Genomic DNA, 55597 nt, shown 5'->3' on the forward strand with positions numbered 1-55597 from the left:
GCCGGCCATCCGCCCGGCTATGTGCCGACGCCTGCTGCTGGCCCGGTACGGCCGATCGCCACCCACTCGCCGGCCATCACGCCGCGCGAACTGCGGCTGCTGGCGGCCGCAGCCGGCATCGCCCTGATCAGCGCGCTGGTGGTGCTGGGCGGCCAAGCCGCCTTCCGCAAACCAGCGCCAGCACTCAGCGCAGAACAGGTGCAAGCCCTGCAGCGGGCCGACAAACTGGAAAAAGCCCTGCAAACCCTCGACCCCAAACTGCGCGCGCAACTCCCCGCCGATCTACAGAAATAAGCAGCGTCCGGCCACCCGCCGGACTGCGCGTGTTTTTTTGTGCTAACATGTGAACACCTATTCATATGTTAGCAATCATGAGCTGTCAACACGACTATTCCACGTGCGATCCGCAGATCGCGCAACTGGCCGATCTGTTCCATTTGCTGGGCGATCCGACCCGGCTGCGCATCGTGCTGGCCTGCATGCCGGCGCCGATTGCGGTCTCCGAGATCGCGTCTACACTGGAATTGAGCAGTTCGCTCGTAAGCCACCATCTGCGCTTGCTGCGCGCCGCCCGCATCGTCAAGTCCGAGCGCCAGGGCAAGCAAGTTTTCTACTCCGCCGCCGATGCCCATATCAGCGGCGTACTCAACGATATGCTGGAACATATCGCCGAACCTGCCACCGGAACCGAAGCATGAGCAAGCACCACGACCACGACCACCATGACCACGCCCATGATCACCACGATCATGACCACGGCCACGACCAGCAGGCGCACAGCCACCACGATCACAGCCACGGCATCGGCCACCACCACCATCACGGCGATCCGAATACCATGGGCCGCGCTTTCGCCATCGCCATCGGTCTCAATACGGTGTTTGTCGGCGTCGAGTTCTTCTACGGCTTCCTGGCCAACTCCACCGCGCTGATGGCCGATGCAGGCCACAACCTGTCGGACGTGCTGGGCCTGATGCTGGCCTGGGGCGCCGCCATCCTGGCCAAGCGCCTGCCGAACCACCGCTACACTTACGGCCTGCGCAGCAGCTCGATGCTGGCTGCGCTGTTCAACGCCATGCTGCTGATGGCAGCCTGCGGCGGCATTGCGTGGGAAGCAGTGCAGCAGCTGGCGCATCCGGACCCGGTGGCCGGCCTGACGGTGTCGGTGGTGGCCGGCGTCGGCATCCTGATCAATGGCTTCTCGGCCTGGCTGTTCATGTCCGGCAGCAAAGACGACATCAACGTCCGCGGCGCTTACCTGCACATGGCGGCCGACGCCGCGATCTCTCTGGGCGTGCTGATCGCCGGCGTGGTGGTCCGCTACACCGGCTGGAACTGGCTGGACCCGCTGGTCAGCATGGTGATCGTGGTGTTCATCGTGATCAGCACCTGGTCGCTGCTGAAGCAGTCGCTGCGCATGGTGATGGCGGCGGTGCCGGACAATGTCGACCGCGCCAAGATCGAACAGTTTCTGAGCAAGCAGCCCGGCGTCAGCAAGGTGAGCGACCTGCACATCTGGGCCATGAGCACCACCGAGAATGCATTGACGGCCCAACTGGTCACGCCGACCGGCTACCCGGGCGATGGCGCCATCGACGCCATCAGCAAGGCGCTGCGCGAGGAATTCTCCATCCAGCACAGCACGCTACAAGTGCGCACCGGCGAAGCCGAGCTGGAATGCTGTCTGCAAGCGCCGGCCCCGGCGCCAGCCGCGCACGCCCACGCGCATTAATCCGCCAGATTGGCGTACAGGGCGGTACTCAGGTAGCGCTCGCCAAACGACGGGATGATCGTGACGATGATCTTGTCGGCATTCTCCGGCCGCCGCGCCACCTGCAACGCCGCCCACAGTGCGGCGCCGGAGGATATTCCCACCAGCAGTCCTTCCTGCCGCGCCGCCTGGCGCGCCGTCTCGAACGCATCCTCGTTGTTCACGCACACCACTTCGTCGTAGATGGCGGTATTCAGCACGGCCGGCGCGAAGCCGGCGCCGATGCCCTGGATCGGATGCGGCCCCTTGGTTCCTTGCGACAAAAACGGCGACGCCGCCGGCTCCACCGCCACGCAGCGGAAGCCGGGCTTGCGCTCCTTGAGCACCTCGCCCACGCCGGTGATGGTGCCGCCGGTGCCGATGCCGGCCACCAGGATATCCACGCGGCCATCGGTGTCGGCCCAGATTTCTTCGGCGGTGGTGCGGCGGTGCACTTCGGGATTGGCGGGATTGTTGAATTGCTGCGGAATCAGATAGCGCGCATCGCTGGCGGCCAGTTCATCGGCGGTGCGGATCGCGCCCAGCATGCCTTCGCTGCCCGGTGTGAGGATCAGCTCGGCGCCGTAGGCGCGCAGCAGCATGCGCCGTTCCCGGCTCATGGTGTCCGGCATCACCAGCGTGCAGCGGTAGCCGCGCGCCGCGCACACCATGGCGAGCGCGATGCCGGTGTTGCCGCTGGTCGGTTCGAGGATGATGGTGTCGGGGCGCATTTGCCCGGCTGCTTCGGCCGCTTCGATCATGGCCAGGCCGATGCGGTCTTTGACGCTGTGCGCGGGATTGCAGTATTCCAGCTTGGCCAGCACCTGGGCAGTGCTGCCCTGGGCCAGCCGGTTGATCCGTACCAGCGGGGTACGGCCGATCAGTTCAGTAACGTTGTTAGCTACGTGCATGACAACCTCCGGCGACGAGGGGGATAGCTGCTAGTCTACCCCTGTTCGCGCGGTGCTTGCCATTTACTTCACGTTGACCAGTTCCACATCGAAGATCAGCGCCGAGTTCGGCGGGATGCCGCTGCCTGGCGTCGGACGGGCGCCGTAGGCCAGTTCCGATGGAATGATCAGGGTGCGCTTGCCACCCACTTTCATGCCGATGATGCCCTGGTCCCAGCCCTTGATGACGCGGCCGGCGCCCAGCACGAAGTCGAGCGGTTCGCCGCGCGCGATCGACGAGTCGAACATCTTGCCGTGCATATTCTTGGCCAGCGGACGGTACAGCCAGCCCGAGTAATGCATGTAGACGGTGGCGCCAACCGTCGCTTCGGTGCCGGTGCCGACCTTGGTGTCGGTGATGATCAGCTGTTCGGCAGCCGGACCGGGCGTGGCGGAACCGACCACCAGCGGGGCAGCAGGAGCGGACGCGGCAGGTGCAGCTTCAGGCTGGGCCTGTGGCGCCTGCGCGAAGGCGGCGGCCGAAACAGTCAACAACATCGCAACAAATACGGAACTACGCTTCATGTGGATTCTTTCAATGAGGTCGGCAGACAGCTCGTCATGATAGCAAACTAGACGGCGTCCGGGGTGCTAGTTGGCAGCGCGTCATCAGCCAGCCTGCGCAGCGCGTGTCCGGCCGCCACCATGCCGAAGGTGGCGGTGACCACCATCGCCGAGCCGAAGCCGGCGCAGTTGAGGCCCGTCACGCCGCCGCTGCGGTCGTCGCCGTCGACTGCGCACACTTCGCCGGTTTCCGGGAACTTCAGCGGTTCCATCGAGAACACGGCGTCGATGTGGAACTTGGTTTTCTCGCCGCGCGGGAAGCCGTACTGGGCGCGCATGATCTTGCGTACCTTCTTCAGCAGCGGTTCCTGTTCGGTCTTGGCCAGATCGCGCACCGAAATCTGCGACGCATCGGTCTTGCCGCCAGCGCTGCCGATGGTGATCACCGGCAGGTTGTGCTGGCGCGCCCACGCCAGCATGGCCGCCTTGGCCTTGACGGAGTCGGTGGCGTCGATCAGGTAATCGAACTTGCCGCCGCCGAGCATGGCTTCCAGGTTGTCCGGCTCGACAAAATCTTCCACCTGGTTGACCTGGCAGAACGGATTGATCTGCGCGATGCGCTCGGCCAGCGCGGTGATCTTGGCCATGCCGACGGTGCTGCTGAGGGCCTGGATCTGGCGGTTGATGTTGGACTCGGCCACATTGTCGAGGTCGATCAAGGTCAGCTGGCCGATGGCGCTGCGCGCCAGTGCCTCGACGATCCACGAGCCGACGCCGCCGACGCCGACCACGCACACGTGGGCGGTGCGGAAGCGTGCGAGCGCATGGGCGCCATACAGGCGCGCGATGCCGCCGAAGCGGCGTTCAAAGTCGACATCGTCGAAATCTGGGGGTGTAATGCTGTTCATGCCGCCATTTTAACGGAGCGGCGGCAAACCAACCGAACATTGAAAAAGTTAACAAGCTGATATGCTGATCGAATCGATACCGTTCCGTCCAGCCATGTTCAAAAAAATCCTCGCTGCCCTGCGCGGCAGCAAAACCGAAGCCCCCGCTACCGGCGCCCCGATCACGGCCTACGACAGCCAGGGCCGCGAGTTGCAGATCAGCCGCGAGGAGTGGCGCGAGAAAATGTTCCTGCCGACGCTGCAGCAGGCATGGGATGAAGCGGATGAACTCTACCGACAAATCCTGACCGGCCTCGACGACGGCTTTGCGGCCGACCTGCCAGCGGCCGGCCAACGTCTGGTCGAGATCGACGCCAATGTCGACCGCAGCCACACCACGCTGGGCATCGTGCACCTGACCAACGGCCAGCTCGACGCCGCCGAAGCCACGCTGCGCGCCGGCATGGCCAAGGTCGGTGAAACCGGCGCCCTGCTGACCAACCTGGCCAAGGTGCAGTTCGAGCGCGGCGACGAAGCGCTGGCCGAGCAGACGCTGTGGCAGGCGGTGCAGGCCGCGCCTAATCTGGAAGCTGGCTTGATGTGGTGGGCCACGACCCAGCGCGAGCAACATGGCGAAGCCGCCTACCTGGCAGCGCTGCACACCGCCGCCGCCCTGCCCGGCGCCTGGTGTCCGCAATTGTGGCTGGCGCGCCACTATCTGGAGCAACAGGAAGTCGAGCCAGCGTGGGCGCTGTACGCCGGCGTGCTAGCGTCCGGCAATTTCGACCGCCACGCCTTGATGATGATCGCCAACGATCTCGGCTCGACCGGCCACCTCCAACTGATCCTCGACCTGATCGACCCGGTCTACGACGAACACCTGCATGGCCCGACTACCGGGCTCAACCTGATGCGCGCCTGCCTGGAGCTGGGCCAGATCGACCGCGGCCGCGCCATGCTGGTGCGCATGACCGCACTCAATTTCCCGCCCATCCAGCAACACCTCGACCAGTTCGCGCAAGCGTTCCGGGCCAACGACTAAATCCGCGCCTGGTTGAATTATTCTAGAATGGGCGCTTAATCCAGAGAGAGCGCCTTCCATGAGCAACGCACTGTACGACACCGCCCCCGATTTCAGCCAGCCGATTGCTGTGCTGAAACACTGCCACGATCGCATCCGCAAGCAGCTGCAAACCATGCAGAACCTGCTGGCCCACCTCCCCATGCACGGCGCCGATGTTGACGCGCAGAAAGCCGCGCAAGCGGTGTTGAAATACTTCAACCACGCCGCCCATTTGCACCATGACGACGAGGAGCAAAACCTGCTGCCGATGCTGCAAGCGACTGCGCGCGACGCCGACGCCTCTCTTCTGGCAGAGCTGGTTCCCGCCATCTTGGCCGGTCACGAGCAAATGGATAGAGACTGGACTATAATCAAAACGCAACTTGAGCAAATCGCCAACGGGACCAGCACCACGCTGTCGGCCAGTGATGTCGCGCGCTTCTGCGACACCTACGCGGCCCACATGGTGCAAGAGGAAACCCACATCGCAACGATGGCCAAGCGGCTGTTCACCCCCGAACAAATGGCGCAACTGGGCAGTGCAATGCAGGTACGGCGCGGGATTACCCCCGACCTGCCGCCCAGCCAAGTGCCGGAGCAACAAGCAGTCCCGGTCAACAACACGGTGGCCGACGGCGTGGTACTGGCGGACTTGCGGCTCGACTACGGCCGCGCCAGCCTGACGGAGCAGGACGTGCTGGACGACCCGATCGCCCAGTTCGGCAAGTGGTTTGAGGAGGCCATGCATGCGAAGGTCAATGAACCCAACGCGATGAGCGTGGCCACGGTGGACGCGGACGGCAAACCCAGTTCGCGCATCGTCCTCATCAAGCAATACGACCAGCGTGGTTTCACCTGGTACACCAATTATGAGAGCCAGAAAGGCCAGCAGCTGCGCGCCAACCCGCGCGCGGCCTTGCTGTTCTTCTGGAGTGAACTCGAACGCCAGGTGCGGATCGAAGGTAGTGTGGTGCAAACCGCCGCCGAAGAAAGCGACAAGTATTTTTACAGCCGGCCGGTGAAAAGCCAGATCGCTGCGATTGCCTCGCAGCAGAGTGCGCCTATCGCCAACCGGGAGCAGATGGAAGCCAATTACGACGCCGCTGCGGCAGTTAGCGGCGAGCAGCCGGTGCGGCCGGCGCATTGGGGCGGTTATCGCCTCGACCCGGTCCGCATCGAATTCTGGCAGGGACGCCGTTCGCGTTTCCATGACCGGATCGTGTACGAGAAACAAGCTGATGGCAGCTGGGTCAAGGAGCGCCTGCAACCGTAAGCAGGACCGCCTCCCCATGGATACCAGACCATTGCTTGCGATGGTCTTTTTATCCTGAACTCGGAGGTTATCTTGTTCGTACAGAATCAACTCAGCAATTGGATCTCGGGCATCCGCGAACAGCTCACGCTGCCGCTGCGCATCGAGCTATGGAACGGCCAGCAGGTCGACCTGTCCAGCGAAACGCCGCGCGTGACGATACGGCTGCCAAATATCGCCGCCGCCCGCTACCTGCTGACGCCGTCGCTGTCCAACCTCGGCACCGCCTATGTCGAAGGGGCGATCGAGGTCAAGGGCAAAGCCATGGACATGATCGCCGTGGTCAATGCGCTGGCACGCAGTTCGCTCAAGGCCGAGGGCAAGTTCGCCCGCATGGTGCGCACCATCAGCCACAACAAGCAGAAGGACGCGGAAGCGATCCGCTACCACTACGACGTCTCCAACGACTTCTACCAGGAATTCCTCGACCCGAATATGGTGTATTCGTGCGCCTATTTTGAAAACGGCGACGAAGACCTGGCCACCGCCCAGCTGAAGAAGATCGACCACATCCTACGCAAGATCGAGTTGCAGCCGCACCAGACGCTGCTCGACATCGGCTGCGGCTGGGGCGCGCTGGTGATCCGCGCGGCGCAGAAGTACCACGCCCGCTGCGTCGGCGTCACCTTGTCGGAAAACCAGTATGCGCTGGCGAAGGAACGGGTGCGCGCCGCCGGGCTGGAACACCTGGTCGAGATCCGCCTGCAGGATTACCGCGACGTGCGCGGCCAGTTCGACCGCATCACCAGCGTCGGCATGTTCGAGCACGTGGGCATCCGCCATTTGCCGGAATACTTCGCCGCCATCAACCAGTTGCTGGCGCCGGAAGGCATCGTGATGAACCACGGCATTACCTCCACCGATCCGGACAACGGCGAGACGCCGTACGGCGGCGGCGAGTTCATCGAAAAATATGTGTTCCCGCACGGCGAACTGGCGCACATCGGCCATGTGCTGAAAGCCATGCAGCAGGGTTCGCTGGAAGTGACCGACGTCGAAAGCCTGCGCCGCCACTATGCCCGTACCTGCGCCATCTGGACCGACAACTTCGAGACCAACGGCGAAAAAGTGCGGGCACTGGGCGGGGACAAGCGCTACCGCATCTGGCACGTTTACCTGGCCGGCTGCGCTTATGCCTTCGAGCAGGATTTGATCAGTCTTTACCAGATCGTCGGCCGCAAGGCGGGCCAGCGGGCGTCAGTGCTGCCGTGGTCGCGCAAGCATATGTATCCGTCGGCGGCGAGCGCGCCGGTGCAGCCGTCGTATGCGCTGAACGATGGCGGCATGCCGGCGTTTGCGGTGCTGGGCGACGATGGCGGCGTGCCAGCCTTTACCTCAATCGGCCAGCATACGTCTTCCTGAACTTGTCGACCTTGGGCGCCACCACGAACGCGCAATAGCCCTGCATGGGGTGCTGGCGGAAGTAATCCTGGTGGTAGTCCTCGGCCTTGTAGAACGGCGGGGCCGGCGACAGTTCGGTGACGATGGGCGCATCCCACACATGCGCCATTTCGGCGATGACCTGGCGCGCCGTGGCTTCCTGCTGCGGCGACTGGTAATAGATGACCGAACGGTATTGGGTGCCGACGTCGTTGCCCTGTCGGTTGAGCGTGGTCGGATCGTGGATGGTGAAGAAGATTTCCAGCAGGTCGCGGTAGCTGATGACCGTGGGGTCAAAGCTCAGCTTGACCACTTCCGCGTGGCCGGTGGCGCCGGTGCACACCTGTTCGTAGGTCGGCTGCGCGATCTCGCCGCCCGCGTAGCCGGACTCCACCGAGGTGATGCCCTTGACCTCCAGGTACACCGCCTCAGTACACCAAAAACAGCCGCCGCCCAGTATTGCGGTTTCCGCATTGCCAGCCATGACTCCTCCTGCATAGAAGACTTGCCCACCTGCTCACTGTAACGCAAACCGGGGTAATCCGCTATGACGGTACAAATCTTTGGCATAATGTCCGCATGAACACCAATTCTCCCCGCGCCGAAGAGCGCACGTTCGATACGGCGCATTTCCGCCAGGCGCTGGGCCAGTTTGCGACCGGCGTGACCATCATCACCACCCGGCTGGCGGACGGTAGCTTTCGCGGCCTGACCGCCAGTTCCTTCAATTCCGTGTCGCTCGATCCGCCGCTGGTGCTGTGGAGCCTGTCCAATGGCGCCAATAGCATGCCCATCTTTACCGGCAACTCGCATTACGTCATCAATGTGCTGAACGCTGAGCAAGCTCATCTGGCCAAGCGCTTCGCCACCCGCGGCATCGATCCGTGGGAAGGCGTGGAGTACGAGCTGTCGCGCACCGGCCAGCCGATCCTGAAGGATGCGTCGGCCTGGTTCGAGTGCCATAACCGTAGCCGCTATCCGGAAGGCGACCACGTGATTTTCGTCGGCGAAGTGGAATTCTGCGCGTTTTCGCCGCGCCCGCCCCTGATCTTCCACAGCGGCCAGTTCGCCGGCCTCGGGTAAAAAACGGAAATTGGTGTCGCCATTAGAAAAGCGCACACCAGGTCTCAGGCATAGAATGCTGGCAGCATTCATCCATAATGAGAGACTATCTATGAGCCAAGCCCGCGCCCAATTCCACTGGGATGACCCGCTGTTGCTGGACCAGCAGCTGACCGACGATGAGCGCATGGTGCGCGACGCCGCTGCCGCCTACTGCCAGGACAAGCTGCAACCGCGCATCCTCGATGCCTTCCGCCATGAAACCATGGACACGTCCATCTTCCGCGAAATGGGCGAGATCGGCCTGCTGGGCCCGACCATTCCCGAACAATACGGCGGCCCCGGCCTGAACTACGTGGCCTACGGCCTGATCGCCCGCGAAGTCGAACGCATCGATTCCGGCTACCGCTCGATGATGAGCGTGCAGTCGTCGCTGGTGATGGTGCCGATTTACGAGTTCGGCACCGAAGAGCAAAAACAGAAATACCTGCCCAAGCTGGCCAGCGGCGAGTGGATCGGCTGCTTCGGCCTGACCGAACCGAACCACGGCTCCGACCCCGGCTCGATGATCACCCGCGCCAAGAAAGTGCCGGGCGGCTATTCGGTGAGCGGCGCCAAGATGTGGATCACCAATTCGCCGGTGGCGGATGTGTTCGTTGTGTGGGCCAAGGACGATGAAGGGTCGATCCGCGGCTTCGTGCTGGAAAAAGGCATGGCGGGCCTGAGCGCGCCGGCAATTCACGGCAAGTTCGGCCTGCGCGCCTCGATCACCGGCGAAATCGTCATGGACAATGTGTTCGTGCCGGAAGAGAACGCCTTCCCGGACGTGCGCGGCCTGAAGGGTCCGTTCACCTGCCTGAACTCGGCACGCTACGGCATCGCCTGGGGCGCGCTGGGTGCGGCGGAATCGTGCTGGCACACGGCGCGCCAGTACGTCATGGATCGCACACAATTTGGCCGTCCATTGGCCGCCAACCAGCTGATCCAGAAGAAGCTGGCCGACATGCAGACCGAAATCACCATGGGCCTGCAAGGCTGCCTGCGCCTGGGCCGCATGAAGGATGAAGGCACGGCGGCGGTCGAGATCACATCGATGATGAAGCGTAATTCGTGCGGCAAGTCGCTGGACATCGCCCGCCTGGCGCGCGATATGCTGGGTGGCAATGGCATCTCGGACGAGTTCGGCATCATCCGCCACATGGTCAACCTGGAAGTGGTGAATACCTACGAAGGTACGCACGATATCCACGCGCTGATCCTGGGCCGGGCTCAGACCGGCATCCAGGCCTTCCAGTAATTCACACCACGATGCTGGAAATATCGCTGATATTTTCCCGCAGTCGTGAGGCATCCTGTTTGGGCGGCCGGCCGAACAGCCGGCCGTATTCGCGGCTGAACTGGGACGGACTTTCGTACCCGACCGCGTAGGCGGTGCGGGTCGCGTCGGTACCGGCCGCCAGCAGGCGCCGCGCCGCCTGCAAGCGCAGCGTCTTCAGATATTGCAAGGGACTGGTCTCGGTCGCCGCGCGGAAATGCCGGTTGAACGACGACACGCTCATGCCGGCAATCCCCGCCACCGTCTCGATCGCCACCGGTTCTTCAAAATGCTGACGCATCCAGTCGATGGCCCGGCGCACCTGGGCCAGCCTGCCCTCGTCGCGGGTGATCTGGCGCAGCAGCGGACCATGCGGGCTTTGCAGCAAACGGTACATCAGCTCGCGCTCGCGCGACGCCGCCAGCAGCGGTATATCCTCCGGCGTGTCGAGCAGCGCCAGCAAATGATCCCACGCCTCCAGCACCGCGCGCGACACCGGGCCGATATGAAAGCCCATCACCGGCTGTTCCGGCGGCGGCGCCGGCATCTCGGCGATCAGGGACGCAAACAGCGCATGATCCAGCGTCAGGCCGGTGCCGACATAGGGCTGGTCGCCCGCCATCTCGAACACGCAGCAGGTGGTCGGCAACTCGATCAGCGAGGCGTAACAGCCGCCGGCGCTGTAGCGCAGCATCTTCCCGCCGACCAGCATCTGCTTGGCGCCTTGCAGCACCAGGCAAACGCCGGCCGCCACCGCCGTAATGGTCGGCTCCGGCTGACGGAAAGCGCCGATCGCCAGCCGTGGGATCGGCGTCTCGGTCAGCTGGCCGCCGCTGTGGTGCAGCACCCGGCGCGTCATTTTTTGAAGTAAATCGTCCATCGAACCAGTGTGGCAGCGCGGCCAGCGAACGGCAAGCGTTTGAGCGGATCAGGCAAGAAATCGGCCAGTTTTGGCGAATCTGCGGCCGCCGGCAGGCGTATCGTGATGATTCCACACACAGGAGGACTTCACCATGAAACATTTCGGAGCAACATCCACCACCGACGAGGTGCTGGCCGGCATCGACCTGCGCGGCAAGCGCGCCTTCATCACCGGCGTCTCCGCCGGGCTGGGCGTGGAGACTGCGCGGGCGCTGGTGGCGCACGGCGCGTCGGTGGTCGGCACCGCGCGCGACTTGCAAAAAGCCGAGCGCGCCACCGCCTCGATACGACAGGCGGCGCAACACAACGGCGGCAACCTGACGCTGGTGCAGATGGACCTGGCCGACCTGGCGTCGGTGCGCGCGGTGGGCGACGCCATGGTCGCCGCCGGCCAGCCGTTCGATCTGGTGGTGGCCAACGCCGGCATCATGGCCACGCCGTTGGAACACACCCGCGATGGTTTTGAAAGCCAGTTCGGCACCAATGTGCTGGGCCACTTCGTGCTGATCAACCAGCTGGCGCCGTTGATGCGGCAAGGCGCGCGGCTCGTCATGCTGTCATCCAACGGCCACCGTTTCGCCGATGTCGACCTGGACGATCCGAACTTCGCGCACACGCCTTACGATCCGTGGGTGGCCTACGGCCGCTCAAAGACCGGCGACGCGCTGCTGGCGGTCGCCTTCGACGCGCGCCATCGCCACCGAGGCGTGCGGGCGGCCAGCGTGCATCCGGGCGTGATCCAGACTGAGCTGGCGCGCAATATCGAGCCGGCGGCATTCCAGGCGGCGTTTGAGGCCATGAATGCGCAGCATCTGGCGCTGGGCAATCCGCCGTTCGAAGTGAAGTCGGTTGAGCAAGGCGCGGCCACCACCATCTGGGCCGGCGTGGTGGCGGATGCGGATGCTATTGGGGGGCGTTATTGCGAGGATTGCCAGGTCGGCGCGCTGGTGCCGGACGAACTTGTGTTGAGTGCGTTCAGTGCGGGCGTTCGCCGGTATGCGGTCGATCCGGCGCGGGCCGAAGCGTTGTGGAACAAGGCGGAAGAACTGGTTAGCGCGCGCTAAAAAAAACCGCTGCCGAGGCAGCGGTTCTATCTACGTTGCGGGCTAGAAGCCCTTGAAGGCGTAGCCGATGCTGAAGTTGACTGCCAGCGGATCGAGGCGCACTTCCTGGGTCTGACCGGTCGAGTAGTGGGCCGTGGTTTTCAGCTTGGTCTTGATGACCGACGCATCCAGGAACCATTTCTCGTTGATCTTGTACGTGCCGCCGATCTGGAAGCTGGCTGCCGACTTGTCGTCCAGCTTGAAGGTGGCGCCCGGGCCGCCGGTGTTCAGGATCGCCGTCAGCTGGCCCGAACCGCGTTCCTTCTGGAACATGGCGTAGGTGTAACCCAAGCCGACATAAGGACGGAAGGTCGAGTTCGCGTTCAGGAAGCGGTACTGGACAAAGATGGTCGGCGGCAGCACTTCCGCCGTCGCCAGCTTGCCGGTGCCCTGGATCGAACCAGCGCCGCTCAGCTCGTGCTTGTACGGCAGGCCGGCGTCCAGCTCGACCGAGATGTTGTCGGTGAACAGATAACCTACCGTGAAGCGTGGCTGGGTGTCCGATCCGACATCGGTCTTGGTGCCCGGCAGCGCCGGCGCCGACACATCGCCCGAATCCACTTTCGGCGTGATCTTGTTGATACCCAGCGTACCCAGCCAGGTACCGGCGGTTTGTTGTGCCGATGCAGCCGAAGCCACCGTCATTGCGGCGGCCAGCGCCAGCAGTTTTACCGTTTTATTCATATCGTCTCCAGATATTTTCTATGTGACTGAATTACAGCCAGCCCTTGGTCACCATCGCTTTGGACACATAACGCGCCAGCAGCAGGTTGTTGTAAGGGGTTGGGTGTACGTCATCGGCAAAGGACCAGTGGCTGACGTCGCCCGTTTTCAGGTTGCTGGCGTTGCACACCAGCGAGCTGCCCAGCGGGTTCTTGGCGGTCGTCAGGTCGCATGCGGTTTCGGACACGTTGGTCAGACCGTATGGGCCAGGGTTCGTGGCCTGGTCATGGCTGACCGCAAACACGTCCACCAGCAGCACTTTCGATTCGCTGGCCAGGCCCGAGCTCAGCGCGCTGTTGTAGGCGTTGACCATGGCGTTGATCAGTGCCTGGGTCGAGGCATCCTTGGTGCGACCCGACGGCGTGGTGGCCACGTCCGGGAGGTTGTTCACCACCACGTAGTTGGCGCCGTTGGCGATGATCTGGGTTTTCACCAGTGCCACCAACTCGGTGCCGGCTTGGCCCATTGCAGCGACCAGTTCCGGACCGTGGGCGGTCGCGTAGTCGGCGCCGGCCTTGGCGCCTGCAGTCTGCGCGTCAGTGGTGGCCTTGGCAACCATCGGACCAAAGACGGCAGCCGAAGCCACAGCCGAGTTACCCGGCTGCACAGCAGCAGCGCCGATAGCGGCTTGGGTGATGGTGGTCTGCGTCGCGCCGCTCTGTGCTGCGGCGGTTTGTGCGGCAGCACCGATAGCAGCAGCGGCAGTAACAGGATTGGTGGCGCCGGCAGCCAGCTGGCCGATCAGGCTGGTGAGGTAGGCGGTGTTGCCGGCAGTGGTACCCGCTGTGGTGGCTGCGCTGCTCAGCGCACCCAGCTGGAACAGTGCATCGTTACCGCCAGCCATGACCAGCACCAGCTCGTCGCCCTTGAATTTGCCGCCCACCGCTTTCAGGTGGTTGGCGATCTGGGTCACGACCGGATAGGTCAGCGCGCCCAGCGCGCTACCGGTCGCCTTATGGCTCGGTCCAATAGGATTGGTCACGCGCGAACCGCCCATGGCGTAGCCGTAGCAGCCGGCGTGCGGCGTGGCCGGCACCGAGAAGCCCTGGGCGGCATTGCCGTCCAGGCCAGTGACGGCGGCGCATGGTGCAGCCAGGCCGATCTGGGCGGCGGTCAGCTCGGTCCAGTTTTTGCCGGTCAGGGTTTCATTGACCGAGGTGTTGTTGCCGTTGATGGTGAATTTGCCGCCCTTCAGTGCGGCAACGGTGCCGACGGCGTAAGAGCCGACGTCGGACAGGCTATCGCCGAACGACACCTGTGCGCTGTATTTGACTTTCGTGGTTTGATCGCCCGCTGCTGGATCGGTGCCGCCGCAACCCGCAAGGACGGCCAGGGCCATTGCAGCAAGTGCAAGTTTGGTATGACGCATGTTGTCTCCTAAAAATATTTTTTTGTCTTGTGATACGAACGGCCGTGCTATTCGCAACCCAACTAATATGCCAGTACAAGAAACTCTTGTATAGAGGAACACCCCTAAAAACAGGGGTTTGTGAGCAAAAAAGAACGCTTGCTCGGCATTTATTCAGCTATATCAAGTCGCCATTCACCGCGTTGGTGCAGAATCAAGGAAGGCGCGCGCCTCCCGCAGGCAAAACGGCGCCACCAGTCCCGCGTGATACGCGTCCTTGACCGCCTGGTCGGCGGCAGCGGCGCTGCCGGTCTGTCTCAGTGTGAGCAGACGCAACGCCTCCTTGGCGGCGGCGAACTCGGTGCGCGAGGTCAGCGACGGCCCCGCCGCCAGCGTGTCAACATTCAACACCGTCAGTTGCAGGCCGGCCGCATTTTGCGCACGGAAGTACGCCGCCGTGCTGGCGGTGTTGGCATACGGGACCAACGGGTCTTCATCACCGCCGCACAGGAACAGCGGCACGGTCGGCGTGTAAGTGCGCAGGTCGTTCTTCAGCAGCCACTTGCGTAGTGATTGTGCCGGCGCGCAAGCCAGCGGCGTGGCGCTGCTGGCGTTGCACGGATTGGCCTTGAGGTCCGCCAGGTAGGCATCGCGGTAGGCGGTCTTGATCAGGTGATCGGCGCCGAAGGCGCTGGCGTAACCGGCCGTCTGCGGCAGCGAGTCGGCGGCAAACAGCACATCGTCCGGCAGCTTGCCGGCCGCCACCAGATCGCCCAGGCTTTGCGTGCCGGGCAACAGCGTGTCGATGCCGGTGGCGTACTTCGGCTCGTAGATATCGCTGGTGCTGCTGTACAGATTGGCGCCGGCGCGCTGGCCGGCGTTGATCAGCATCGGCAGGAAGCCGGCCGAGCCGGTGGTCGGCGCGCCGCTGAAGATAGCGTCGCCGAACTGCGTCAGCGCATACGGGCCGGACAATGGCGCGGCGGCCGTCACCGCAAATTCGGACGCGTATTGCGTCTGCATGGCGCGCTGCGTGGCCAAGGCCACAAAGCCGCCCTGCGAGTAGCCGGTGACCATCAGCCGGCTGGAGGCGCCAACGTTGATGCTGCTGAAGACACTGCGGGCGGCGCGCAAGGCGTCGATCATATCGGCCGACTGCTGTTGTGCATCCAGATACGGATGGTAGCCGGCGGTCGAGCCGGCATAGCCGACGTAATTCGGCGCCACCACGATATAGCCCTGGGCTGCGAACATGGCGGCGATCAGGCGTGGTTCGGTGGAAGCCAGGTTGGCCATGTCCGTGCTTTTTTGGACCGAGGTGCCGTGCGCATACAACAGCACCGGACGGCCGCCCTGGCAGGCCGCGTTGGTGCCCGATGGCACGATGATGGCGGTGTTGGCGGGCGTGTCGGCGCCGGTCGAATCGATGGTGTGGTACTTCAGCGTGTAAGTGGTGATGGCGCAGGTGGGCGTGCCGGTGATGGCGCTGCCCAAGGTGGTGCCGGCGTCGACCAGCGTTTTCAGCGCGGCCGGGTCGAGCGTGTTGACGGTGCTGCTGGCGCTGACAGTGACCGGCACCAGCGTGGCGCTGCCGATGGGCTGGCCGCGCAGTTGCGGCACCGGTGTCGAGGGTTGCGTCACGACGGTCCCGCCGCTGTGGTCGGCACTACTGCCGCCGCCACCGCCGCAGGAAGCCAGAGTCAAGACGAGGGGAATCAGAGCCAGCCGTGCATTGCGCATATCGCTTCCTTGCAAGATGGCCGGGCGAGTTTTTCGGCCGGCAACAAATTCATCTTAGCAGGTGAAGCTGCCGTAGAACACGGCAGTGGCTTATTTCTGCAACAGCGCGTCGATCACGCCAGCCGAGCCGAACACGGAGCGGCGCAGGCGATCGTTGACGCCCAGCCAGGCGGCGTCTTGCGGCGGGGTTTCGACCAGGATCAGGCCGGCATCGGTCTGGTCCATATCCCGCAGCGCAGCATACAGGCCATAGGCGTAGCCGGCCGGGTCGGCAGGCAGCATGCGTTGGGCATGGGCCGAGGTGGTCAGCGCGGCCGGCAGGTCGTGGCCGATCAGCGCCACCTTGACGCCCTTGGCGTGCAGCTGGGACAGCGTAGCGGCAAAGCCATCGGCCGCCAGCATGGTAACCGGCGTGCGTGGCGCGTAGTGCGATTCCAGCGTACCCGAGGCGCGCGGCGCGGCCTGGTCCGGCGCGGCCGGCAGCATGCCGATCACATCCGCAATCTGTTGCGCGCTGATGTGACCGGGACGCAGCAGCACCGGGCCATGCGTCGCCAGACGCGACATATCGACGATGGTGGACTCAATCCCCACCTCGCTCGAACCGCCTTCCAGCACGCGGCTGAGTTCGGCTGCGGAGCAGGCATCGTCGCCGTTCAGCGCGCCATCGTCATGCGTGTCCATGCCGAACTCGTCGCGCACGTGCTGCGCGGTGGTCGGGCTGACGTTGCCGAATTTGTTGGCCGATGGCGCCGCCACGCCGCCCTTGCCGCCTTTGAACGCCTGCAACAGCGCAATGGCGACCGGGTGCGACGGGCAACGCATGCCGACGCTGTCCTGGCCGGCCGAGACGGCGTCCGGGATGCGCGGGTTGCGTTTTAGGATCAGCGTCAGCGGACCGGGCCAGAAAGCTTGCACCAGCTGGCGCGCTTCGTCGGGCACGTCGGTGGTCCAGTAGTCGAGATCGGCGCCGGGGGCGAGGTGCACGATCACCGGATGATCATGCGGCCGGCCCTTGGCTTCGTAGATGCGCGCCACGGCGGCCGGATTTTCAGCGTCCGCGCCGAGGCCGTAGACGGTCTCGGTGGGAAACGCCACCAGCCCGCCCTGCTCCAGAATGGCCGCCGCTTCGGCAATAGCGGCCTGGTCGGCGACGGTTGCGGATGGCTGCTTCAAGCTTCGATCCCGAGCACGGCACAGGCGGCGTTGAGTTGCTGCTGCGCTTGCGCCAGCGTTGGCGCGATGAAAGTCAGGTGACCCATCTTGCGCGCGCGGCGCGGATCGTCCTTGCCGTACAGATGCAGATTGGCGCCCGGCAGCGCCAGGATTTCATTCCAGGCCGGCTCACGCGTGGCGTCGCTGTCGTCGGTGAACCAGACGTCGCCCAGAATGTTCAGCATCACGGCCGCCGAATGCTGGCGCACATCGCCCAGCGGCAATTGCGCCATGGCGCGTACCTGCTGCGCGAACTGGCTGGTGACGCAGGCGTCGATGGTGTAGTGGCCGCTGTTGTGCGGACGCGGCGCCATTTCGTTGACCACCAGCGAACCGTCGGTCAGTACGAAGAATTCGATGCACAGCACGCCCACGTAACCGAGCTCGGCCACGATAGCTTGCGCCGCCTTCTGCGCTTTCAAGGCGCTCTCTTCCGATACGTTCGGGCCTGGCACGGTGGTGGTGAACAGGATGCCGTCGCGGTGCACGTTTTCGGCGATCGGATAGACCACCGATTCGCCGTCATGGCCGCGCGCTGTCAGAACCGATACTTCGTAGGCCAGCGGCAGCATTTTCTCCAGCAGGCAAGTCACCTTGTCCATGGATTCAAATGCGGCCTGCACATCGGCATGCGATTTCACGCGTACCTGGCCTTTGCCGTCGTAGCCCATGCGCACGGTTTTCAGGATGCCCGGCAGCAGGTCATCACCGATGGCGTCGATATCCGCTTGCGAAGCGATCACCTTGTGCGGCGCCGGCAGCACGCCCGACTTGTCGGCGCAGCTGACGAAGAAACTCTTCTCGGCTACACGGTCCTGCGCGACCGACACGCCGTGCGCGTTCGGTGCCACGAACACCGATTGCGCCAGGCGCGACAGGCTGTCCGCCGGGACGTTTTCAAACTCGGTGGTAACGGCGGCGCATTGCGCGGCCAGCGCATCGAGACCAGCTTCGTCGCTATAGCCGGCGTTGACCAGCCGTTGTGCGACCTGGCCGGCCGGGCAATCTTCTGACGGCTCCAATACAGCAACCTGATAACCCATGGCCTGCGCGGCCTGGGCAAACATGCGGCCCAGCTGACCGCCGCCCATCACGCCCAGCCAGGCTGGTGGATTGGCTTGCGGCAGGATGGGCTTTAACTTCGTATCACTCATTTATTCAACCGGCAGAGTCATGGCCTTGGCGACCTCGGTTTGCGAAACGCGGAATGCTTCCAGCTTGTCGGCCAGCGCGTCGTCGGTAGCGGCCAGCATGGCCACGGCGGTCAGCGCTGCATTGGCGGCGCCCGCTTCGCCAATGGCGAAGGTGGAGACCGGCACGCCTTTCGGCATTTGCAGGATCGACAGCATGGAGTCTTCGCCGCGCAGATATTTCGACGGCACCGGCACGCCCAGCACCGGCACGATGGTCATGGCCGCAACCATGCCCGGCAGGTGCGCCGCACCGCCGGCGCCGGCGATGATGGCGCGCAGGCCGCGCGCGCGGGCGCTCTTGGCATAGGCATACATTTCGTCCGGCATGCGGTGGGCCGAAATCACTTGCGCTTCAAACGGCACGCCGAATTGCTTGAGGATGCTGACTGCATTCGACATCACGTCCCAGTCCGAAGACGAACCCATGATGACGCCGACCAGTGGTTTTTGATCCGCCATCGTTATACCTTCAGCTTTTCGCCGGTCAGGCGTTCGATGGCTTCGAAATACTTGGCCTGAGTTTTGTCGATGACGTCGGCCGGCAGCGCTGGCGCCGGTGCGGTCTTGCCCCAATCGGTCAGGGTTTCCAGGTAGTCGCGCACGAACTGCTTGTCGAACGACGGCGGCGAGATGCCGACGGCGTAGGAATCGGCCGGCCAGAAGCGCGACGAGTCGGCGGTCAGCACTTCGTCCATCAGGTGCATGACGCCGTTGTCGTCCAGGCCGAATTCAAACTTGGTGTCGGCGATGATGATGCCGCGCGAGGCGGCGTATTCCGACGCTTCGGTGTACAACTTGATGGCGACATCGCGCATTTTGGCAGCCAGTTCGGCGCCGATGCGGGATTCCATGTCTTCAAAGCTGATGTTCTCGTCATGCTCGCCCAGGTCGGCCTTGGCGGCTGGCGTGAAGATCGGCTGTGGCAGCTTTTCCGCCTGCTGCAGGCCTTCCGGCAGCTTGATGCCGCAGATCGAACCGGTAGCCTGGTAATCTTTCCAGCCCGAGCCGATGATGTAGCCGCGCACCACGGCTTCCACCATGATCGGCTTCAGGCGCTTGGCGACCACGGCGCGGCCCTTGACCTGATCCACTTCGTCGGCGGCAACCACGGACTCTGGCGCAACGCCGGTCAGGTGGTTCGGCACGATGTGGCCCAGCTTCTCGAACCAGAAGTCGGTCATCTGGTTCAGTACCTTGCCTTTGCCGGGAATTGGTTCATTCATGACAACGTCGAAGGCCGACAGGCGATCGGAGGTAACGATGAGGATTTTGTCATCGCCGACAGCGTAGTTGTCGCGGACTTTGCCATGACCGAGGAGTGGCAGGGACTTGATGGAAGACTGGTAGAGGCTGTTCATAGCAGGGGAATGTAATGAAAAAGCAAAAACCGGCGACAGAGGAATGCTCGATCGCCGGTCGAAAGAGTCGGATTGGTCCGTAAGACCAACCCGTTCCAAAACAGAATTTTACTTCACAATCTGGGACAGCTCGCCGGCTTTGTAGCGCTCAGCCATTTTTTCCAGTGGAATTGCCTTGATTTTCGACGCCTGGCCTTCGCAGCCGAAGGCCTGGAAACGGGCGCGAACGATTTGTTCGGCGGCCGCGCGGGCTGGCTTCAGGAAGTCGCGTGGATCGAATTTCGAAGGATTCTCGAACAGGAATTTACGGGTTGCCGCAGTCATCGCCAGACGGATGTCGGTGTCGATGTTGATCTTGCGCACGCCGTGACGGATGCCTTCCTGGATCTCTTCCACCGGCACGCCGTAGGTTTCCTTCATGTCGCCGCCGAATTCGCGGATGATAGCCAGCAGTTCCTGCGGCACCGACGACGAGCCGTGCATCACCAGGTGGGTGTTAGGAATGCGGGCGTGGATTTCCTTGATGCGGTCGATTGCCAGGATGTCGCCGGTTGGCTTGCGGGTGAACTTGTAAGCGCCGTGCGAGGTGCCGATGGCGATCGCCAGCGCATCGCACTGGGTGCGTTGCACGAAGTCGGCGGCTTGCGCCACGTCGGTCAGCAGCTGTTCGCGGGTCATCAGGCCGTCGGCGCCGTGGCCGTCTTCCTTGTCGCCCTTCATGGTTTCCAGCGAACCGAGCACGCCCAGTTCGGCTTCCACCGTCACGCCGATGGCGTGCGAGAACTTGACCACTTCTTTCGAGACGTCGACGTTGTACTCGTACGACGCCACCGACTTGCCGTCGGCTTCCAGCGAACCGTCCATCATCACCGAGCTGAAGCCCGAGCGGATGGCGGCCATGCAGACCGCCGGCGACTGGCCGTGGTCCTGGTGCATGACGACCGGGATGTGCGGGTAGGCTTCGATAGCGGCGTCGATCAGGTGACGCAGGAACGCTTCGCCGGCGTATTTACGGGCGCCGGCCGAAGCTTGCATGATCACCGGTGCGTTCAGCGCATCGGCGGCAGCCATGATGGCCTGCACTTGTTCCAGATTGTTGACGTTGAACGCAGGGATGCCATAGCCGTTTTCAGCAGCATGGTCCAGCAGTTGACGCATGGATACGAGGGACATGGTAACTCTCCAAAAACAATAAAAAAACCTGTCACCGGTCCGTCGTCATCCCCGACGACCGGTTAATTAACTAAATTCGCCGACCTTGACGATCTTCAGCGCGTTGGTGCCGCCGACCTGGCCCATCGGGGAACCCGAGGTCACAACGATCAGATCACCCTTCTTGACCACGCCTTGCGCGACCAGCAGCTCTTCAGCCTGCTTCAGCACGGCGGCACTGCCACCTTCCTGAAGCAAATTGTATGCCTTCACGTTGCGGTACAGCGCCACTTTGCGCAAGGTGGTGGTCGAAGGCGTCAGCGCGAAAATCGGCGTATCGATGTTGTGACGGCTCATCCACAGCGCGGTCGAGCCGGACTCGGTCAGCGCCACAATCGCCTTCACCGCCAGGTGGTGCGCGGTGAACAGCGCGCCGTAGGCGATCGACTGGTCGATGCGAGTGAAGGTCGCATTGAGGAAGTCGGCATCCAGCTTGTTGTACTCGGACTGCTCGGCTTCCACGCAAATGGCGGCCATCATTTCAACGGTTTCGATCGGATAGCGGCCCGATGCGGTTTCGGCCGACGTCATCACGGCGTCAGTACCGTCCAGCACGGCGTTGGCCACGTCCGATACTTCGGCGCGGGTCGGCACGGCGTTGAAGATCATCGACTCCATCATTTGGGTCGCGGTAATCGCCAGCTTGTTCGACTCGCGCGCCATGCGGATCATGCGTTTTTGCAGCGCCGGCACGGCGGCGTTGCCCACTTCCACCGCCAAGTCGCCACGGGCAACCATGATGCCGTCGGAGGCGTCGAGGATCTCCTGCAACAGCGGGATCGCTTCGGCGCGTTCGATCTTGGCGATCATCATCGGCTTGTGGCCGTAGGCGTCACCGGCGATATTCGCCAGCTGGCGCGCCATTTCCATATCGGTTGCGCTTTTCGGGAACGAAATCGCCAGGTAATCGGCCTGGAAACTCATTGCCGTCTTGATGTCTTCCATGTCCTTGGCGGTCAGCGCCGGCGCGGTCAGGCCGCCACCCAGACGGTTGATGCCCTTGTTGTTGGACAGCTCGCCGCCGATTTTGCAGACGGTGTAAATCTCGCTGCCCACCACTTTTTCCACCACCAGCACGATCAGGCCGTCGTTCAGCAGCAGCTGGTCTTCCGGACGCACGTCCTGCGGCAATGCCTTGTAGTCCAGGCCCACGCGTTCCTGGTTGCCCAGTTCGCCGTTCTCGCCCCACTTGGCGTCCAGGATGAACTTGTCGCCCTTGGCCAGTTCGATCTTGCCCTGCTCAAACTTGCCGACGCGGATTTTCGGACCCTGCATATCCGCCATGATCGCCACTTCGCGGCCGCACTCGGCAGCCGCCTCGCGCACCAGACGGGCGCGGTCGATGTGGTCCTGCGCCTTGCCGTGCGAGAAGTTCAAGCGCACGACATCGACACCGGCACGGATCATCTTGACCAGTACGTTGAAGTCGGTAGAAGCTGGGCCAATCGTGGCGACAATTTTGGTGCTACGAGACATAGTATTCCTTAGCAGTAGGTCATGCGAACAGTTCCCGCGCGGCGCGGAAACCAGGGTTTATTGCGGTTAAGACATCAAATCTGTAGGTTTTGCTACAGATTTGACACCCCTCCCAGGCATTACCTGGATTCTACTGTTAATTTGCTACAAAGCACGACCGTGCTATTCCTCTTACTGGGCGGCGCGCTGGGTCAGGATCTGGACCGCCGGCAGGGTCTTACCTTCCAGGAACTCCAGGAAGGCGCCACCGCCGGTGGAGATGTAGCCGATCTGCTCGCCGATGTTGTACTTGGCAATCGCGGCCAGCGTGTCGCCGCCGCCGGCGATCGAGAACGCCTTCGATTGGGCGATGGCCAGCGCCAGCGTCTTGGTGCCTTCGCCGAACTGGTCGAACTCGAACACGCCGACCGGGCCGTTCCACACCACGGTGCCGGCGGCAGCGATCTGCGCGGCCAGCTGGGCGGCGGTCTTCGGACCGATATCCAGGATCATGTCGTCGTCGGCCACATCGGCCACGTCTTTGACGGTGGCGACGGCGGTTGGCGAGAATTCCGTGGCGCACACCACGTCGACCGGAATCGGCACTTGCGCGCCGCGCTTGGCCATGATGTCGATAATGGCCTTGGCTTCATCGACCAGATCGTTTTCCACCAGCGACTTGCCAATGTTCAGGCCGACAGCCTTCATGAAGGTGTTGGCGATGCCGCCGCCGACGATCAGGTTATCGACCTTGTCGGCCAGCGCCTTCAGGATCGACAGTTTGGAGGAAACTTTCGAGCCGGCGACAATCGCCAGCAGTGGACGGGCCGGGGCGCCCAGCGCCTTGCCCAGCGCGTCCAGCTCGGCGGCCAGCAGCGGGCCGGCGGCGGCGATAGGCGCAAACTTGGCGATGCCGTGCGTCGAGGCTTCGGCGCGGTGCGCGGTGCCAAAGGCGTCATTGACGTAGATGTCGCACAAAGCGGCCATTTTCTGCGCCAGTTCGTCGCTGTTCTTCTTTTCGCCCTTGTTGACGCGGACGTTTTCCAGCAGCACTACCTGGCCGGCTTGCAGGCCTTCCAGGCCGGCGCCGTCCACCCAGTTCTGCTTCAGCTCAACCGGCTGGCCCAGCAGCTCGGACAGGCGCTGGGCGACTGGCGCCAGGCTGTCTTCCGGCTTGAACTCGCCCTCAGTCGGACGGCCCAGGTGGGACGTGACCATGACCTTGGCGCCGGCGGCAACTGCTGCCTTAATGGCAGGAACGGAAGCGCGGATGCGCGTATCTTCGGTGATATTGCCCGCATCGTCCTGTGGCACGTTCAAGTCGGCGCGAATGAAAACGCGTTTGCCTTGCAGCGCATTTTGATCGATGAGGTCTTGCAGACGGATGAAGTTCAGAACAGCGGACATGGCTACCCAAAGTCGAGTTGGAGGAAGAGCGCTATTCTACCGCAAGCCGGAGTTGATTTTTCTGTTATTAAGTTACAGAAATCAGCCTTAATGCCGTGAAGAAAGCCATGCCGAATATGATGGTCTCCAGCATATTGCGTCGCAGCAAATAATAGATGGTGGCGACGATCCCGGATACCAGTTTCAGATTGCTGGCGTCCAGCACCGGCTGGCCGTCGGCGGCCAGGATCAGGTCCGGCGCCACAATCGCCGCCAGCGCGCAGGCCGGCGCATAGCGCAGCATCTCCTGCACCCGCTTGGGGATGGTGATGCGATGGCCGACCAGCCAGAACGAGCTGCGCGTGGCGGCGGTGGCCAGCGCCAGCACCAGGATTACCAGCCAGATTTCCCAGTCAGCCATGTTTAGTCCTCAATTTCTCCACGGTCTCACCGACCAGCATGGCACTGAGCATACCGGCGAGAACCGCCGCCAGCAGGCCCAGCTTGTACGGCAACCCATGCGCCAGCACCGATACGGCGCCAGCCACCAGCACGCCGCACAGCGCCGGCCGCCCCGCCGTCAACGGGATCATCACGCAAATAATCGCCAAGGTGCCGGCAAAACTCAGGTTCCACTCCGGCGGCACCACGCTGCCGAGCAATACGCCCACAATCGAGCCGATCTGCCACGAGGCCCAGTTGGGGTACAGCAAGCCCTTCAGGTACGACAGCTTGCCGACCTCGGGCGCCGACGACGGGTATTTTTGCAGGAACAGCGCCACGGAAATGTCGCCCGACACATAGCCCAGCGTCAGGCGCTGGCGCCACGGCAGGTGGGAAAAATGCGGCGCCAGCAGCGCCGAAAAGATCACAAAGCGCAGATTGACCACTAGCGCGGTGGCGAAAATGACCCAAATCGGCGCATCGGCCGCGATCAGCGGCAAGGCCGCCAGCTGGGCCGAGCCGGCAAACACCACCAGCGTCATGCCCAGCGCCTGCGGTATCGTCAGGCCGGACTTGACCATGGCGATGCCCACCACCAGACCCCAGGCACCAATCCCGAACAGCGACGGCATGCCGGTCTTGAGGCCGGCGCGCCAGGACGGTTCGTGGTGGGTCGCGACGCAGGGGGCTGCGGCGGCAGGGCTGGATTCAATCATGGGACAGTTGTGGCATTCCTGCCACAGGGTGGGCCGGACCGGGGTTGTAGAGGCGCTATTTTACCGACGATTTTTGCCAACTGCGCGAATCCGTTAAAATCGTGGTTTTCTCTTAGCCATCCGGAGCCACAAGAAATGACCAATCCACACACCGCCGCCGCCGCAGTTGAACTCGATGGCAAAGATCTGCCGGCCCACTGCCCTAACCCGGCCATGCCGCTGTGGTCGTCGCACCCGCGCGTGTTCCTGGAATTCGACGCCCACGGCGTCGCCAAATGCCCGTACTGCGGCACCGCCTACAGCCTGAAGCCAGGCACCGTGGTCGGCCACCACTAATCTCCTCCCTCGCCCACCATGCCAGCCAAGAAAACGCACAACGGCAGCGCCGCTGAAACCGAAACGGCCTTCTACGACGCCCTCAACCGCGCCGACCTGGAAGCGCTGATGGCCTTGTGGGCGGATGACGACGAGATCGTCTGCGTGCATCCGGGCGGCGTGCGCCTGATCGGCCATGCGGCCATCCGCGCCTCCTGGTCCGCCATCCTCGAACACGGCGGCCTGCACATCCTGCCGTCGCAGCTGCACGAGACCCATACGCTGATGAGCTCGGTCCACGTGGTGATCGAGGGTGCCACCGCCGCCAGCGGCGAGCCGGCACACCTGATCGCCACCAATGTGTACGCGAAAACGCCGAAAGGCTGGCGCATCGTCCTGCATCATGTATCGATCGCACCGGGACCGGCGCCGCAGGATACGCACAGCCAGATCCTGCATTAAAGCCGTCGTGAAGTACACCGCACCGTTCTGGCTGCCTAGCGGCCACCTGCAAACCATCTATCCGGCGATTGCCATCAGCAAGCCGGCGGTGCGCTTCCGGCGCGAACGCTGGGACACCCCGGACGGCGACTTCATCGACATCGACTTTGTCGACGGCCAGCCGGGCCAGCCTTTGGTGGTGCTGTTCCATGGACTGGAAGGCTCGTCCGACAGCCACTACGCGCGCGCGCTGATGGCCGACGTGCAGGCACGCGGCTGGTCCGGCGCGGTGCCGCACTTTCGCGGCTGCTCCGGCGAAGCCAACCGCGCACCGCGCTTCTACCACTCCGGCGACGCCGCCGAGATCGACTGGATCGTGCGCCGCCTGCACGCCCGGCGCCAGGCGGCCGGCAGCAGCGGCAAGTTCTACGCCGCCGGCGTCTCGCTGGGCGGCAACGCGCTGCTGCGCTGGTTGGGCGAATCGCAGCACCAGGCCGAGTTTGTCGATGCGGCCTGCGCCGTGTCGGCGCCGCTGGACCTGGCGCAAGGCGGCGTCTCGCTGTCGAGCGGATTCAACATGATCTACACGCGCATGTTTTTGCAAACGCTGAAACCGAAATGCGTAGCAAAACTACAGCAGTTTCCCGGCCTGTTCGACCTCGACGCCCTGCATGCCGCGCGCGATCTGTACGCCTTCGACAATGTCGTCACGGCGCCGCTGCACGGCTACCGCAACACCGACGATTACTGGAACCGCGCCAGCGCCAAGCACGTCCTGAGCGACATCACCGTGCCGACGCTGGTGCTGAATGCGAAGAACGATCCCTTCCTGCCGGGCCGCCACCTGCCGCAGCGTGCGTCATCGCGCGTGGTATTGGATTATCCTGAGCACGGCGGCCATGTCGGCTTTGCCGTCGGCGGGCCGCCGGGCCGCATCAACTGGCTGCCGAGCAAACTGATTCACTTCCTCGAACAACATGGATGACATCGTCAAACAGGCGCTGGCCAAATGGCCCAATGTGCCGCACTGCTACGGCTGGCTGGGGCTCGACGCGCGCGGCAACTGGCGCATGCGCGACGAACGCGCGCAGCACCTTAATCTGCCGGGCGACAAACTGACCAATGCGGCGCTGGTCGGCTTCATCACGCGCAACTACGCGGCCGATGAGCGCGGCTGCTGGTATTTCCAGAACGGACCGCAGCGCGTGTATGTGCAGCTCGAAGCGACGCCGTACATCGTCCGTACCGATCCTGCGGATGGCTGGCGGCTGCACACCGGCGCGCCGCTGGGCACGCCAGAAGCGGCCTTCATAACCGAGGCCGGGGCGCTGGTGCTGCGCCATGGCGACATCGTCACGCAATTGGATGACCGCGATTTCGCCGACGTGCTGCCGCAGCTGCGCCTGGATGGCGCGCCGGTGGCGGACGAAGTCTTGCTGGAATGGCTGGAAGGCGGCGCGGCTGGCGCGCTGAGCCTGGATGGTACGGCGGTGGAACGCATCGCCGCCGATCAGCTGGCGACGCGTTTCTGCTATGTCAGCGTACCGACCCCGGCGACTGCATAGGATCGGTGGCCTTGCGCAGGCGGTCGAACGGACTGGTGTAGGAATTATTGAACGGATCGTCCTTGTTGTCCTTGCCGTCCTTATCCGACTTCATCTCCAGCTTGAACGCCGAGCCTGAAAGGGCCATCTCCTTCTTGCCCCGGTCGGCCAGGTCTTCGCGGCGGCGTGCCTGCCACTCGCGTTCGCGCGCATCGATCAGCGACTGGTCGTAGAACGACGCATCCGGCGCCTTGCGCGCATAACCCAGCTGATCCAGCGCAGCCATCACGCCGCCTTGCAGGTTGTACGACTCGGCCAGCGCAATGTGCTGCAGCGCCAGCTTGCCCTGCTTGGAATACACCTGCGCCAGCAAATCGTAGGCTTCGATATCTTCGCGGTACAGCTGCACTTGGTCGCGCAGGTAAGCGCCGGCCTCGTCCAGCTTGCCGGCAGCGAGCAACGCTTCGCCATACTGATGCGCAATGCCGCGCGACAGCGGGAATTTGAGGTGCGCCGCTTCCGCCTCGGTGGCGGCCTTGGCCAGCATCTCTTTGTTTTCAGTCTGCGCCAGCTTGATCTCGATTGAGGTCGCGGCAAAAATCGACTCCGCCTTGCTGCGCGGCGAAGCGCCGAACACGCCGGCCGGCGGCGGCTTGTTGACCGTCTCGCGCGCCTGGTCCAGCCATTTCTGCGCGGCGTCGGTGTCGCCTTGTTTCATGGTCAGGAACGCCATACCGTACTGGCCGGCAGCCTTCTGCTGCCAACTGTCCTGCAAAATCTGGCCCTGGAAGAACTGCTTGGTTTCGCTGTAGCCGTTGGCGCTCTGGTCTTGCAGCACGCGCGCGCGCGAACGCACCAGGAAGAAGTCCAGGCTGTCCTGGCGCTGCTTGTACGGCTGCGCGCGGATACGCGCCTGGATATCGGCGATGCGCTCGCTGGTCAATGGGTGAGTCAGCAGCCAGGCCGGCACCAGATCGCTGTAATTGCGCGTGGAAGCCTGCATCTGCTGGAAGAACGCCACCATGCCCGACGGATCGAAACCGGCCTCGCCCATGATCTGGAAACCGATGCGGTCGGCTTCACGCTCGGCGTCGCGGCCGAAGTTCAGCTGCCGCTGGATCGCCAGGCCCTGGCCGCCGAGGAACACGCCCATGGCCGCATCGCCGCCGCCCTGGCGCGCCGTCAGCGCCGCCAGGATCATCGCCGCCAGCGGGATCAGCGCATCCTGCTTCTGCTGGCCGATGGAGCGGGCAATGTGCCGCTGCACCACGTGGCCGACCTCGTGGCCCAGCACCGACGCCAGCTCCGACTCGCTCTGCGCCTGCAACAGCAGCGCCGAGTGGACCGCGATGAAGCCGCCTGGCAGCGCGAACGCATTCAGCTGCGGATCGCGCACCACGAAGAAGAAATAATCGTACTTGGCCTCGCCGCGCGCGCCCGGACGGGCGTCCACCAGCACGTTGCCGAAGTTGTTCATGTATTCGAGGATGGGGCCATCGTCGAGGTAATCGCGGTCGCGGCGGATATCGCGCATGATTTCCTCGCCCAGCTTGCGCTCCATCAGCGGCGACAAATCCTGGCTTTCCGTGCCGCCGAGCGCGGGCAGGTTGGGAATCTTGGCAGGCGCGAGACCAGTCTGCGCCATAGCCATCGGCATGGCGATCAGCAGCGCGGCGGCAACGGCGCGCATGCGGCCAGAGTAAGAGGAGCGTTTAGCATTCACGGTGATATGATACCCGCAACTCGGGTATGAAAACTGAGGGACACATTATGAATCATTTTAAGCTGCAACCATGACCACCGATCACCTGACCCATTTCGACGCCACCGGACAAGCCCACATGGTGGATGTCGGCGCCAAAGCCGAGACCCACCGCATCGCACTGGCCAGCGGTTCCATCCGCATGAAACCGGAGACGCTGGCCATCATCCTGAGCGGCACCGCCAAGAAAGGCGACGTGCTGGGGATTGCCCGCATCGCCGCCATCATGGCCTCCAAACGCACCAGCGACCTGATCCCGTTGTGCCACCCGCTGGCCCTGACCCGGGTGGCGGTCGACTTTGTAACCGACGTCGAAAATTCTTCGGTGCACTGCAAGGCGCAAGTGGAAACCTACGGCAAGACCGGCGTAGAGATGGAAGCACTCACTGCGGTGCAAGTCGGCTTGCTGACTGTGTATGACATGTGCAAAGCCGTGGATCGCGGCATGGTCATGAGCGATATCCGCGTGATGGAAAAGCACGGCGGCAAGTCGGGCGACTGGAGCGCGACGAGTTAAGCCGGGTACCTCCTCTTCATGACCAATCCGCAATGTGTTGTATTGCTTGATTGTCACATTTCGTTGGCGCGCATATAATTAATGTCGCAGGAACAATTTTCTGACGGTATTGTCACCGTAGTCATTTTGCGCCACATAGAAAGAGTTTGATGAGCAGCAACCCTCCGCCGAGCGAAGCCAAGACTCAGGAATACGAGTTTGAGCAAATGAACCTGCAAGTAGGCGGCAGGATACAGTTCATCACCCATCGCACCATCAAACCCATCCAGCACTTCTCAACGCTGATCGGCTGGGTCAAAGATGAGTACATGATCGTCAAGGTGCCGTTTGAGAACAATGCACCGATCGCGCTCAACGAGGGCGACAAGCTGACGATCCGCGTGTTTTCCGGCGTGAACGTGTGCTCGTTCGCCTGCGTGGTGCAGCGGGTGTTTCCGCGCCCGCTGTTTTATGCGCACCTGAGTTTCCCGGTGTCGATCCAGGGCACCAGCCTGCGGGCGGCGATGCGGGTCAAGGTGGATATTCCGGCGCAGGTGACGACGCCGTCCGGCGCCACTTCGGTGTTCCTGGTCAACCTGAGCGTGTCGGGTGCGCTGATCGAGTCGCCCAAGCAGTTGTCCGAGGGCGAGGCGCATGTGGGGCTGTCGTTCTATCTGATTGCCCAGCCCGGCAACCGCCAGGTGCGCGTAAATCCGAATGCGACCATCCGCAATATCAATGTGGTCAAGCCGGCGACCGGCGACAAGCCGGAGGTGTTCACCTACGGCGTGCAGTTCGTCGACCTCGATCCGGTGCATTACACCATGCTGCAAAACCTCACCTACGAAGCGCTGATCGCCGACCGCCAGAAGATCGTTTAAGCGGACGAAAAAAACCCGGCCAGCAGCCGGGTTTTCGCTAACGAAGGACAACTTATTGGCTGGCAGCGGCAGCGTTGTTTTTCTGCAGGGCGGCAATCGCAACGGTGTTGGTTGCGGTGGTGGTGACATCCCATTTGACGTTGGAAGCACCGGCTGCAATCGTCGGGGTGAAGATCACGGTATTGTTGTCGATATCTTTGCCCACGCCAGTGTTAAAGGTGCCGGTAATTACCCCTGCGGCGACAGCAACAGACTTCAGTTCTTTGGTTGGCGTGAAGACCGGCACGCCATTCGCGCCGCTGTTGCAGTTGGCGAAGTCGCCGCCGGCTTCCTGTGCGCACAGCGCCACGCCGGTTTTGATCGAATCAACCGACGACATGGTCGTCGCCATCTTGGTTTTCACGGTGTAGTCGCTGTACTGCGGAATCGCGACGGCGGCCAGGATGCCGATAATGGCGACCACGATCATCAACTCGATCAGGGTGAAGCCGGCTTGTGCTTGTTTCTTCATCATTTTCATGGATTTCATTTTGCGACTCCTAGGGGGTGTGATTACATTGTTGGGTGACACATCCCTACTAGTGCAATTGGTGTGCCAGCCCATTTTTGCCTAAATTTTCAGCAAAACCCACCCAAAACTGCCATTTTTTGTCAGCCCGATGCGCCGCAATTTGTCAGCCTGTCCACGACTGACAAAATTTGTCAGGCCACGCGGAAGGTCATTTGCGTACCACTTAGGTCGATGACGTCGCCGTCGCTGAGGCGTTCAGCCACCTGCCGGTCCAAGGCTGTGCCGTTGAGCAGCGGCGCCAGTTCGCCTTCGGTATGGGTAATCGTATAGAACTGCGGATGGCGGTGGATCACCACCACCTGCACGCCGGCCCGGCCCAGCGTGGTCTGCGGCTTGGTCAACGCCACATGCTTGCCGGCATTCGCGCCGTTCAGCACCGACAATTCGGCCAGCACCGGCTGCGCCGCCGCCAGCGGACGCACGCCGTCCGCCACAAACGCCAGCTGGAATTTGGCCATCTTGATGGCGTCCTGATGTTGCAGGAAATGCTTGCCGATGCGGTGACCGTTGACGAAGGTGCCATTGGTGCTGTGCAAGTCTTCCAGGAAAGAGTCGTCGAGGATGGTGACGATGACCGCATGTTCGGCGCTGATGGCCGGATGGTTCAGCACGATGTCGTTGCGCGGATGCCGGCCCAAGGTCATGCGCTCCTTGCTCAGTTGCACCTGCTGCTCTGGTTGTCCGTCACGCGAGATGAGGAGCTTGGCCAATCGGGTCTCCGGCAAAAAATAAAGGGGAGCACATGGCTCCCCTTTATTATTCCACAACTAGGCGGATGGAAATTACAGCATTGCTTTCAGCAGGCGTGCCATTTCCGATGGGTTTTTGGTCACGGTGATGCCGCAAGCTTCCATGATTTCCAGTTTGGCTTGTGCGGTGTCCGCGCCGCCCGAGATCAGCGCGCCGGCGTGGCCCATGCGCTTGCCTGGAGGAGCGGTAACGCCGGCGATGAAGCCAACCACCGGTTTTTTCATGTTGTCTTTGATCCAACGGGCTGCATTGGCTTCGTCTGGACCGCCGATTTCGCCGATCATGATGACCGCATCGGTATCAGGATCTTCGTTGAACATGCGCATCACGTCGATGTGCTTCAGACCGTTGATTGGGTCGCCGCCGATACCAACTGCCGACGATTGGCCCAGGCCCAGTGCGGTCAGCTGACCCACTGCTTCATAGGTCAGGGTGCCCGAACGCGACACGACGCCGATACGGCCCTTCTTGTGGATGTGACCTGGCATGATGCCGATCTTGATTTCGTCAGGGGTGATCAGGCCTGGGCAGTTAGGGCCCAGCAGCAGGGTCTTCGAACCCGCTTTAGCCATACGGTCCTTGATTTCCATCATGTCGCGGACTGGAATGCCTTCGGTGATGCAAATTGCCAGGTCCAGGTTGGCTTCAACAGCTTCCCAGATCGCAGCAGCGGCGCCAGCTGGCGGCACGTAGATGACCGACACGGTGGCGCCGGTTTCCGAAGCGGCTTCTTTCACCGAACCGAAAATTGGAATGCCTTCGAAGTCTTCGCCGGCTTTCTTCGGGTTTACGCCTGCTACGAAGGCGTTTTTGCCGTTCGCGTAGTCGCGGCACATGCGGGTGTGGAACTGGCCGGTTTTACCGGTGATACCCTGGGTGATGACTTTGGTGTCTTTGTTGATCAGAATAGACATATCGGTTCCTTAATTATTTACCAGCAGCTGCGGCAACAACGCTCTTGGCTGCGTCTTCCATCGTGTCAGCAGCGATGATTGGCAGACCGGAGTCAGCCAGCATCTTCTTGCCCAGATCTTCGTTGGTGCCCTTCATGCGGACCACCAGCGGTACTTGCAGCGAAACTGCTTTCGATGCGGTGATCACGCCTTCGGCGATCACGTCGCAACGCATGATGCCGCCGAAGATGTTGACCAGGATGGCTTTCAGGCCTGGGTTTTTCAACATGATCTTGAAGGCTTCGGTGACTTTCTCAGCCGTGGCGCCACCGCCGACGTCCAGGAAGTTGGCCGGCTCGCCGCCGAACAGCTTGATGGTGTCCATGGTCGCCATGGCCAGACCGGCGCCGTTCACCAGGCAGCCGATGTTGCCGTCCAGCGAGATGTAGGCCAGGTCGAATTTCGATGCTTCCACTTCAGCTGGATCTTCTTCGTCCAGATCGCGGTAAGCGACGATTTCTGGTTGACGGAACAGGGCGTTGGCGTCGAAGTTGAATTTCGCGTCCAGAGCGATGATCTTGCCCGAACCGGTCACGATCAGCGGGTTGATTTCGGCCAGCGACGAATCGGTTTCCCAGTAGGCTTTGTACAGGCCTTGCAGGTTGGTCACGGCATCAGCGATCGAACCTTCTGGCACGCCGATTTTTGCAGCGATGGCAGCAGCGTCAGCGTCGGTCAGGCCGACGGCTGGATCGATGGCGATCGAGTGGATTTTTTCTGGGTGGGACTCGGCAACTTCTTCGATGTCCATGCCGCCTTCCGACGAGGCCATCAGCACAACGCGCTGGGTCACGCGGTCGGTCACCAGCGATACGTACAGTTCTTGTTTGATGTCCGCGCCTTCTTCGATCAGCAGGCGACGTACTTTTTGGCCTTCTGGGCCGGTCTGATGGGTGATCAGCTGCATGCCCAGGATCTGGTCAGCGTATTCTTTAACTTGTTCCAGCGACTTGGCAACTTTCACGCCGCCGCCTTTACCACGGCCACCGGCGTGGATTTGAGCTTTCACAACCCAGACTGGGCCGCCCAAGGTTTCAGCAGCTTTCACTGCTTCTTCAACGGACAGGCACGGAATGCCGCGCGGTACCGTCACTCCGTATTTTCGGAGGATTTCTTTGCCTTGATACTCATGGATTTTCATGCTGGCTTCCCTTCTGATGCTGATGTGTATAAATCGGTTGAATGATTAAGCAGATAATGTTGCTACGCGCTACCCGGTGCTGCTTTGTCCACCCAGCGCGGGTAAAACTTCGCCACTGCGCTGGCCAGGCCGTGCAGGGTGAGGAATCTTGTAGTGCAAATCGGTGTTTGATGCAGAGGGGTGCCGCCAATAGTCCGCACACCATCCCGGTTCGGGATAGGGGTTGCGCGCGAGGACCGCAGCGCACGTCGGATAACTGGAGTTAACAGGGACATAAGATCGATACCGCTCTCGCGGCATGTAATTAGTTAGCAGCCTGGCGCATTTTCTCTTACTAAAAATGCACGTTGCCGCAGCTTCTACGGACAACCACCGCACCCGCGGTGCTGCAAAAACCCGCAAAGTTTAGCACACCCCGCACCGGCTGGATACTCAGTCGTCGAGATCAGCGCCTTTGATGACCTTTTGCACGGTGCGTTGCGAGAAGCCGCGCTGCAACAGAAAGCGAATTTGCTTATGTCGATCCTGTGGATCATTTGCCACGATGCCGAACTTGCGCTGCCAGATGTCGCGGGCGCGTTCGATCTCGGTGTCGGCCAGATTGGATTTGAGTTCTTGCAGGGCTTCGCCATTGACGCCGTGGCTTTGCAGTTCGGCGACAATGCGGCTATTACCGTACCGGGCGGCACGGCGGTGGATCAGCGCTTCGGAGAAGCGCTCTTGCGACAGCCAGTTGTTTTTTTCCAGCAGGTCGAGCAGGGCATCGACGTCGTCGCCCTCTTCGGCATACTTGGACAGCTTGCGCGCCAGTTCCAGCCGGCTATGCTCGCGCATCGAGAGATAGCGCAGCGCACGGGCTTTCAGGCTAAGTGGGGGTGTTCGCATAGATACCGTCGCTCCCGCGCAGGCGGGAGCCGATACAACGCTGACTCAGCATGGGTTCCCGCCTGCGCGGGAACGACATGCTTAGGCCGCGTCGGCTTCCGGCTTGGCTGGCTTCAGCTTGACCACGGTGGTGTCGGCGCCAGCCAGTGGCGGCAGCGCGCGCACGCCCAGCGATTCACGCACCTTGTTTTCGATTTCCCACGCCAGCGCCGGACGCTCTTGCAGGAAGATACGGGCGTTGTCCTTGCCCTGGCCGACGCGTTCGCCGTTGTAGCTGTACCACGAGCCCGACTTCTCGACGATCTTGGCTTCCACGCCCAGATCGAGGATTTCGCCTTCGCGCGAGGTGCCGGCGCCGTACAGGATGTCGAAGTGCGCTTCCTTGAACGGTGGCGCGATCTTGTTCTTGACGACCTTGACCTTGGTTTCGTTACCGATCACCTCGTCGCCCGATTTGATCGAGCCGGTGCGGCGGATGTCCAGGCGCACCGAGGCGTAGAACTTCAGCGCGTTACCGCCGGTGGTGGTTTCGGGCGAACCGAACATCACACCGATTTTCATACGGATCTGATTGATGAAGATCACCAGGGTGTTGGTGCGGTTGATCGAACCGGTCAGCTTGCGCAGGGCTTGCGACATCAGGCGTGCTTGCAGGCCCGGCAGCGAGTCACCCATGTCGCCTTCGATCTCGGCGCGTGGCGTCAGCGCGGCGACCGAGTCGACCACCACCATGTCGACCGAACCGGAACGGACCAGCGCGTCGCAGATTTCCAGCGCTTGTTCGCCGGTGTCCGGCTGCGAAATCAGCAGCTCGTGCAGGTTGACGCCCAGTTTTTGCGCGTAGCCGACGTCCAGCGCGTGCTCGGCGTCGATGAAGGCGCAGGTGCCGCCTAGTTTTTGCATCTCGGCGATGGTTTGCAGGGTCAGCGTGGTTTTACCCGACGACTCAGGGCCGTAGATTTCTACGACGCGGCCGCGCGGCAGGCCGCCGACGCCCAGCGCCACGTCCAGGCCCAGCGAGCCGGTCGAGACCACTTGCACTTCTTCGATAGGGGCACTGGCGTCCATGCGCATGACGGAACCCTTGCCGAATTGCTTTTCGATCTGGGCCAGCGCAGCTGCCAGCGCCTTGGCTTTTTCAGATGCAGGTACTACGCCTTTTTTGTCGTCCATAATGTGCTTTCAGCCAGTGAGGTTGTTCAATACAGGTAGCACTGTATAAAAAAACAGTGCTTAATGCAAGCGGGATTTGCGCTAATTCTTTGAGAAAGCACAAAAACTCGCCAAAATAGGGGCTTGTACAGCCGGAGTAGATTCACATGCGTATTTTACTTGCCGAAGACGATAGCGTACTGGCCGACGGGCTCACCCGCTCCTTGCGCCAGTCTGGCTACGCCATCGATTGCGTCCGCAACGGGCAAGAGGCCGACACCGCCCTGTCGACCCAGGAATTCGATTTGCTGATCCTGGACCTGGGCCTGCCCAAGCTGTCCGGGCTGGAGGTGCTGCGCCGCCTGCGCGCGCGTTCCTCGCTGCTGCCGGTGCTGATCCTGACCGCCGCCGATTCGATCGAGCAGCGCGTCAACGGCCTCGACCTCGGCGCCGACGATTATATGGCCAAACCGTTTGCCCTGTCGGAACTGGAGGCAAGGGTGCGCGCGCTGGTGCGGCGCGGCGCCGGCGGTGGCGCCACCGTCATCAAGCACGGCCCGCTGAGCTACGACCAGGTCGGCCGCAGCGCCTATATTAATGAACAGATGCTGGACTTGTCGGCGCGCGAACTGGGCCTGCTGGAAATCCTGCTGGCCCGCACCGGCCGTCTGGTGTCGAAAGAACAGCTGGTCGACCACCTGTGCGAATGGGGCGAGGAAGTCAGCAACAACGCCATCGAGGTGTATGTGCACCGGCTGCGCAAGAAGATTGAAGTGGGCGGCGTGCGCATCGCCACTGTGCGCGGCCTCGGCTACTGCCTGGAGAAATTCAACGAGGCCGCGCGCGCCAGCGCCGAAGCCGAAGCCGGAAACGCCAACAAGTGAGCGCCGCCCCGGAAGCCGCCGAACCGGAGTATCAGCCGCCCGCCCCTGACGCGGACGAGGACATACAGCATTCCCTGTTCGGCGAAATCCTGGACTGGATGCTGGCCCCGCTGCTGCTGCTGTGGCCGATGAGCATCGCCATCACCTACCTGGTCGCCAAGTCGATTGCCAACCAGCCCTTCGACCATGCGCTGGAAGACAGCGTGACCGTGCTGGCGCAGCAGGTGCGCTCCGTCGATGGCAAGCTGATCAAGAGCCTCAGCGGCTCGGCGCGCGACATCCTGCGCGCCGACGACATCGACAACGTCTACTTCCAGATCCAGGGGCCGCAAGGCGAACACATCGACGGCGACCGCGACATGCCGCAGCCGGTGCTGGATGACGAAGACAAGACCAGCGCCGGCGGCGTGCGCTTCCGCAACGACGGCATGCATGGCACGCCGGTGCGGGTTGCCTTCGCCTACGTGCAGATCGAGCGCAACGACGGCAGCACGCCGCAGCTGGCGCTGGTGCAGGTGGCAGAGACGCTGGAGAAGCGCGCGCAGCTGGCCAACGCCATCATCAAGGGCGTGATCCTGCCGCAATTCATTGTGCTGCCAGTGGTGCTGGCCCTGGTGTGGTTTGCGCTGGCGCGCGGACTGTCGCCGCTGGCGCAATTGCAGGAGCGCATCCGCGCGCGCAGCTCGGAAGACCTGAGTCCGATCGCCTCCAACCAGGTGCCGGAGGAAATCTCGCCGCTGGTGCGTTCGCTGAACGAGATGCTGTCGCGGCTGTCTCTCACGATTGATATGCAAAAGCGCTTCATCGCCGACGCCGCCCACCAGATGCGCACGCCGCTGGCCGGTATGCGCATGCAGTCCGAGCTGGCCTTGCGCCAGACCGACAGCGGCGAAATCCACCGCTCGCTGGAACAGCTGGCCAAGAGCTCGGAAGCGGCGACGCGGCTGGTTAATCAATTGCTGGCCCTGGCGCGCGCCGAGAATCATCCGCAGACCGGCAGCGTGATGCAGCCGCTAGACCTGCCCGAGCTGGCGCGCACGGTGGTGCAGGACTGGGTGCAAGCCTCGTTCGCCCACAGCATCGACCTTGGCTTTGAAGCGCCAGTGCTGCCGCTGATTATCACCGGCAATCCGACCATGCTGCGCGAACTGCTGTCCAACCTGATCGACAACGCGTTGCGCTACACGCCGGCCGGCGGCAGCGTCACCGTGCGGGTGCGCAGCGATGAGCTGGAACACGGCTATCTGGAAGTGGAAGACACTGGTCCCGGCATCGCGCAAGGCGAACGCGAGCGCGTGTTCGAGCGCTTCTACCGGATTCTCGGTAACACGGCAGAAGGCAGCGGCCTGGGGCTGGCGATTGTGCGCGAGATTGCGCAGCAACACGGCGCCGAGGTCGACATCTTCAGCAATCCGCGCGCGACGCAGCCCAAGCTGCCGGGTGCGCTGTTCCGCCTGACTTTCCCGTTGCCGCCGGCGCAGCACGATGACGAAAACGAACCGCCGTACTATGGATAAACCACAACCGCCCGCCGCGCCGCAGCTCACGCGCCTACAACACTGGCATAAGACCCGCCGCATGACGGCGCTGCTGCTGTCGCTGTGGATGCTGACTGGCTTCTGCGCCGCCTTCTTCGCCCGCGAACTGGCCGGCCTGAGTGTGTTCGGCTGGCCGCTGTCGTTCTATCTGGCGGCGCAGGGGGCGTCGCTGGTCTATCTCGGCATCATCGCGTTCTACGCCTGGCGCATGCGCCGGCTCGATCGCGCCGCGCGCCAGCAACCGGAGCCATCCGCTTGAAGCCACGCACCTTCTTCCAGCGCCTGCGCAGCTATTACGCCATGTTCACCGCCGGCTTCGGCGGCTTCCTGATCGCGCTGGCCGCGCTGGAGCAGGAAGGCATGCCGCGCGTGTGGATCGGCTACATGTTCATGTTCGCCACCATCGTGCTGTACGCGCTGATCGGCGTCATCAGCCGCACCTCCAACGTGCTGGAATATTACGTGGCCGGGCGACGCGTGCCGGCCATGTTCAACGGCATGGCCACCGCCGCCGACTGGATCTCGGCCGCCAGCTTCATCAGCCTGGCGGGCGGCCTCTACCTGCACGGCTTCGACGGCCTGGCCTACATCATGGGCTGGACCGGCGGCTACTGCCTGGTGGCGCTGCTGATCGCGCCCTACCTGCGCAAGTTCGCCCAGTACACCATCCCCGACTTCCTGGCCGAACGCTACGGCGGCGCCGACGATGCCGAGCGTGGCGGACGCGCCGTGCGCATCCTGGCCGTGATCGCCACCATCATCGTCTCCTTCACCTACGTGGTGGCGCAGATCTACGCGGTGGGTCTGATCGCCTCGCGCTTCACCGGCGTCGATTTCTCGGTCGGCATCTTCCTCGGCCTGGCCAGCATCCTGGTGTGTTCCTTCCTCGGCGGCATGCGTGCCATAACCTGGACACAGGTGGCGCAGTACATCATCATCCTGGTGGCGTTTCTGATTCCGGCCATCTGGCTGTCGGCCAAGCACACCGACAATCCGATCCCGCAAGTGGCCTACGGCAAACTGCTGCCCAAGCTGAGCGCGCGCGAGCACGTGTTGCAGGAAGATCCGAAGGAAGCCGAAGTGCGCACCATCTTCCGCCAGCGCGCCGCCGACTACGAGCAGCGCCTCAAGACGCTGCCGTCCTCGTGGGAAATCGGCCGCGCCGAAGCCCAGCGCAAGCTGGACCACGTCAAGACGCGCAACGCCTCGCTGCTGGAAATCCGCAGCGCCGAGCGCGAACTGGTGGCCTATCCGAAAAACGCCGACGAAGCCGAACGCGTGTGGGGCGAAGCGCGCGAACAGAACCTGCAACGGGCCGAACCGATCACGCCGCACGCCACGCCCTACCCCGGCGATCCGGCCACCTCCGACATCAAGCGCAACAATTTCCTGGCGCTGGTGTTCTGCCTGATGCTGGGCACGGCGGCGCTGCCGCACATTTTGATGCGCTCCTACACCACGCCGTCGGTGCACGACACCCGCGTCTCGGTGCTGTGGACGCTGTTCTTCATCCTGCTGATCTACCTGACCATTCCGGCGCTGGCGGTGCTGGTCAAGTACGACATCTACAACTCGCTGGTCGGCACCAACTACGACCACCTGCCCAACTGGGTCTCGTACTGGGCCAATGTGGACAAGCTCAATCCGCTGTTCAGCATTAATGACGTCAACCATGACGGCGTGGTGCAGCTGGCCGAAATCACCATCGACGCCGACGTGCTGGTGCTGGCCACGCCGGAAATCGCCGGCCTGCCCTACGTCATCTCGGGACTGGTGGCGGCCGGCGGCCTGGCGGCGGCGCTGTCCACCGCCGACGGCCTGTTGCTGGCCATCTCCAACGCGTTGTCGCACGACGTGTATTACAAACTGGTGGACCGCAGCGCCTCCACCCAAAAGCGCGTGACGATTTCCAAACTGCTGTTGCTGGCGGTGGCCTTCATCGCCGCCTATGCCGCCTCGACCAAGCCGGGCGATATTTTGTCGCTGGTGGGTGCGGCCTTCTCGCTGGCCGGCTCGACGCTGTTCCCGGCGCTGGTGCTGGGCGTGTTCTGGAAGCGCGCCAACCACCACGGCGCGGTGGCCGGCATGACGGTCGGCTTCCTGGTGTGCGTCTACTATATGCTGCACACCAATCCGATCCTGGGCGGCGGCGCGGCGTATCAGTGGTTCCACATCGCGCCGATTTCAGCCGGCATCTTCGGCGTGCCAGCCGGCTTGCTGACCGTGATCGTGATCAGCCTGCTGACGCCGGCGCCAGGACCGCGCGCGGCGGCGCTAGTCGATTACATCCGCGCGCCGGAGCAACATTAATATACATTTATGATGTGGCGCATTTGGCAAGCTAGTGCTATTGTGCCTTGGTTACTTATTTTATAACAAGGCATATGCGCTTCCACCACTTTTTGCGCGCCCTGGCTGTAGCCGGCGCGTTCCTGTGCGGCCACTCCCAGGCCGCCGACGCGGCCAAACCCCTGCCGCCGATCGCAGACTTCTTCAGCAATCCCGAATTCACCGGCGCCCTCCTGTCGCCGAGCGGCAAATACCTGGCGGTGAAGGTCAGCAACAAGAATAGTAAACGCGACATGCTCGGTGTAGTTGATCTGACCACCAACGCGGTCAAGGTCGTCGGCAACTTCAGCGATGCCGACATTGGCGCCTACCAATGGGTCAACGACGAGCGGCTGGTGTTCGCCGCCACCGACCGCGACCTGGCACAGGGCGACATGCGCTATGCCCCCGGCCTGTACGCCATCAACCGCGACGGCAGCAAGTTCCGCCAACTGGCGATGCGCAACGGCCAGCCCTTCATCACCAACGGCTCCAGCCTGACCTCGCGCGATCTGCTGCCATGGCACACCTATCTCATGCCACAGGCCGGCGCCCAGGACTCAGAATACATCTACGTCCAGGACCGCATCTTTAGCAGCAGCGGCGAGTACTTGTACACCAATCTGCTCAAGCTGAACACGCTCAATGGCCGCGTCAACGGTTCGGTCAAACGGCCGGGCGACAGCTACTTCTGGCTGCTGGACAACAAGGGCGAACCGCGCCTGACCATGACCAGCGACAAGGGCGGCACCAACAGCGTGTACTACCGCGATCCAGCCAACGACGAGTGGCGCAAGCTGACCGACTTCGAACGCTACACCGGCCACGGCGGCGCCTTCCGCCCCGTGTCGTTCGGCCCGGACGGCACCTTCTACGTGGTCAGTCATGCGCCCGGCAAGGATACGACGGCCGTATTCACCTACGACATCGCTGCCGGCAAGATGTCCGACAAGCCGCTGGTGGCACTGGACGGCTATGACTTCAGCGGCAACATGATTGTGCGCGACAACAAGCTGCTCGGCGTCAACCACCTGACCGATGCATGGGGCACCAGCTGGACTGATCCCGCCATGAAAGCCCTGCAGGAGAAGATCGACAAGATGCTGCCCAACACCGTCAACCAATTGACGCTGCCGGCGCGGCGGGAAACGCCCTGGGTGCTGGTGACCGCGTTTGCCGACATCTGGCCCAAGCGCACCATGTTGTACAACACCGAAACCGACAAGCTGACGCTGGTTGGCGCGGCGTTCTCGAACATCGACCCTAACCAGATGGCGCGCAAGGATCTGGTGCACTATAAGGCGCGCGACGGCTTGAGCATCCCGGCCTGGCTGACGCTGCCGAAAGGCGAAGGCAAAAACCTGCCGCTGATCGTGCTGGTGCACGGCGGCCCATGGGTGCGTGGCGGCAAGTGGGAGTGGGATCCGGAAGCGCAATTCCTGGCCTCGCGCGGCTATGCCGTGCTGGAACCGGAGTACCGCGGCAGCACCGGCTACGGCGCGCGCCTGTACCGCGCCGGCTTCAAACAATGGGGCCTGAAAATGCAGGACGACATCACCGACGGCACCCGCTGGGCGATCGACAAAGGCTACGCTGACGCCAAGCGCATCTGCATCGCCGGCGCCAGCTACGGTGGCTACGCCACGCTGATGGGCCTGATCAAGGAACCCAACCTGTACAAATGCGGCGTCGAGTGGGTGGGCGTCAGCGATATCAACCTGATGTACACCGGCAGCTGGTTCTATGCCTCCGACTTCACCGATGACTACAAACGCTACGGCATGCCGGTGATGATCGGTGATCAGGAAAAGGATGCGGAACAGTTGAAAGCCACCTCGCCGCTGCTGCGCGCCAGCGAAGTCAAGCAGCCGCTGCTGATGGCTTACGGCGGCGCCGACACCCGCGTACCACTGCCGCACGGCACCAAGTTCTACAAGGCAGTCAAGGAAACCAACCCGAATGTCGAGTGGATCGAGTACGAGGAAGAAGGCCACGGCTGGAAGCTGCCGAAGAACCGCATCGACTTCTGGGGCAAGGTGGAGAAATTCCTCGACAAGAATATCGGCGCGCAGTAAAGATCGCGCTATAGTCTCGGTGCAGCAAGCCTTTCTACAATCACGGAGGAGCGCGCATGGCATCGGGAAAAATTCTGGTCGCACAGGGAGGCGGGCCGACCGCCGTCATCAACCAATCGCTGGCGGGGGTGGTGCTGGAAGCGCGCCGCTTCCGCGACGTCAACCGGGTCTACGGCGCGATGCACGGCGTGCGCGGCATCGTCAACGAAGACCTGGTCGACCTGACCCGCGAAACCAGCCAGAACCTGGAACTGGTGGCGGCCACGCCCTCCTCCGCGCTGGGCTCGACCCGCGACAAGCCGGACCAGGCCTATTGCGCCGAAATTTTCAAGGTGCTGCGCGCGCACGAGATCGAACAGTTCTACTACATCGGCGGCAACGATTCGTCGGACACCGTGCGCATCGTCAGCGAACAGGCGCAGGCCGCCAACTACGCGCTGCGCTGCATCCACATTCCCAAGACCATCGACAACGACCTGGTGGGCAGTGACCATACGCCGGGCTTCCCGTCGGCCGCGCGCTTTGTGGCGCAGGCGTTTGCCGGCGCCAATCTGGACAACGCCGCCTTGCCGGGCGTGTACGTGGGCGTGGTGATGGGCAGGCACGCCGGCTTCCTCACGGCCGCCTCGGCGCTGGGCAAAAAGTTCCCGGACGATGGCCCGCACCTGATCTATCTGCCGGAGCGGGTGTTTTCGCTGGAGCAGTTCCTGGCGGATGTGAAAGCCACCTACGAACGCTACGGCCGCTGCGTGATCGCCGTGTCGGAAGGCATCCATGACGCTGGCGGTGAAGCCATTGCCTCCTTGCTGGCCAAGGAAGTGGAGCGCGACGCGCATGGCAATGTGCAACTGTCCGGCACCGGTGCGCTGGCCGATTTGCTGTGCGATGAAATCAAGGCCAAGCTCGGCATCAAACGCGTGCGCGGCGACACCTTCGGCTACTTGCAGCGCTCCTTCATCGGCTGCGTGTCGGACATCGACCAGCGCGAGGCGCGCGAAGTCGGCGAGAAGGCCGTGCAGTTCGCCATGTGGGGCGACCGCGACGGCTCGGTGGCGATCAAGCGCACCGGCTTCTACTCGGTCGACTACGAACTGCTGCCGCTGACCACCGTGGCCGGCAAGACGCGCGTCATGGAAGACGAGTTCATCAGCGCCAGCGGCACCGACGTCACCGACGCCTTCCGCATGTATCTGCGTCCCCTGCTCGGCGCCGGCATGCCGGACGCCTTCCGCCTGCGCCCCGCGCCGGTGGCGAAAATTCTCAAGCGCTAATCCTGTCAGGCCGCGTCCTTACGCCCAGGATGCATAGTGATCATAGTTCCTCCGATGCCGATTAGACGCTCATTTGTCATCGTAGCAGATACCGGCATCGTCACAGACATCGATCTGGAAGACCTGCATCGCCATGGCGGTGCTAGACGCCATTAGGGGTTACTGTCTTTTACCGTACCCTGACCGCCGCGCGGCGTCAGCTGTGACAACACTCAACCGGACGGTCTAGCACTTCACCTCGGAAAAATGGGCGCAGAATTCCAGTTTCTGTTTTGCTGTGGCGCTGTTAAACGGCGCCAGCGCCTTCTGATAGGCGGTCTGGTAGGCCGCGCGGATTTGCGGATTCTTGCTGTCCCGGATTGCTGCCACACTTTTCTCCGCGTCGGCAACCGACATGCCGCAGCTCATGCTCGTCAGGATGCTCTGTTTGTAAAACGCCGTTTTTTCCGGCGCGAGCTCCGTGCAGATCTTGAGGTAGGCATCCAGCATCCCCGCGGCCTCATAGGTCGAAGGACCATCGGCCCTGGCGGACAAAGCCAGGCAGGCAAGCAGCATTAAAGAGTACGCTTTCATGTGGTTTTAATGCTCCGGCGTGGTTGACGGTAAAGTGTAATCCGCCCAGCGGACACAATGGCGCACGACAGTCGGATACGCCAATTTACCGCGCTTTACGCCGCCTTGACCGCAGCTAACAAGCGCCAGCAGCACAATGGCGGCTCACGCATTGTTATCAGGAGTAGTTCATGAAGTTGATGAAGCATTGGATGCTGTGGTCGGCGCTGGCCGGTTGCATGCTGAGCGCGTCCGCGCAGAATAATCCGCCACCGGACGGTCCGCCGCCAGGTCCACCGCCGGAAGCGGTGGCCGCCTGCAAAGGCAAGGTCGAGGGTGACAAGGTGCAGTTCACCGGCCATCGCGGCGACACCGTCAGCGGCGTCTGCCACAAGCACGGCGACGTCATGGCCGCCATGCCGGAAGGCGGTCCACCGCCGCCACCGCCGCGCTGATCGCCTGCCGCCGGCGCTACTGCCCCAGCGCCGGCAGCAGTGGCGTGATGTCGCCGTCGGATGGGAGCGGCGCCACGTCCAGCAAGCGCATCAGCAATGGATAGACGTCGACGTTATCAAATTCCGGCAACACCACGCCCGGCTTGAAGGCCGGACCGGCGGCAATAAAGGTCGCCGCCATGTCCGGCGACTCATTGTCGTAGCCGTGCTTGCCGCCCTTGACCTTGGCCGCGCTCTTCTCGCTGAACACAATGCTCCAGCCCGGATCGGCCAGGCACAGGAAGGCCGGCACGCGCGCATTGTGGCCATAAGCCAGCCGCGCCGGAATCTCTTCCTTGCGCCAGCACTGCAGATGCGCATACGGTTTCATCAGCGCCGCCGCCAGCCTGTCCGCCTGCTCCGGCGACGATGGGTTGATGGCAGCATAAGGCCCGTTGGTCACTTCCTCATAACTGCCCGGCGGCAGCACACGCTGCAGCGGCAGCACGCGCTCATTGTTGACCGCCGCCATGCCGTGGTCGGAGACGATCACCAGGTTGGCGTCGATGTGACGGCTGGCCAGCCCATCCAGCAAGCGGCCGATGGCCTGATCCACCAGCGCCACCGCCTCGGTGGTCTGCGGCGCGGCCGGGCCGAACTCGTGGCCGGCGTGGTCCACATCATCAAAATACAAGGTCATGAAACCGAAGCGCTGGTCGGCCGGACGGTCCAGCCACGACAGCAGCGTATCGACCCGCTCGCTGGCCGGCAGCTTGCCGTCGAACTTGGGCGCCAGGGTCGGCCGCACGCCGTGAATCGCCGCTTCCGACCCCGGCCAGAACATGGTGCCGGTGCGGATGCCGTTGCGCTCGGCCGTCACCCACACCGGCTCGCCCTGATCCCACCAGCGACGGTCGGCCACCGCCTCGGCATTGCTGAGCGTGAAACGCTTGTCGGAAATCGCCTTGTCGATCATGGTGTTATCGACGATGCCATGATGGTCGGGCCGCAGGCCGGTGACCAGCGTGTAATGGTTAGGGAAAGTAATCGACGGGAACGACGGCCGCATCGCCACCGCCCGCACGCCGCCGGCCACCAGGCGGTTGAGGTTGGGCGTGACGCCACGCTCCAGATAGTCCGGACGGAAGCCGTCCAGCGATACCAGGATGACAGGATGGGCCGGCTGGGCCGCAGCCGTGGCGCCAACCAGCGCCAGCAAGAGAGCAAGTAATTTTTTCATGCCCGGCAGTATGCCAGACGGATGTGACGCAGTGATGAACACAGCCGTGCGACGGGCAGGTTGCTGCTCTCCTACAATGCATCACATTGTTATTAAAAAGGAATGTTCATGATGAACCGCCTGCTACTCTCCGCCGTGCTGGCCACGCTGGCCGCGCCCTCCTTCGCTGCCGGCACCTGCGACCTGCTGGACAGCAAAACCATCGAAGCCGCCTTGGGCGCCAAGGTCACCGGCACCTCGCTGGACAAAGGCCTGTTCAGCGAAGCCTGCACCTATATGCTGTCCGGTGCATCCGGCCAGGGCATGTTTTCGCTGGAGCGCTACACGCGTCCGATCCCCCCCGGCTCGGAGGCGCAAATACTGATGACTACCGGTGGCGGCAAAGACAAGATCGTCGATCTGCCAGGCATCGGCGACAAGGCGGTGACCAACGCCGGTACACTGGACATGGTGCTGCGTAGCGGCCCGGCGCTATACCACTACAACACGCGCGGTATGCCGTGCGAAGACGCCACCAAGCGCGATGACGACATCCGCAAGCGCTGCGACGACAAACGCCTGGCCGCACTCAGCACCATCGGCAAGCAACTGGCGAACAAGAAATAAAAGCCAGGCTAAGTTACATCATGTCACGCGTCATGCAGAATAATTGTTTCGCTGAACAGCAGAAAATCATCCAGATGCTTTTCAATGACCGCGACAGTGATCGACATTTGCAACGTCTGATAGTTGTGGACAGCGACATTGCGGAAACCAACCATCCTTTTCATTGCGTCAGCCAGCGCGGCGTCTATCCAGGAGGATCGTGCCAACAGATCGAACACATCGCGCGCACTCTGCGGAACACCCAGCCGCTCCCGGCGTATCAGATGATGTCCCATATCCAGCGCAGCCTCGCACGCGCGCTGAATATTCAAGATGGCCGCATCCTGGCGGGTGTAATCAGCACCGAATGTCGGCGGATGTTTGAAATACTCTTCACGCGCGCGGGCCACACAGCGTTCGATGGAAGCGGCTTTATTGATGATGACGTCATCGGCCATATATCCGCCCTTCACGCTCGATATCGTCCAGCAATCCGGCACGTGCAGCATCCAGGTCCATCTTTTCGCGCAAGATGGCGCACTCGTACAGCGCGGCCTGTGCATCCTTATGCCACAAGCGTACTCCCGTTGTAATCACCTGATGCTGCATGACCGTTGACGCAGTGCGAAGATCGAGCAGATCGACGTCGTATCCCACCAACACAGCGATCGACTGCGCCAATTCCCATGCGCTAACCGGATCGAGCCGCCCCTCCACCAGCACGGCCAGGTCGAGGTCGCTGTCGGCGCGCGCCGTTCCACTGCCGCGACTGCCGAACAGGTAAACAGCCAGCAAGCCCGGCAATTGCCGCATTAACACTTCCACCAGCGCGTGCCTGTCCATTCTCTTCTCCCAATAAAAAAGCGGACGACGCCAAGGCGTGGTCCGCTTTTTTCGGCGTGCTATAACAGCTTACACGACGATGGTCTGATGCTCGTCGCCGACGCGGGCGCGGATCTTGCCGATGGTGTAGACGGTTTCGCCAGCCGCTTCCAGCTGGGCGATGGCGGCTGCCGCGTTCTCTTGCGAGACGATCACGGTCATGCCGATGCCGCAGTTGAACACGCGGTGCATTTCCGAATCGGCCACGCCGCCGTGCTGTTGCAGCCACTGGAACAGCGGTGGCAGCGTCCACGACTTGGAATCCAGCTCAGCCACCAGGCCAGGCTGCAATACGCGCGGGATGTTCTCGACCAGGCCGCCGCCGGTGATGTGCACCATGCCCTTGACTTCGATCGATTCCATCAGCGCCAGCAGCGGCTTGACGTAGATGCGGGTCGGCTGCATCAGCACATCCGACAGCTTGCGGCCGTGGAAGTCGCCTTCCAGGTCCGGCTTCGACACTTCAATGATCTTGCGCACCAGCGAGTAGCCGTTCGAGTGCACGCCCGACGAGGCCAGGCCCAGCACCACGTCGCCCGGCGCAATCTTGGTGCCGTCGATGATCTTCGATTTTTCCACCGCGCCGACCGCGAAACCGGCCAGGTCGTATTCGCCGTCCGGGTACATGGTTGGCATTTCAGCGGTTTCGCCGCCGATCAGCGCGCAGCCGGCTTGTTCGCAACCCTGGGCGATGCCCTTGATGACGTTGGTCGCGGTGGCCACATCCAGCTTGCCGCAAGCGAAGTAGTCGAGGAAGAACAGCGGCTCGGCGCCCTGCACCAGGATGTCATTGACGCTCATCGCCACCAGGTCGATGCCGACCGTGTCGTGACGGTTCAGCTCAAACGCCAGTTTCAGCTTGGTGCCCACGCCGTCGGTACCGGACACCAGGACTGGCTCCTTGTACTTCTTGCTGATCTCGAACATGGCGCCGAAACCGCCCAAACCAGCCAGCACACCCTCGCGCATGGTGCGCTTGGCGTATGGCTTGATTGCTTCGACTAAAGCATCACCCGCGTCGATATCGACGCCGGCGTCACGGTAGGACAGGGAAACATTTGAAGTTTGGCTCATGGTGTATTTCGCAGCGGAGGCGGTAAAATAGAAGGCGGAGACCCTTTTTCATGACAAAATCGCATGAAAAGCGCAGAAATCAGCGCAATAACCCGGTCAATCCGCTATTTTATCAAAATTGCCCCGTCCAACCGCCTTTTTAACCATCGAATTCACCTCCATGCCATTTCCCCTCTCGGTTGAGCAAAAGCAGACGGCATTCTGGTTGGCGGTGTGGGCGGCATTCCTGTTCCTGTTAATTACCCTCGGCCCGGTGCTGACGCCCTTCCTGGCGGCCGCCATCTTCGCCTATGCGCTCAATCCCGGCGTCGACTGGCTGGACCGGGTGCGCTTCGGCCGCCGCTTCAGTATGCCGCGCGCGCTGTCGGTGACCATCGTCGTGGTGCTGTTCTTCGCCGCCATCATCGCGCTGGTGCTGATCGTGGTGCCGGTGCTGCAAAAGGAAATCCCGCTGCTGCAGGCGCAGATCCCGGCCTTCCTGGCCAAGGCCAACGACATGCTGGCGCCGCGCCTGATGGACCTGGGCGTCAAGGTGCGCGTCGACAGCGCCGGCATCAAGCAGCTGGCCGCCGAACAGCTGGACGCCAGCGGTGACGCCATCTGGGCCGCCGTCTTGAATTCCGCCCGTGTCGGCGGTACCGCCATCCTCGGCTGGCTGGCGACGCTGACCTTGATCCCGGTGGTGCTGTTCTACCTGCTGCTGGACTGGCCGGCGATGCTGGCCCGCGTGGCCGGCTGCGTGCCGCGCCGCTACATCGAACCAACCATGGGCATGGCGCGCGAAGTCGACACCCTGCTGGCCCAGTACCTGCGCGGCCAGCTGCTGGTGATGCTGGTGCTGGCCATTTACTACTCGGTGACGCTGGCCATCGCCGGTTTCGACGTCGCCCTGCCGGTCGGCATCATCACCGGCCTGCTGGTGTTCATCCCTTACCTGGGCTTTGGCCTCGGCCTGGTGCTGGCGCTGATTTCGGCGGTGCTGCAATTTTCCGACTGGAGCGGCTTGATCGCGGTCGCCATCATCTACGGCGTCGGCCAGGTGCTGGAGGGCTTTGTGCTGACCCCGCGCCTGGTGGGCGAACGGATCGGCCTCAATCCGCTGGCCGTCATTTTTGCCTTATTGGCCTTCGGCCAGCTGTTCGGATTCGTCGGCGTGCTGCTGGCATTGCCCGCATCGGCGGTGCTGATGGTGGCTTTCCGTCACTTGCGTCGCCACTATCTGAGCAGCAGCTTTTATAATGCATGATGTGAAACAGATAAACGTTATGCAAAAGATCACAAGGCGAACGCCATGAAACAGCTGGTGCTCGATTTAGGTGCGGAACCAGCGCACAGCCTCGCATCGTTCGAGGTGGGACAGAATGCCGAATCGGCAGCGCTGATGAAGCAGTTCGCCGATCGCAGCTCGCGCGAGCACTTCGCCTACCTGTGGGGCGCGGTCGGCGTCGGCAAGTCGCACCTGCTCAAGGCCCTGGCCAGCAGCGGCAGCGAGGCCGAACAGGCGCGCGCGCGCTACATCTCGCCGTTTTCGATCGAGTCCGAATTCGTCTACTCGCCGGAGGTGGACCTGTACCTGCTGGACGACTGCGAGAAGCTGTCGCCGGTGGCGCAGATCGACGCCTTCGCGCTATTTAATGAAATCCGCGCCAACAACGCCTTCATGGTCTGCAGCGGCAACGTCGCGCCGGCCGTGCTGCCGGTGCGCGAAGACCTGCGCACGCGCATGGGCTGGGGCCTGATCTACCAGATCCACGGCCTGACCGACGACGAAAAGAGCGCCGCACTGGCCGCCGCCGCCGCCGCCCGTGGCTTGACGCTGTCGGCTGGCGTGATACCCTACCTGCTGTCGCACTTCCAGCGCGACATGCGGTCGCTGTCGACCATCCTGGACTCGCTGGACCAGTATTCCCTTGAAACCCAACGCCCGATCACTCTGCCGCTGCTGCGCGAGTGGCTGCAGGCGGAAGCGAAAGAATGATGAACCTCGCCCTTTTTGACCTCGACCACACCCTGCTGCCGATCGACTCCGACTTCGAATGGGGCCAGTTCCTGGTGCGCACCGGCGCCGTCGACGCCGTCGAATACGACCGCCGCAACCGGGAGTTCTTCGCCCAATACCAGGCCGGCACGCTCGATCCGGTAGAATACCTGGAGTTCACGCTTGGCACGCTGGCGCGCTTCCCGCGCAAGCAGCTGGATGACATGCACGCGCAGTACATGGCCGAAGTGGTGACGCCGGCGCTGCACCCGGCGGCGCGCGCGCTGCTGCAAAAACACGCCGACGCCGGCGACCTGGTGGCCATCGTCACCGCCACCAACCACTTCGTCACCGCGCCGATCGCCAAGGCGCTGGGCGTGGAACACCTGATCGCTGCTATGCCGGAACTGGACGCCGACGGCAACCTGACCGGCAAGCTGCTTGGCACGCCGACCCAGGGACCGGGCAAGATCGTCCACACCAAGGCGTGGCTGGAAAAAATGGGGAAAACGCTGGAAGACTTCGACACTGTCTACTTCTACAGCGACTCGCACAACGACCTGCCGCTGATGTCGATCGTCAGCCATCCGGTGGCGACCAATCCCAACGAAAAACTGAAAACGCACGCCGCCGCACAAGGCTGGCCATTAATTGACCTATTCAATGATTAAGAAACTGATCCGCAAAATCCTCGGCACCAAGAGTAAAGCGGTCCGCGATCCGAACACGCCGGTGGTGCTGGGGCCAGAAGCCCACGGCATCGATCCGCGCCTGCTGTCCAATAACGCCGTGCGCGTCACCAGCAGCCTGCAGGAAGCCGGCTACGAAGCCTTTGTGGTCGGCGGCGCCGTGCGCGACCTGCTGCTGGGCGTGAAGCCGAAAGACTTCGACATCGCCACCAACGCCACGCCGGAACAGGTCAAGCGGCTGTTCCGCCGCGCCTTCATCATCGGCAAGCGCTTCCAGATCGTGCACGTGATGTTCGGCCAGGACCTGCTGGAGGTGACCACCTTCCGCGGCACGACTTCGGCCAACGCGCCGAAGGACGAACATGGCCGCGTCCTGCGCGACAACACCTTCGGTTCGCAGGCGGAAGACGCGGAACGTCGCGACTTCACCATCAACGCCATGTACTACAACCCGGCCAACCAGCAGGTGCTGGACTACCACGGCGGCATTGAAGACATCCGCGCCAAAACGCTGCGCATCATCGGCGTGCCGGAAGCGCGCTACCGCGAAGACCCGGTGCGCATGCTGCGCGTGGTGCGCTTCGCCGCCAAGCTGAAATTCGCCATCGAGCTGGAAACCGGCGCCCCGATCAAGGTCATGGCGCCGCTGATCAACAACGTGCCGGCCGCGCGCGTGTTCGACGAAATGCTCAAGCTCTTGATGAGCGGCCACGCGCTGGCCTGCTTGCAGCAGCTGCGCAAGGAAGGCCTGCATCACGGCCTGCTGCCGCTGCTGGACGTGGTGCTGGAACAGCCGCTGGGCGTCAAGTTCGTGACGCTGGCGCTGGACTCGACCGACTCGCGCATCCACGCCGGCAAGACCGTATCGCCGGGCTTCCTGTTTGCGTCGCTGCTGTGGCACCAGGTGCTGGAGAAGTGGACCGCCTACCGCGCGTCCGGTGAACAGACCATCCCGGCGCTGCATCTGGCGGCCGACGACGTGCTCGATTCGCAGACGGAGAAGCTGGCCCTGCAGCGCAAGATCGGCACCGACATGCGCGACATCTGGTCGATGCAGCCGCGCTTCGAGCGCCGTACCGGCAAGGCGCCGCACAAGCTGCTGGAACACCTGCGCTTCCGCGCCGGCTACGACTTCCTGCTGCTGCGTTGCGCCTCCGGCGAAATCGACGCCGAAATCGGCGACTGGTGGACTGCCTTCTATGAGGGCGACGAGATCACCCGCGAAGAACTGATCGCATCGGCCCGCGCGCCGCGCGATGGTGAAAGCAGCGGCGGTGGCTCGGGCGGCGCAGGTGGCGGCAGCACTGGCGGTCCCGCCAAACGCAAACGCGGCCCGCGCCGTGGTGGCCGCAACCGCAGCGGCCGTGGTGAAGGCGGCGACGGCGGCGAAGGTGGTAGCGACGCTCCTGCGCGCGACGGCAGCGCCGAGTAATCTCCGCCGCATCATGAACACCGCAATTTCCGCCGGCCTGGCGCCCGCCTCCGCACAGGACGATAAGGCGCCGTTCGCATTCACGCTTGCCTACATCGGCATCGGCGCCAACCTGGGCGATGCCCAGGCCAACGTGCTCGATGCGCTGGAACGGCTGCAGCGCCAGCCCGGCTGCACGCTGCTGGCGGCGTCGGGCCTGTACCGCACCGCGCCGATCGACTCCAGCGGCGACGACTACATCAATGCCGTCGCCCGCATCGCCACCACACTGGACGCCGAAGCGCTGCTGCAAGCGCTGCACGGCATCGAACAGGCGCACGGCCGCGAACGTCCCTACCACAACGCCCCTCGCACGCTGGACCTCGACCTGCTGCTGTACGGCGATGCCGTGATTAACAGCGCCACGCTGACGGTGCCGCATCCGCGCATGACCGAGCGCGCCTTCGTGCTGGTGCCGCTGCTGGAGATCGCGCCGTCCATCCATATTCCCGGCCACGGAGCGGCGTCGCAGTACGCCGCCGGCGTGGCCGACCAGGGCATCCGCCCGCTTTAAAGTAAAGGATTTATCATGTCTGGATACCTGCAAGGAACCGAACTGGCCGCCGGCCAAAAGCCCGCCGAAGCCACCGCACCTGCACCGACCAAAGCGGTCGTCAACAAGGCTGTCACCGTCAACACGCTGCAAGCGCTGCATGCCGCGCGTGAAAAAATCACCATGCTGACCTGCTACGACGCCAGCTTCGCCTCGCTGATGGACCGCTGCGGCGTCGAGATCCTGCTGATCGGCGACTCGCTGGGCATGGTCTGCGCCGGCTACACCTCCACGCTGCCGGTCACCGTCAACGACATCGCGTATCACACTGCCTCCGTGGCGCGCGGCACCAAGTCGGCGATGATCGTCGCCGACCTGCCGTTCGGCGCCTACGGCACGCCGGAAACCGCCTATGCCAACGCCGTGCAGGTCATGCAGGCCGGCGCCCACATGATCAAGATCGAAGGCGGCGCATGGCTGGCCGACACCGTCAAGTTCCTGACCGACCGCGCGATTCCGGTCTGCGCCCACCTCGGCCTGACGCCGCAATCGGTGCACCAGCTGGGCGGCTACAAAGTGCAAGGCAAAACCACCGAAAGCGCCGACCTGCTGAAGGCCGACTGCCTGAAGATGCAAGCCGCCGGCGCCTCGCTGGTGGTGCTGGAGGCGATTCCTTCGGCGCTGGGCAAGGAAGTCACCGACCTGCTGTCGATTCCGACCATCGGCATCGGCGCGGGTCCGGACTGCTCCGGCCAGGTGCTGGTGATGCACGACCTGCTGGGCGTTTTCCCAGGCCGCAAAGCGCGCTTCGTGAAGAACTTCATGGACGGCCAGACCAGCATCGACGCCGCCATCACCGCCTACGTCAGTGCCGTCAAGGACGGCAGCTTCCCGGCGCAGGAACACTGCTTCTAAGAAGCTGACCAACTAAGTGGCGTGCCGCACAGAGCGGCGCGCTCACCGGCGCTAATGTGGTGAGAGACTTCCCTTGAAGGACTCACGCATGAACTCCAGCGATCAACTGAATATCGACACACTGCGTTTCCTCAGTGTCGACATGGTACAAAAAGCCAACAGCGGCCATCCCGGCCTGCCGCTCGGCGCCGCGCCCATGGCCTATGTGCTGTGGACGCGCTTCCTCAAACACCACCCCGCCAATCCGCACTGGTTCGACCGCGACCGCTTCGTGCTGTCGGCCGGCCACGGCTCGGCGCTGCTTTATAGCCTGTTACACCTGAGCGGCTACGATCTGCCGCTGGAACAGCTACAGCAATTCCGCCAGTGGGACAGCATCACGCCCGGCCATCCGGAACGCGGCGTCACGCCCGGCGTGGAAGTGACCACCGGTCCGCTGGGCCAGGGCTTCGCCAACGGCGTCGGCATGGCCATTGCGGAGGCCAGCCTGGCGGCGCGCTACAACCGTCCTGGCCACAACGTGATCGACCACCACACCTACGGCATCGTCAGCGACGGCGACCTGATGGAAGGCATCGCGTCGGAAGCCGCATCGCTGGCCGGCCACCTGAAATTGGGCAAACTGATTTACCTGTACGACGACAATCAGGTCACGCTGTCGGCCGGCGCCGACATGACCTTCAGCGAAGACCGCGCCGCGCGCTTTGCTGCCTATGGCTGGCATACGCAGACGGTGGATGACGCCAACAACGTCGAAGCCATCGAACAGGCGCTGGCCACGGCGCGCGCCGAGGTGCACAAGCCGTCGCTGATTCTGGTGCGCAGCCATTTAGGCTACGGCTCGCCAAATAAGCAGGACAAGATCGACGCCCACGGCTCGCCGCTGGGTGCGGACGAAGTGGCGCTGACCAAGCGCGCACTGGGCTGGCCCGAACAGCCGGTCTTCCTGATTCCCGAGGAAGCGCGCATGGCGTATGCAACCGCCGGCGCGCGCGGCGGCCATAGCGAAGCCGAATGGCGCGACCGCATCGACGCCTATGCGCAAGCCTTCCCCGACCTGGCGCGCGAGCTGCATCAACTGATGGAAGGCGGCACAAGCGGCCTTCCTGAAGGCTGGGACGCCGACATTCCCGTGTTCCCCGCCGATGCCAAGGGCGTAGCGACGCGCACGGCGGCCGGCAAGGTGGCCAACGCCATCGCCGCCAAACTGCCGGCGTTGATCGGCGGCTCGGCCGATCTTGACCCATCTACCTTTACCGC

At 63.0% G+C, this 55597-nt stretch carries 58 protein-coding genes and 1 pseudogene (1 of these 59 cut by a window edge); 30 read left to right on the top strand and 29 right to left on the bottom strand.

Annotated elements, in window-relative coordinates:
* The 3 genes and pseudogenes from GTP69_RS08050 to GTP69_RS08060 all read left to right on the top strand — a co-directional run.
* A pseudogene (locus tag GTP69_RS08050) lies at positions 1–294 on the top strand (hypothetical protein); the annotation flags it as partial.
* Between the two features lie 77 nt (positions 295–371).
* Entirely contained in the window at positions 372–698 is a 327-nt protein-coding gene (locus GTP69_RS08055; protein ID WP_110845328.1) for an ArsR/SmtB family transcription factor, read from the top strand.
* Positions 695–1732, top strand: coding sequence for a cation diffusion facilitator family transporter (locus tag GTP69_RS08060; protein ID WP_161054399.1), 1038 nt, complete (start codon positions 695–697; stop codon positions 1730–1732). Before GTP69_RS08055 ends, GTP69_RS08060 begins: the two co-directional genes overlap by 4 nt.
* Here GTP69_RS08060 and cysK read toward each other — a convergent pair.
* The 3 genes from cysK to GTP69_RS08075 all read right to left on the bottom strand — a co-directional run bounded on the left by cysK (position 1729) and on the right by GTP69_RS08075 (position 4112).
* Positions 1729–2661: a cysteine synthase A gene (gene cysK / locus GTP69_RS08065; RefSeq protein ID WP_161054400.1), complete on the bottom strand. Its 933-nt coding sequence runs from the start codon at positions 2659–2661 to the stop codon at positions 1729–1731. The genes GTP69_RS08060 and cysK overlap by 4 nt on opposite strands.
* Positions 2662–2724: 63 nt before the next feature.
* Positions 2725–3225, bottom strand: a complete 501-nt coding sequence (locus GTP69_RS08070) for an FKBP-type peptidyl-prolyl cis-trans isomerase (RefSeq protein ID WP_202424340.1) — start codon at positions 3223–3225, stop codon at positions 2725–2727.
* 47 nt (positions 3226–3272) lie between these two features.
* The gene (locus GTP69_RS08075) at positions 3273–4112 is read right to left on the bottom strand and encodes a tRNA threonylcarbamoyladenosine dehydratase (RefSeq protein WP_161054401.1); all 840 of its coding nucleotides are present in this window, start codon (positions 4110–4112) and stop codon (positions 3273–3275) included.
* Positions 4113–4173: 61 nt separating this feature from the next.
* On the opposite strand from GTP69_RS08075, the gene GTP69_RS08080 reads away from it, so the two are divergent.
* From GTP69_RS08080 to GTP69_RS08090, 3 genes are all read left to right on the top strand, one after another.
* Positions 4174–5133: a tetratricopeptide repeat protein gene (locus tag GTP69_RS08080; protein WP_161054402.1), complete on the top strand. Its 960-nt coding sequence runs from the start codon at positions 4174–4176 to the stop codon at positions 5131–5133.
* Between the two features lie 58 nt (positions 5134–5191).
* Positions 5192–6427, top strand: coding sequence for a pyridoxamine 5'-phosphate oxidase (gene pdxH, locus GTP69_RS08085; RefSeq protein WP_161054403.1), 1236 nt, complete (start codon positions 5192–5194; stop codon positions 6425–6427).
* Between the two features lie 72 nt (positions 6428–6499).
* Positions 6500–7828, top strand: a complete 1329-nt coding sequence (locus GTP69_RS08090; protein WP_161054404.1) for a class I SAM-dependent methyltransferase — start codon at positions 6500–6502, stop codon at positions 7826–7828.
* On the opposite strand, the gene msrA is transcribed toward GTP69_RS08090, so the two are convergent.
* A complete protein-coding gene (msrA, locus tag GTP69_RS08095; protein WP_161054405.1) occupies positions 7797–8330 on the bottom strand; it encodes a peptide-methionine (S)-S-oxide reductase MsrA in 534 nt (177 codons plus the stop codon). The genes GTP69_RS08090 and msrA overlap by 32 nt on opposite strands.
* A gap of 95 nt (positions 8331–8425) precedes the next feature.
* Between msrA and GTP69_RS08100 the strand changes: the two genes are divergently transcribed.
* Together GTP69_RS08100 and GTP69_RS08105 are read left to right on the top strand one after the other, a co-directional pair.
* Entirely contained in the window at positions 8426–8929 is a 504-nt protein-coding gene (locus GTP69_RS08100; protein ID WP_110845336.1) for a flavin reductase family protein, read from the top strand.
* A 91-nt stretch (positions 8930–9020) separates the two neighbouring features.
* Entirely contained in the window at positions 9021–10205 is a 1185-nt protein-coding gene (locus GTP69_RS08105) for an acyl-CoA dehydrogenase (RefSeq protein ID WP_161054406.1), read from the top strand.
* A 1-nt stretch (position 10206) separates the two neighbouring features.
* Here GTP69_RS08105 and GTP69_RS08110 read toward each other — a convergent pair whose 3' ends face one another.
* Complete coding sequence (locus GTP69_RS08110; protein WP_161054407.1) at positions 10207–11103, bottom strand: AraC family transcriptional regulator; 897 nt, start codon at positions 11101–11103, stop codon at positions 10207–10209.
* 133 nt (positions 11104–11236) lie between these two features.
* Here GTP69_RS08110 and GTP69_RS08115 point away from each other — a divergent pair, with 133 nt between their 5' ends.
* Entirely contained in the window at positions 11237–12208 is a 972-nt protein-coding gene (locus tag GTP69_RS08115) for an SDR family NAD(P)-dependent oxidoreductase (RefSeq protein ID WP_161054408.1), read from the top strand.
* A gap of 42 nt (positions 12209–12250) precedes the next feature.
* Here the strand turns inward: GTP69_RS08115 and GTP69_RS08120 are convergent, their stop codons facing one another.
* From GTP69_RS08120 to GTP69_RS08175, 12 genes are all read right to left on the bottom strand, one after another.
* Entirely contained in the window at positions 12251–12931 is a 681-nt protein-coding gene (locus GTP69_RS08120) for an OmpW/AlkL family protein (RefSeq protein ID WP_161054409.1), read from the bottom strand.
* A 31-nt stretch (positions 12932–12962) separates the two neighbouring features.
* Entirely contained in the window at positions 12963–14339 is a 1377-nt protein-coding gene (locus tag GTP69_RS08125; RefSeq protein WP_161054410.1) for an SGNH/GDSL hydrolase family protein, read from the bottom strand.
* Positions 14340–14513: 174 nt separating this feature from the next.
* A complete protein-coding gene (locus GTP69_RS08130) occupies positions 14514–15959 on the bottom strand; it encodes an alpha/beta hydrolase family protein (RefSeq protein ID WP_371867850.1) in 1446 nt (481 codons plus the stop codon).
* 189 nt (positions 15960–16148) lie between these two features.
* The gene (locus GTP69_RS08135) at positions 16149–17234 is read right to left on the bottom strand and encodes an L-threonylcarbamoyladenylate synthase (protein ID WP_161054412.1); all 1086 of its coding nucleotides are present in this window, start codon (positions 17232–17234) and stop codon (positions 16149–16151) included.
* Positions 17231–18427, bottom strand: coding sequence for a 5-(carboxyamino)imidazole ribonucleotide synthase (locus GTP69_RS08140; protein WP_161054413.1), 1197 nt, complete (start codon positions 18425–18427; stop codon positions 17231–17233). Before GTP69_RS08140 ends, GTP69_RS08135 begins: the two co-directional genes overlap by 4 nt.
* The gene (purE, locus tag GTP69_RS08145; protein ID WP_161054414.1) at positions 18428–18925 is read right to left on the bottom strand and encodes a 5-(carboxyamino)imidazole ribonucleotide mutase; all 498 of its coding nucleotides are present in this window, start codon (positions 18923–18925) and stop codon (positions 18428–18430) included. It lies immediately after the preceding gene.
* A 2-nt stretch (positions 18926–18927) separates the two neighbouring features.
* On the bottom strand, positions 18928–19824 hold the full coding sequence (locus GTP69_RS08150) for a phosphoribosylaminoimidazolesuccinocarboxamide synthase (protein ID WP_161054415.1): 897 nt from the start codon (positions 19822–19824) through the stop codon (positions 18928–18930).
* A 108-nt stretch (positions 19825–19932) separates the two neighbouring features.
* The gene (gene fba / locus GTP69_RS08155) at positions 19933–20997 is read right to left on the bottom strand and encodes a class II fructose-bisphosphate aldolase (protein WP_161054416.1); all 1065 of its coding nucleotides are present in this window, start codon (positions 20995–20997) and stop codon (positions 19933–19935) included.
* A gap of 66 nt (positions 20998–21063) precedes the next feature.
* A complete protein-coding gene (pyk, locus tag GTP69_RS08160; protein ID WP_161054417.1) occupies positions 21064–22512 on the bottom strand; it encodes a pyruvate kinase in 1449 nt (482 codons plus the stop codon).
* A 171-nt stretch (positions 22513–22683) separates the two neighbouring features.
* Positions 22684–23898, bottom strand: coding sequence for a phosphoglycerate kinase (locus GTP69_RS08165; RefSeq protein ID WP_161054418.1), 1215 nt, complete (start codon positions 23896–23898; stop codon positions 22684–22686).
* 67 nt (positions 23899–23965) lie between these two features.
* Positions 23966–24298 carry an AzlD domain-containing protein gene (locus GTP69_RS08170; RefSeq protein ID WP_161054419.1) on the bottom strand — a complete coding sequence of 111 codons (333 nt, stop codon included), beginning with the start codon at positions 24296–24298 and terminating at the stop codon, positions 23966–23968.
* Positions 24291–25037 carry an AzlC family ABC transporter permease gene (locus GTP69_RS08175; RefSeq protein WP_161054420.1) on the bottom strand — a complete coding sequence of 249 codons (747 nt, stop codon included), beginning with the start codon at positions 25035–25037 and terminating at the stop codon, positions 24291–24293. Before GTP69_RS08175 ends, GTP69_RS08170 begins: the two co-directional genes overlap by 8 nt.
* Before the next feature lie 135 nt (positions 25038–25172).
* Here GTP69_RS08175 and GTP69_RS08180 point away from each other — a divergent pair, with 135 nt between their 5' ends.
* The 4 genes from GTP69_RS08180 to GTP69_RS08195 are packed head-to-tail and all read left to right on the top strand — an operon-like array spanning position 25173 to position 27358.
* Positions 25173–25373 carry a zinc-finger domain-containing protein gene (locus GTP69_RS08180; protein WP_161048995.1) on the top strand — a complete coding sequence of 67 codons (201 nt, stop codon included), beginning with the start codon at positions 25173–25175 and terminating at the stop codon, positions 25371–25373.
* A gap of 18 nt (positions 25374–25391) precedes the next feature.
* Complete coding sequence (locus GTP69_RS08185) at positions 25392–25814, top strand: YybH family protein (RefSeq protein ID WP_161054421.1); 423 nt, start codon at positions 25392–25394, stop codon at positions 25812–25814.
* Positions 25815–25821: 7 nt separating this feature from the next.
* Positions 25822–26778 (top strand): YheT family hydrolase, encoded by a 957-nt coding sequence (locus tag GTP69_RS08190; protein ID WP_161054422.1) that lies wholly within the window; start codon positions 25822–25824, stop codon positions 26776–26778.
* Positions 26771–27358, top strand: coding sequence for a DUF2946 family protein (locus tag GTP69_RS08195; protein WP_161054423.1), 588 nt, complete (start codon positions 26771–26773; stop codon positions 27356–27358). The genes GTP69_RS08190 and GTP69_RS08195 overlap by 8 nt, the downstream gene beginning before the upstream one ends.
* On the opposite strand, the gene GTP69_RS08200 is transcribed toward GTP69_RS08195, so the two are convergent.
* Positions 27330–29027 carry a beta-barrel assembly-enhancing protease gene (locus GTP69_RS08200; protein ID WP_161054653.1) on the bottom strand — a complete coding sequence of 566 codons (1698 nt, stop codon included), beginning with the start codon at positions 29025–29027 and terminating at the stop codon, positions 27330–27332. The two genes, GTP69_RS08195 and GTP69_RS08200, sit on opposite strands and share 29 nt — an antisense overlap.
* 103 nt (positions 29028–29130) lie before the next feature.
* Between GTP69_RS08200 and moaC the strand changes: the two genes are divergently transcribed.
* Positions 29131–29616 carry a cyclic pyranopterin monophosphate synthase MoaC gene (moaC, locus tag GTP69_RS08205; RefSeq protein WP_161054424.1) on the top strand — a complete coding sequence of 162 codons (486 nt, stop codon included), beginning with the start codon at positions 29131–29133 and terminating at the stop codon, positions 29614–29616.
* Between the two features lie 149 nt (positions 29617–29765).
* The gene (locus tag GTP69_RS08210; RefSeq protein WP_161054425.1) at positions 29766–30476 is read left to right on the top strand and encodes a flagellar brake protein; all 711 of its coding nucleotides are present in this window, start codon (positions 29766–29768) and stop codon (positions 30474–30476) included.
* Positions 30477–30528: 52 nt separating this feature from the next.
* Here the strand turns inward: GTP69_RS08210 and GTP69_RS08215 are convergent, their stop codons facing one another.
* The 6 genes from GTP69_RS08215 to recA all read right to left on the bottom strand — a co-directional run bounded on the left by GTP69_RS08215 (position 30529) and on the right by recA (position 35949).
* Positions 30529–31005 carry a pilin gene (locus GTP69_RS08215; protein ID WP_161054426.1) on the bottom strand — a complete coding sequence of 159 codons (477 nt, stop codon included), beginning with the start codon at positions 31003–31005 and terminating at the stop codon, positions 30529–30531.
* Positions 31006–31178: 173 nt separating this feature from the next.
* Positions 31179–31757: an FHA domain-containing protein gene (locus GTP69_RS08220; protein WP_161054427.1), complete on the bottom strand. Its 579-nt coding sequence runs from the start codon at positions 31755–31757 to the stop codon at positions 31179–31181.
* Between the two features lie 72 nt (positions 31758–31829).
* Complete coding sequence (sucD, locus tag GTP69_RS08225; RefSeq protein ID WP_110845362.1) at positions 31830–32711, bottom strand: succinate--CoA ligase subunit alpha; 882 nt, start codon at positions 32709–32711, stop codon at positions 31830–31832.
* 13 nt (positions 32712–32724) lie between these two features.
* A complete protein-coding gene (sucC, locus tag GTP69_RS08230; RefSeq protein WP_110845363.1) occupies positions 32725–33891 on the bottom strand; it encodes an ADP-forming succinate--CoA ligase subunit beta in 1167 nt (388 codons plus the stop codon).
* Positions 33892–34323: 432 nt separating this feature from the next.
* The gene (gene recX / locus GTP69_RS08235) at positions 34324–34776 is read right to left on the bottom strand and encodes a recombination regulator RecX (RefSeq protein WP_110845364.1); all 453 of its coding nucleotides are present in this window, start codon (positions 34774–34776) and stop codon (positions 34324–34326) included.
* A gap of 81 nt (positions 34777–34857) precedes the next feature.
* Positions 34858–35949, bottom strand: a complete 1092-nt coding sequence (gene recA / locus GTP69_RS08240; protein WP_110845365.1) for a recombinase RecA — start codon at positions 35947–35949, stop codon at positions 34858–34860.
* 146 nt (positions 35950–36095) lie between these two features.
* On the opposite strand from recA, the gene GTP69_RS08245 reads away from it, so the two are divergent.
* The 6 genes from GTP69_RS08245 (at position 36096) to GTP69_RS08270 (ending at position 44024) form a co-directional block, all read left to right on the top strand.
* A complete protein-coding gene (locus GTP69_RS08245; RefSeq protein ID WP_161054428.1) occupies positions 36096–36812 on the top strand; it encodes a response regulator in 717 nt (238 codons plus the stop codon).
* Positions 36809–38329 carry a sensor histidine kinase gene (locus GTP69_RS08250; protein WP_161054429.1) on the top strand — a complete coding sequence of 507 codons (1521 nt, stop codon included), beginning with the start codon at positions 36809–36811 and terminating at the stop codon, positions 38327–38329. Before GTP69_RS08245 ends, GTP69_RS08250 begins: the two co-directional genes overlap by 4 nt.
* Positions 38322–38609, top strand: a complete 288-nt coding sequence (locus tag GTP69_RS08255; protein WP_161054430.1) for a DUF4212 domain-containing protein — start codon at positions 38322–38324, stop codon at positions 38607–38609. The genes GTP69_RS08250 and GTP69_RS08255 overlap by 8 nt, the downstream gene beginning before the upstream one ends.
* 41 nt (positions 38610–38650) lie before the next feature.
* On the top strand, positions 38651–40660 hold the full coding sequence (locus GTP69_RS08260; protein WP_161054654.1) for a sodium:solute symporter family protein: 2010 nt from the start codon (positions 38651–38653) through the stop codon (positions 40658–40660).
* 74 nt (positions 40661–40734) lie between these two features.
* The gene (locus GTP69_RS08265) at positions 40735–42753 is read left to right on the top strand and encodes an alpha/beta hydrolase family protein (protein WP_161054431.1); all 2019 of its coding nucleotides are present in this window, start codon (positions 40735–40737) and stop codon (positions 42751–42753) included.
* 56 nt (positions 42754–42809) lie between these two features.
* Complete coding sequence (locus tag GTP69_RS08270) at positions 42810–44024, top strand: 6-phosphofructokinase (RefSeq protein WP_161054432.1); 1215 nt, start codon at positions 42810–42812, stop codon at positions 44022–44024.
* 225 nt (positions 44025–44249) lie between these two features.
* On the opposite strand, the gene GTP69_RS08275 is transcribed toward GTP69_RS08270, so the two are convergent.
* Entirely contained in the window at positions 44250–44597 is a 348-nt protein-coding gene (locus GTP69_RS08275) for a hypothetical protein (protein WP_161054433.1), read from the bottom strand.
* A gap of 170 nt (positions 44598–44767) precedes the next feature.
* Here GTP69_RS08275 and GTP69_RS08280 point away from each other — a divergent pair, with 170 nt between their 5' ends.
* Complete coding sequence (locus GTP69_RS08280; protein ID WP_161054434.1) at positions 44768–45031, top strand: hypothetical protein; 264 nt, start codon at positions 44768–44770, stop codon at positions 45029–45031.
* A 16-nt stretch (positions 45032–45047) separates the two neighbouring features.
* On the opposite strand, the gene GTP69_RS08285 is transcribed toward GTP69_RS08280, so the two are convergent.
* Positions 45048–46250 carry an alkaline phosphatase family protein gene (locus GTP69_RS08285; protein ID WP_161054435.1) on the bottom strand — a complete coding sequence of 401 codons (1203 nt, stop codon included), beginning with the start codon at positions 46248–46250 and terminating at the stop codon, positions 45048–45050.
* A 108-nt stretch (positions 46251–46358) separates the two neighbouring features.
* Between GTP69_RS08285 and GTP69_RS08290 the strand changes: the two genes are divergently transcribed.
* Positions 46359–46856: a hypothetical protein gene (locus GTP69_RS08290; protein ID WP_161054436.1), complete on the top strand. Its 498-nt coding sequence runs from the start codon at positions 46359–46361 to the stop codon at positions 46854–46856.
* A gap of 23 nt (positions 46857–46879) precedes the next feature.
* Here the strand turns inward: GTP69_RS08290 and hepT are convergent, their stop codons facing one another.
* The 3 genes from hepT to purM form a co-directional block, all read right to left on the bottom strand.
* Complete coding sequence (gene hepT, locus GTP69_RS08295) at positions 46880–47293, bottom strand: type VII toxin-antitoxin system HepT family RNase toxin (RefSeq protein ID WP_161054437.1); 414 nt, start codon at positions 47291–47293, stop codon at positions 46880–46882.
* Positions 47283–47678 (bottom strand): type VII toxin-antitoxin system MntA family adenylyltransferase antitoxin, encoded by a 396-nt coding sequence (gene mntA, locus GTP69_RS08300; RefSeq protein ID WP_110845375.1) that lies wholly within the window; start codon positions 47676–47678, stop codon positions 47283–47285. The genes hepT and mntA overlap by 11 nt, the downstream gene beginning before the upstream one ends.
* 69 nt (positions 47679–47747) lie before the next feature.
* Positions 47748–48791 (bottom strand): phosphoribosylformylglycinamidine cyclo-ligase, encoded by a 1044-nt coding sequence (purM, locus tag GTP69_RS08305; RefSeq protein ID WP_161054438.1) that lies wholly within the window; start codon positions 48789–48791, stop codon positions 47748–47750.
* 160 nt (positions 48792–48951) lie between these two features.
* On the opposite strand from purM, the gene GTP69_RS08310 reads away from it, so the two are divergent.
* The 7 genes from GTP69_RS08310 to tkt all read left to right on the top strand — a co-directional run.
* On the top strand, positions 48952–50037 hold the full coding sequence (locus GTP69_RS08310; protein ID WP_161054439.1) for an AI-2E family transporter: 1086 nt from the start codon (positions 48952–48954) through the stop codon (positions 50035–50037).
* Positions 50038–50082: 45 nt separating this feature from the next.
* Positions 50083–50769 carry a DnaA regulatory inactivator Hda gene (hda, locus tag GTP69_RS08315; RefSeq protein WP_161044400.1) on the top strand — a complete coding sequence of 229 codons (687 nt, stop codon included), beginning with the start codon at positions 50083–50085 and terminating at the stop codon, positions 50767–50769.
* Complete coding sequence (locus tag GTP69_RS08320; RefSeq protein WP_161054655.1) at positions 50769–51440, top strand: histidinol-phosphatase; 672 nt, start codon at positions 50769–50771, stop codon at positions 51438–51440. Before hda ends, GTP69_RS08320 begins: the two co-directional genes overlap by 1 nt.
* Entirely contained in the window at positions 51433–52890 is a 1458-nt protein-coding gene (gene pcnB / locus GTP69_RS08325; RefSeq protein ID WP_161054440.1) for a polynucleotide adenylyltransferase PcnB, read from the top strand. Before GTP69_RS08320 ends, pcnB begins: the two co-directional genes overlap by 8 nt.
* A 13-nt stretch (positions 52891–52903) precedes the next feature.
* On the top strand, positions 52904–53443 hold the full coding sequence (gene folK / locus GTP69_RS08330; protein WP_161054441.1) for a 2-amino-4-hydroxy-6-hydroxymethyldihydropteridine diphosphokinase: 540 nt from the start codon (positions 52904–52906) through the stop codon (positions 53441–53443).
* A 15-nt stretch (positions 53444–53458) separates the two neighbouring features.
* A complete protein-coding gene (gene panB, locus GTP69_RS08335; protein WP_202424344.1) occupies positions 53459–54337 on the top strand; it encodes a 3-methyl-2-oxobutanoate hydroxymethyltransferase in 879 nt (292 codons plus the stop codon).
* Positions 54338–54425: 88 nt separating this feature from the next.
* Positions 54426–55597: the 5' portion of a transketolase gene (gene tkt / locus GTP69_RS08340; RefSeq protein ID WP_161054442.1), read on the top strand. Its footprint extends 904 nt past the window's final position; the window shows 1172 of its 2076 coding nt (coding positions 1–1172); the start codon lies at positions 54426–54428; its stop codon lies off the right edge, out of view.

It is taken from the genome of Duganella levis, from assembly GCF_009857605.1.
In the GTDB taxonomy this organism is placed as follows: domain Bacteria; phylum Pseudomonadota; class Gammaproteobacteria; order Burkholderiales; family Burkholderiaceae_D; genus Rugamonas; species Rugamonas levis.

Excerpts from the sequence above, each read along its gene's own strand:
- GTP69_RS08055 (WP_110845328.1), top strand. The coding sequence starts at position 372 with ATGAGCTGTCAACACGACTATTCCACGTGCGATCCGCAGATCGCGCAA.
- GTP69_RS08060 (WP_161054399.1), top strand. The coding sequence starts at position 695 with ATGAGCAAGCACCACGACCACGACCACCATGACCACGCCCATGATCAC.
- cysK (WP_161054400.1), bottom strand. The coding sequence starts at position 2,661 with ATGCACGTAGCTAACAACGTTACTGAACTGATCGGCCGTACCCCGCTG.
- GTP69_RS08070 (WP_202424340.1), bottom strand. The coding sequence starts at position 3,225 with ATGAAGCGTAGTTCCGTATTTGTTGCGATGTTGTTGACTGTTTCGGCC.
- GTP69_RS08075 (WP_161054401.1), bottom strand. The coding sequence starts at position 4,112 with ATGAACAGCATTACACCCCCAGATTTCGACGATGTCGACTTTGAACGC.
- GTP69_RS08080 (WP_161054402.1), top strand. The coding sequence starts at position 4,174 with ATGCTGATCGAATCGATACCGTTCCGTCCAGCCATGTTCAAAAAAATC.
- pdxH (WP_161054403.1), top strand. The coding sequence starts at position 5,192 with ATGAGCAACGCACTGTACGACACCGCCCCCGATTTCAGCCAGCCGATT.
- msrA (WP_161054405.1), bottom strand. The coding sequence starts at position 8,330 with ATGGCTGGCAATGCGGAAACCGCAATACTGGGCGGCGGCTGTTTTTGG.
- GTP69_RS08100 (WP_110845336.1), top strand. The coding sequence starts at position 8,426 with ATGAACACCAATTCTCCCCGCGCCGAAGAGCGCACGTTCGATACGGCG.
- GTP69_RS08105 (WP_161054406.1), top strand. The coding sequence starts at position 9,021 with ATGAGCCAAGCCCGCGCCCAATTCCACTGGGATGACCCGCTGTTGCTG.
- GTP69_RS08110 (WP_161054407.1), bottom strand. The coding sequence starts at position 11,103 with ATGGACGATTTACTTCAAAAAATGACGCGCCGGGTGCTGCACCACAGC.
- GTP69_RS08115 (WP_161054408.1), top strand. The coding sequence starts at position 11,237 with ATGAAACATTTCGGAGCAACATCCACCACCGACGAGGTGCTGGCCGGC.
- GTP69_RS08120 (WP_161054409.1), bottom strand. The coding sequence starts at position 12,931 with ATGAATAAAACGGTAAAACTGCTGGCGCTGGCCGCCGCAATGACGGTG.
- GTP69_RS08125 (WP_161054410.1), bottom strand. The coding sequence starts at position 14,339 with ATGCGTCATACCAAACTTGCACTTGCTGCAATGGCCCTGGCCGTCCTT.
- GTP69_RS08140 (WP_161054413.1), bottom strand. The coding sequence starts at position 18,427 with ATGAGTGATACGAAGTTAAAGCCCATCCTGCCGCAAGCCAATCCACCA.
- purE (WP_161054414.1), bottom strand. The coding sequence starts at position 18,925 with ATGGCGGATCAAAAACCACTGGTCGGCGTCATCATGGGTTCGTCTTCG.
- GTP69_RS08150 (WP_161054415.1), bottom strand. The coding sequence starts at position 19,824 with ATGAACAGCCTCTACCAGTCTTCCATCAAGTCCCTGCCACTCCTCGGT.
- fba (WP_161054416.1), bottom strand. The coding sequence starts at position 20,997 with ATGTCCCTCGTATCCATGCGTCAACTGCTGGACCATGCTGCTGAAAAC.
- pyk (WP_161054417.1), bottom strand. The coding sequence starts at position 22,512 with ATGTCTCGTAGCACCAAAATTGTCGCCACGATTGGCCCAGCTTCTACC.
- GTP69_RS08165 (WP_161054418.1), bottom strand. The coding sequence starts at position 23,898 with ATGTCCGCTGTTCTGAACTTCATCCGTCTGCAAGACCTCATCGATCAA.
- GTP69_RS08170 (WP_161054419.1), bottom strand. The coding sequence starts at position 24,298 with ATGGCTGACTGGGAAATCTGGCTGGTAATCCTGGTGCTGGCGCTGGCC.
- GTP69_RS08175 (WP_161054420.1), bottom strand. The coding sequence starts at position 25,037 with ATGATTGAATCCAGCCCTGCCGCCGCAGCCCCCTGCGTCGCGACCCAC.
- GTP69_RS08180 (WP_161048995.1), top strand. The coding sequence starts at position 25,173 with ATGACCAATCCACACACCGCCGCCGCCGCAGTTGAACTCGATGGCAAA.
- GTP69_RS08185 (WP_161054421.1), top strand. The coding sequence starts at position 25,392 with ATGCCAGCCAAGAAAACGCACAACGGCAGCGCCGCTGAAACCGAAACG.
- GTP69_RS08195 (WP_161054423.1), top strand. The coding sequence starts at position 26,771 with ATGGATGACATCGTCAAACAGGCGCTGGCCAAATGGCCCAATGTGCCG.
- GTP69_RS08200 (WP_161054653.1), bottom strand. The coding sequence starts at position 29,027 with ATGCGCGCCGTTGCCGCCGCGCTGCTGATCGCCATGCCGATGGCTATG.
- moaC (WP_161054424.1), top strand. The coding sequence starts at position 29,131 with ATGACCACCGATCACCTGACCCATTTCGACGCCACCGGACAAGCCCAC.
- GTP69_RS08210 (WP_161054425.1), top strand. The coding sequence starts at position 29,766 with ATGAGCAGCAACCCTCCGCCGAGCGAAGCCAAGACTCAGGAATACGAG.
- GTP69_RS08215 (WP_161054426.1), bottom strand. The coding sequence starts at position 31,005 with ATGAAATCCATGAAAATGATGAAGAAACAAGCACAAGCCGGCTTCACC.
- sucD (WP_110845362.1), bottom strand. The coding sequence starts at position 32,711 with ATGTCTATTCTGATCAACAAAGACACCAAAGTCATCACCCAGGGTATC.
- sucC (WP_110845363.1), bottom strand. The coding sequence starts at position 33,891 with ATGAAAATCCATGAGTATCAAGGCAAAGAAATCCTCCGAAAATACGGA.
- recX (WP_110845364.1), bottom strand. The coding sequence starts at position 34,776 with ATGCGAACACCCCCACTTAGCCTGAAAGCCCGTGCGCTGCGCTATCTC.
- recA (WP_110845365.1), bottom strand. The coding sequence starts at position 35,949 with ATGGACGACAAAAAAGGCGTAGTACCTGCATCTGAAAAAGCCAAGGCG.
- GTP69_RS08245 (WP_161054428.1), top strand. The coding sequence starts at position 36,096 with ATGCGTATTTTACTTGCCGAAGACGATAGCGTACTGGCCGACGGGCTC.
- GTP69_RS08255 (WP_161054430.1), top strand. The coding sequence starts at position 38,322 with ATGGATAAACCACAACCGCCCGCCGCGCCGCAGCTCACGCGCCTACAA.
- GTP69_RS08260 (WP_161054654.1), top strand. The coding sequence starts at position 38,651 with ATGTTCACCGCCGGCTTCGGCGGCTTCCTGATCGCGCTGGCCGCGCTG.
- GTP69_RS08265 (WP_161054431.1), top strand. The coding sequence starts at position 40,735 with ATGCGCTTCCACCACTTTTTGCGCGCCCTGGCTGTAGCCGGCGCGTTC.
- GTP69_RS08270 (WP_161054432.1), top strand. The coding sequence starts at position 42,810 with ATGGCATCGGGAAAAATTCTGGTCGCACAGGGAGGCGGGCCGACCGCC.
- GTP69_RS08275 (WP_161054433.1), bottom strand. The coding sequence starts at position 44,597 with ATGAAAGCGTACTCTTTAATGCTGCTTGCCTGCCTGGCTTTGTCCGCC.
- GTP69_RS08280 (WP_161054434.1), top strand. The coding sequence starts at position 44,768 with ATGAAGTTGATGAAGCATTGGATGCTGTGGTCGGCGCTGGCCGGTTGC.
- GTP69_RS08285 (WP_161054435.1), bottom strand. The coding sequence starts at position 46,250 with ATGAAAAAATTACTTGCTCTCTTGCTGGCGCTGGTTGGCGCCACGGCT.
- GTP69_RS08290 (WP_161054436.1), top strand. The coding sequence starts at position 46,359 with ATGATGAACCGCCTGCTACTCTCCGCCGTGCTGGCCACGCTGGCCGCG.
- hepT (WP_161054437.1), bottom strand. The coding sequence starts at position 47,293 with ATGGCCGATGACGTCATCATCAATAAAGCCGCTTCCATCGAACGCTGT.
- mntA (WP_110845375.1), bottom strand. The coding sequence starts at position 47,678 with ATGGACAGGCACGCGCTGGTGGAAGTGTTAATGCGGCAATTGCCGGGC.
- purM (WP_161054438.1), bottom strand. The coding sequence starts at position 48,791 with ATGAGCCAAACTTCAAATGTTTCCCTGTCCTACCGTGACGCCGGCGTC.
- GTP69_RS08310 (WP_161054439.1), top strand. The coding sequence starts at position 48,952 with ATGCCATTTCCCCTCTCGGTTGAGCAAAAGCAGACGGCATTCTGGTTG.
- hda (WP_161044400.1), top strand. The coding sequence starts at position 50,083 with ATGAAACAGCTGGTGCTCGATTTAGGTGCGGAACCAGCGCACAGCCTC.
- GTP69_RS08320 (WP_161054655.1), top strand. The coding sequence starts at position 50,769 with ATGAACCTCGCCCTTTTTGACCTCGACCACACCCTGCTGCCGATCGAC.
- pcnB (WP_161054440.1), top strand. The coding sequence starts at position 51,433 with ATGATTAAGAAACTGATCCGCAAAATCCTCGGCACCAAGAGTAAAGCG.
- folK (WP_161054441.1), top strand. The coding sequence starts at position 52,904 with ATGAACACCGCAATTTCCGCCGGCCTGGCGCCCGCCTCCGCACAGGAC.
- panB (WP_202424344.1), top strand. The coding sequence starts at position 53,459 with ATGTCTGGATACCTGCAAGGAACCGAACTGGCCGCCGGCCAAAAGCCC.